Annotated in this window: 47 protein-coding genes and 7 pseudogenes; 30 read left to right on the top strand and 24 right to left on the bottom strand. The window is 69.0% G+C overall.

Annotation, left to right across the window (positions count from 1 at the left end):
• Positions 1–281 precede the first annotated feature (281 nt).
• Positions 282–533: pseudogene (locus tag AC5WRT_RS32195) on the top strand (alpha/beta hydrolase); the annotation flags it as partial.
• 439 nt (positions 534–972) lie between these two features.
• Here AC5WRT_RS32195 and AC5WRT_RS32190 read toward each other — a convergent pair.
• Complete coding sequence (locus tag AC5WRT_RS32190; protein WP_496098564.1) at positions 973–1,551, bottom strand: GNAT family N-acetyltransferase; 579 nt, start codon at positions 1,549–1,551, stop codon at positions 973–975.
• 325 nt (positions 1,552–1,876) lie between these two features.
• Here AC5WRT_RS32190 and AC5WRT_RS32185 point away from each other — a divergent pair, with 325 nt between their 5' ends.
• The 4 genes and pseudogenes from AC5WRT_RS32185 (at position 1,877) to AC5WRT_RS32170 (ending at position 7,232) form a co-directional block, all read left to right on the top strand.
• Complete coding sequence (locus AC5WRT_RS32185) at positions 1,877–2,596, top strand: SMI1/KNR4 family protein (RefSeq protein WP_496098565.1); 720 nt, start codon at positions 1,877–1,879, stop codon at positions 2,594–2,596.
• A gap of 185 nt (positions 2,597–2,781) precedes the next feature.
• Positions 2,782–3,105, top strand: a pseudogene (locus AC5WRT_RS32180) (IucA/IucC family siderophore biosynthesis protein); the annotation flags it as partial.
• A 577-nt stretch (positions 3,106–3,682) separates the two neighbouring features.
• The gene (locus AC5WRT_RS32175; protein WP_496098566.1) at positions 3,683–5,035 is read left to right on the top strand and encodes a hypothetical protein; all 1,353 of its coding nucleotides are present in this window, start codon (positions 3,683–3,685) and stop codon (positions 5,033–5,035) included.
• Positions 5,036–5,630: 595 nt separating this feature from the next.
• Positions 5,631–7,232: a hypothetical protein gene (locus AC5WRT_RS32170; protein ID WP_496098567.1), complete on the top strand. Its 1,602-nt coding sequence runs from the start codon at positions 5,631–5,633 to the stop codon at positions 7,230–7,232.
• 604 nt (positions 7,233–7,836) lie between these two features.
• Here the strand turns inward: AC5WRT_RS32170 and AC5WRT_RS32165 are convergent.
• From AC5WRT_RS32165 to AC5WRT_RS32145, 5 genes are all read right to left on the bottom strand, one after another.
• Entirely contained in the window at positions 7,837–8,406 is a 570-nt protein-coding gene (locus AC5WRT_RS32165; protein WP_496098568.1) for a hypothetical protein, read from the bottom strand.
• Between the two features lie 155 nt (positions 8,407–8,561).
• Positions 8,562–9,965: an NAD(P)/FAD-dependent oxidoreductase gene (locus AC5WRT_RS32160; RefSeq protein WP_496098569.1), complete on the bottom strand. Its 1,404-nt coding sequence runs from the start codon at positions 9,963–9,965 to the stop codon at positions 8,562–8,564.
• Positions 9,962–10,180: a ferredoxin gene (locus AC5WRT_RS32155; protein WP_496098570.1), complete on the bottom strand. Its 219-nt coding sequence runs from the start codon at positions 10,178–10,180 to the stop codon at positions 9,962–9,964. Before AC5WRT_RS32155 ends, AC5WRT_RS32160 begins: the two co-directional genes overlap by 4 nt.
• 1,114 nt (positions 10,181–11,294) lie before the next feature.
• Positions 11,295–12,479, bottom strand: coding sequence for a PP2C family protein-serine/threonine phosphatase (locus tag AC5WRT_RS32150; RefSeq protein WP_496098097.1), 1,185 nt, complete (start codon positions 12,477–12,479; stop codon positions 11,295–11,297).
• 723 nt (positions 12,480–13,202) lie between these two features.
• Positions 13,203–13,601 carry a VOC family protein gene (locus AC5WRT_RS32145; protein WP_496098096.1) on the bottom strand — a complete coding sequence of 133 codons (399 nt, stop codon included), beginning with the start codon at positions 13,599–13,601 and terminating at the stop codon, positions 13,203–13,205.
• 93 nt (positions 13,602–13,694) lie between these two features.
• On the opposite strand from AC5WRT_RS32145, the gene AC5WRT_RS32140 reads away from it, so the two are divergent.
• Positions 13,695–14,684, top strand: a complete 990-nt coding sequence (locus AC5WRT_RS32140; protein ID WP_496098095.1) for a helix-turn-helix transcriptional regulator — start codon at positions 13,695–13,697, stop codon at positions 14,682–14,684.
• A gap of 39 nt (positions 14,685–14,723) precedes the next feature.
• On the opposite strand, the gene AC5WRT_RS32135 is transcribed toward AC5WRT_RS32140, so the two are convergent.
• From AC5WRT_RS32135 to AC5WRT_RS32115, 5 genes and pseudogenes are all read right to left on the bottom strand, one after another.
• Entirely contained in the window at positions 14,724–14,855 is a 132-nt protein-coding gene (locus AC5WRT_RS32135) for an ANTAR domain-containing protein (protein WP_496098094.1), read from the bottom strand.
• A 363-nt stretch (positions 14,856–15,218) separates the two neighbouring features.
• Entirely contained in the window at positions 15,219–16,139 is a 921-nt protein-coding gene (locus tag AC5WRT_RS32130; RefSeq protein ID WP_496098093.1) for an undecaprenyl-diphosphate phosphatase, read from the bottom strand.
• 641 nt (positions 16,140–16,780) lie between these two features.
• The gene (locus AC5WRT_RS32125; RefSeq protein WP_496098098.1) at positions 16,781–17,902 is read right to left on the bottom strand and encodes a cytochrome P450; all 1,122 of its coding nucleotides are present in this window, start codon (positions 17,900–17,902) and stop codon (positions 16,781–16,783) included.
• 126 nt (positions 17,903–18,028) lie between these two features.
• Positions 18,029–19,405, bottom strand: a pseudogene (locus AC5WRT_RS32120) (NAD(P)/FAD-dependent oxidoreductase); the annotation flags it as partial.
• Positions 19,402–19,629 carry a ferredoxin gene (locus AC5WRT_RS32115; protein WP_496098092.1) on the bottom strand — a complete coding sequence of 76 codons (228 nt, stop codon included), beginning with the start codon at positions 19,627–19,629 and terminating at the stop codon, positions 19,402–19,404. The gene AC5WRT_RS32115 and the pseudogene AC5WRT_RS32120, both read right to left, overlap by 4 nt.
• 582 nt (positions 19,630–20,211) lie before the next feature.
• On the opposite strand from AC5WRT_RS32115, the gene AC5WRT_RS32110 reads away from it, so the two are divergent.
• Positions 20,212–20,769, top strand: a complete 558-nt coding sequence (locus AC5WRT_RS32110) for a GNAT family N-acetyltransferase (protein ID WP_496098091.1) — start codon at positions 20,212–20,214, stop codon at positions 20,767–20,769.
• 96 nt (positions 20,770–20,865) lie between these two features.
• Here the strand turns inward: AC5WRT_RS32110 and AC5WRT_RS32105 are convergent, their stop codons facing one another.
• The 3 genes from AC5WRT_RS32105 to AC5WRT_RS32095 form a co-directional block, all read right to left on the bottom strand.
• Positions 20,866–22,167: a cytochrome P450 gene (locus AC5WRT_RS32105; protein ID WP_496098090.1), complete on the bottom strand. Its 1,302-nt coding sequence runs from the start codon at positions 22,165–22,167 to the stop codon at positions 20,866–20,868.
• A gap of 511 nt (positions 22,168–22,678) precedes the next feature.
• A complete protein-coding gene (locus AC5WRT_RS32100) occupies positions 22,679–22,948 on the bottom strand; it encodes a DUF6529 family protein (RefSeq protein ID WP_496098089.1) in 270 nt (89 codons plus the stop codon).
• A 794-nt stretch (positions 22,949–23,742) separates the two neighbouring features.
• Complete coding sequence (locus AC5WRT_RS32095; RefSeq protein ID WP_496098087.1) at positions 23,743–23,961, bottom strand: hypothetical protein; 219 nt, start codon at positions 23,959–23,961, stop codon at positions 23,743–23,745.
• Positions 23,962–24,428: 467 nt separating this feature from the next.
• Here AC5WRT_RS32095 and AC5WRT_RS32090 point away from each other — a divergent pair, with 467 nt between their 5' ends.
• From AC5WRT_RS32090 to AC5WRT_RS32060, 7 genes are all read left to right on the top strand, one after another.
• Positions 24,429–25,100 (top strand): transposase, encoded by a 672-nt coding sequence (locus AC5WRT_RS32090; protein WP_496100858.1) that lies wholly within the window; start codon positions 24,429–24,431, stop codon positions 25,098–25,100.
• Between the two features lie 81 nt (positions 25,101–25,181).
• Complete coding sequence (locus AC5WRT_RS32085; protein ID WP_496098085.1) at positions 25,182–25,889, top strand: sugar phosphate nucleotidyltransferase; 708 nt, start codon at positions 25,182–25,184, stop codon at positions 25,887–25,889.
• A 3-nt stretch (positions 25,890–25,892) separates the two neighbouring features.
• Positions 25,893–27,203, top strand: a complete 1,311-nt coding sequence (locus AC5WRT_RS32080; RefSeq protein ID WP_496098084.1) for a glutamate-1-semialdehyde 2,1-aminomutase — start codon at positions 25,893–25,895, stop codon at positions 27,201–27,203.
• Complete coding sequence (locus AC5WRT_RS32075) at positions 27,200–28,372, top strand: class I SAM-dependent methyltransferase (protein WP_496098083.1); 1,173 nt, start codon at positions 27,200–27,202, stop codon at positions 28,370–28,372. Before AC5WRT_RS32080 ends, AC5WRT_RS32075 begins: the two co-directional genes overlap by 4 nt.
• Positions 28,360–29,190, top strand: coding sequence for a phytanoyl-CoA dioxygenase family protein (locus AC5WRT_RS32070; RefSeq protein WP_496098082.1), 831 nt, complete (start codon positions 28,360–28,362; stop codon positions 29,188–29,190). The genes AC5WRT_RS32075 and AC5WRT_RS32070 overlap by 13 nt, the downstream gene beginning before the upstream one ends.
• Positions 29,187–30,122 (top strand): phytanoyl-CoA dioxygenase family protein, encoded by a 936-nt coding sequence (locus AC5WRT_RS32065; protein WP_496100857.1) that lies wholly within the window; start codon positions 29,187–29,189, stop codon positions 30,120–30,122. The genes AC5WRT_RS32070 and AC5WRT_RS32065 overlap by 4 nt, the downstream gene beginning before the upstream one ends.
• Complete coding sequence (locus tag AC5WRT_RS32060) at positions 30,119–31,069, top strand: carbohydrate kinase family protein (RefSeq protein ID WP_496100856.1); 951 nt, start codon at positions 30,119–30,121, stop codon at positions 31,067–31,069. Before AC5WRT_RS32065 ends, AC5WRT_RS32060 begins: the two co-directional genes overlap by 4 nt.
• Here the strand turns inward: AC5WRT_RS32060 and AC5WRT_RS32055 are convergent.
• Complete coding sequence (locus AC5WRT_RS32055; protein WP_496100855.1) at positions 31,058–32,356, bottom strand: DUF4910 domain-containing protein; 1,299 nt, start codon at positions 32,354–32,356, stop codon at positions 31,058–31,060. The genes AC5WRT_RS32060 and AC5WRT_RS32055 overlap by 12 nt on opposite strands.
• Positions 32,353–33,069, bottom strand: a complete 717-nt coding sequence (locus AC5WRT_RS32050; protein WP_496098078.1) for a metallophosphoesterase — start codon at positions 33,067–33,069, stop codon at positions 32,353–32,355. The genes AC5WRT_RS32055 and AC5WRT_RS32050 overlap by 4 nt, the downstream gene beginning before the upstream one ends.
• 97 nt (positions 33,070–33,166) lie before the next feature.
• Between AC5WRT_RS32050 and AC5WRT_RS32045 the strand changes: the two genes are divergently transcribed.
• The 5 genes and pseudogenes from AC5WRT_RS32045 to AC5WRT_RS32025 form a co-directional block, all read left to right on the top strand.
• The gene (locus AC5WRT_RS32045) at positions 33,167–33,988 is read left to right on the top strand and encodes an SDR family NAD(P)-dependent oxidoreductase (RefSeq protein WP_496100854.1); all 822 of its coding nucleotides are present in this window, start codon (positions 33,167–33,169) and stop codon (positions 33,986–33,988) included.
• Positions 33,981–34,982, top strand: coding sequence for a GDP-mannose 4,6-dehydratase (locus tag AC5WRT_RS32040; protein ID WP_496098076.1), 1,002 nt, complete (start codon positions 33,981–33,983; stop codon positions 34,980–34,982). The genes AC5WRT_RS32045 and AC5WRT_RS32040 overlap by 8 nt, the downstream gene beginning before the upstream one ends.
• Positions 34,979–36,220 carry a class I SAM-dependent methyltransferase gene (locus AC5WRT_RS32035; RefSeq protein WP_496100853.1) on the top strand — a complete coding sequence of 414 codons (1,242 nt, stop codon included), beginning with the start codon at positions 34,979–34,981 and terminating at the stop codon, positions 36,218–36,220. Before AC5WRT_RS32040 ends, AC5WRT_RS32035 begins: the two co-directional genes overlap by 4 nt.
• Positions 36,217–36,663 (top strand): dTDP-4-dehydrorhamnose 3,5-epimerase family protein, encoded by a 447-nt coding sequence (locus tag AC5WRT_RS32030; RefSeq protein WP_496098074.1) that lies wholly within the window; start codon positions 36,217–36,219, stop codon positions 36,661–36,663. The genes AC5WRT_RS32035 and AC5WRT_RS32030 overlap by 4 nt, the downstream gene beginning before the upstream one ends.
• Positions 36,664–36,946: 283 nt before the next feature.
• A pseudogene (locus AC5WRT_RS32025) lies at positions 36,947–37,275 on the top strand (DUF3140 domain-containing protein); the annotation flags it as partial.
• Between the two features lie 709 nt (positions 37,276–37,984).
• Here AC5WRT_RS32025 and AC5WRT_RS32020 read toward each other — a convergent pair.
• From AC5WRT_RS32020 to AC5WRT_RS32010, 3 genes are all read right to left on the bottom strand, one after another.
• Entirely contained in the window at positions 37,985–39,268 is a 1,284-nt protein-coding gene (locus AC5WRT_RS32020) for an MFS transporter (RefSeq protein WP_496100852.1), read from the bottom strand.
• A 23-nt stretch (positions 39,269–39,291) separates the two neighbouring features.
• Positions 39,292–40,971 (bottom strand): ISKra4 family transposase, encoded by a 1,680-nt coding sequence (locus AC5WRT_RS32015; protein ID WP_496098072.1) that lies wholly within the window; start codon positions 40,969–40,971, stop codon positions 39,292–39,294.
• Positions 40,972–41,280: 309 nt separating this feature from the next.
• Positions 41,281–41,490, bottom strand: a complete 210-nt coding sequence (locus tag AC5WRT_RS32010; protein WP_496098071.1) for a hypothetical protein — start codon at positions 41,488–41,490, stop codon at positions 41,281–41,283.
• Between the two features lie 219 nt (positions 41,491–41,709).
• On the opposite strand from AC5WRT_RS32010, the gene AC5WRT_RS32005 reads away from it, so the two are divergent.
• Positions 41,710–41,823, top strand: coding sequence for a GIY-YIG nuclease family protein (locus AC5WRT_RS32005; RefSeq protein ID WP_496098070.1), 114 nt, complete (start codon positions 41,710–41,712; stop codon positions 41,821–41,823).
• 346 nt (positions 41,824–42,169) lie between these two features.
• Here the strand turns inward: AC5WRT_RS32005 and AC5WRT_RS32000 are convergent, their stop codons facing one another.
• Positions 42,170–43,120: an NADP-dependent oxidoreductase gene (locus AC5WRT_RS32000; protein ID WP_496098069.1), complete on the bottom strand. Its 951-nt coding sequence runs from the start codon at positions 43,118–43,120 to the stop codon at positions 42,170–42,172.
• 71 nt (positions 43,121–43,191) lie between these two features.
• Between AC5WRT_RS32000 and AC5WRT_RS31995 the strand changes: the two genes are divergently transcribed.
• Together AC5WRT_RS31995 and AC5WRT_RS31990 are read left to right on the top strand one after the other, a co-directional pair.
• Positions 43,192–44,148 (top strand): GlxA family transcriptional regulator, encoded by a 957-nt coding sequence (locus tag AC5WRT_RS31995; protein WP_496098068.1) that lies wholly within the window; start codon positions 43,192–43,194, stop codon positions 44,146–44,148.
• Positions 44,149–44,264: 116 nt separating this feature from the next.
• Positions 44,265–44,795, top strand: a pseudogene (locus tag AC5WRT_RS31990) (FAD-dependent monooxygenase); the annotation flags it as partial.
• Positions 44,796–45,328: 533 nt separating this feature from the next.
• On the opposite strand, the gene AC5WRT_RS31985 reads toward AC5WRT_RS31990, so the two are convergent.
• Together AC5WRT_RS31985 and AC5WRT_RS31980 are read right to left on the bottom strand one after the other, a co-directional pair.
• Entirely contained in the window at positions 45,329–45,697 is a 369-nt protein-coding gene (locus AC5WRT_RS31985) for a hypothetical protein (protein ID WP_496098067.1), read from the bottom strand.
• 334 nt (positions 45,698–46,031) lie between these two features.
• Positions 46,032–47,111: a LacI family DNA-binding transcriptional regulator gene (locus tag AC5WRT_RS31980; protein ID WP_496100851.1), complete on the bottom strand. Its 1,080-nt coding sequence runs from the start codon at positions 47,109–47,111 to the stop codon at positions 46,032–46,034.
• A gap of 621 nt (positions 47,112–47,732) precedes the next feature.
• On the opposite strand from AC5WRT_RS31980, the gene AC5WRT_RS31975 reads away from it, so the two are divergent.
• The 5 genes from AC5WRT_RS31975 to AC5WRT_RS31955 all read left to right on the top strand — a co-directional run bounded on the left by AC5WRT_RS31975 (position 47,733) and on the right by AC5WRT_RS31955 (position 53,644).
• Positions 47,733–48,128 carry a hypothetical protein gene (locus AC5WRT_RS31975; RefSeq protein WP_496100850.1) on the top strand — a complete coding sequence of 132 codons (396 nt, stop codon included), beginning with the start codon at positions 47,733–47,735 and terminating at the stop codon, positions 48,126–48,128.
• Positions 48,129–48,645: 517 nt separating this feature from the next.
• On the top strand, positions 48,646–49,902 hold the full coding sequence (locus AC5WRT_RS31970; RefSeq protein WP_496098064.1) for an ABC transporter substrate-binding protein: 1,257 nt from the start codon (positions 48,646–48,648) through the stop codon (positions 49,900–49,902).
• Between the two features lie 113 nt (positions 49,903–50,015).
• A complete protein-coding gene (locus tag AC5WRT_RS31965) occupies positions 50,016–51,017 on the top strand; it encodes a carbohydrate ABC transporter permease (protein ID WP_496098063.1) in 1,002 nt (333 codons plus the stop codon).
• Between the two features lies 1 nt (position 51,018).
• On the top strand, positions 51,019–51,909 hold the full coding sequence (locus AC5WRT_RS31960) for a carbohydrate ABC transporter permease (protein WP_496098062.1): 891 nt from the start codon (positions 51,019–51,021) through the stop codon (positions 51,907–51,909).
• Between the two features lie 55 nt (positions 51,910–51,964).
• Positions 51,965–53,644, top strand: coding sequence for a glycoside hydrolase family 13 protein (locus tag AC5WRT_RS31955; protein ID WP_496098061.1), 1,680 nt, complete (start codon positions 51,965–51,967; stop codon positions 53,642–53,644).
• 579 nt (positions 53,645–54,223) lie between these two features.
• On the opposite strand, the gene AC5WRT_RS31950 is transcribed toward AC5WRT_RS31955, so the two are convergent.
• A complete protein-coding gene (locus AC5WRT_RS31950) occupies positions 54,224–54,727 on the bottom strand; it encodes an NUDIX hydrolase (protein WP_496100849.1) in 504 nt (167 codons plus the stop codon).
• A gap of 163 nt (positions 54,728–54,890) precedes the next feature.
• On the opposite strand from AC5WRT_RS31950, the pseudogene AC5WRT_RS31945 reads away from it, so the two are divergent.
• Together AC5WRT_RS31945 and AC5WRT_RS31940 are read left to right on the top strand one after the other, a co-directional pair.
• Positions 54,891–55,036, top strand: a pseudogene (locus tag AC5WRT_RS31945) (IS701 family transposase); the annotation flags it as partial.
• Between the two features lie 560 nt (positions 55,037–55,596).
• Entirely contained in the window at positions 55,597–56,106 is a 510-nt protein-coding gene (locus tag AC5WRT_RS31940) for a GNAT family N-acetyltransferase (protein WP_496098059.1), read from the top strand.
• A gap of 492 nt (positions 56,107–56,598) precedes the next feature.
• Here AC5WRT_RS31940 and AC5WRT_RS31935 read toward each other — a convergent pair whose 3' ends face one another.
• Complete coding sequence (locus tag AC5WRT_RS31935) at positions 56,599–57,117, bottom strand: RICIN domain-containing protein (RefSeq protein WP_496100848.1); 519 nt, start codon at positions 57,115–57,117, stop codon at positions 56,599–56,601.
• Positions 57,118–57,547: 430 nt separating this feature from the next.
• Here AC5WRT_RS31935 and AC5WRT_RS31930 point away from each other — a divergent pair.
• Positions 57,548–57,671: pseudogene (locus AC5WRT_RS31930) on the top strand (transposase); the annotation flags it as partial.

Below are 57,671 nucleotides of genomic sequence, written 5' to 3'. Positions count from 1 at the left end.
CCCGCCATGGGCACCGGGCCGAACCGGCGGCCGGGGTGACAGGAGTGTGCGGACAGGTGCCCGGAGCCTGTCCGGAGGCGTGATCATGTGGCGGCGAAAAGGGGTGGCCCGGACGATGATGGGGCTAGTGGTTCCCAGTCGACCGCGACACCGTGCGAGGAGGTGGGACCCATGAACGCCGTATCGATGTGGGTGCTCCCCCCTCCCGTCACGGTCGGGCGACTGACGTAGCTGTTGCCGGGAGCGCCTCGACAACAAGGCACTCCCGAAAGGCAACACTCATGCATTCTCTGCAGTTCACCGCCGAGTCGTCGTCGAATGGCCTGATCCTCTGGTCGCCGGTCTCCCACGCGGCCGATCGCGCACCTCTGATCCCGATGGCCCACGGCGGCGGAAATCACAAGAAGCACCCGGCGATGTCCGGCCGTGCCCACCTCCTCGTCACCGGCTGCGGCTTCCACGTCGCAGTCATCGACGCGGCCGGTCACGGCGATCGGCCGCGCACGGTGCACGACGGCGAGGCCGAGATCGCCGCGGGCCAGGTTTGAGGCTGCGCGTCCAGATGAGGGATCCGCCTAGGGCGTGTTTCGAAAGGAGCGTCGTCCGCCCGGAGGGCGGGGTCCGCGGCGTCTGGTGCGGTGCATCGCAAGGCGGAGGGTCGTCCTCGTACCGGGCGTACGTGGACGATCCCGACAACGCGGCGAGGTGCCGTGCCAGGCGTCGCGGACCAGACGGGACTTTCGAAACACGCCCTAGGTGGAACCCCGCCTCGGCCGCCGGCCGACCACCGTCTCTGCCGCGCCGCTTCCTGCGGTTCGCGGTCTGGTCAGACTTCGCCGGGATGACGCCTCGATCCCCCGTCTGCGCGGGTTGGTGCGGTTCGCCCGCGAGGAGTACGCCTCCGTTGTGTGTGGATGACGCGCGATGATCAGTTGCTCGCGGCATGGCCGACACCGGGTGCCGGGCGACGACTCAGTGGGCGGGAGCCTGCTCGGACGACGGCCGCCACTCCCGCCTGATCAGCCCGTAGACCCACGAGTCAGAGACCTCGCCGTTGACGACGCAGTCTTCCCGCAACGTCCCTTCACGCACGAAGCCGAGCTTCTCCAGTACGCGGGCAGACGCCGCGTTGCGCGTATCGGTCTCAGCCTGGACGCGATTCAGGTCCAGCGTGTCGAATGCCCACCGCAGCAAAGCGCGCGCGGCCTCGGTCGCGTAGCCGTGGCCCCACGCTGCGTCGTCGAAGCAGTAGCCAAGCGACGCGCTGCGGTGGTCCGGGTTCCACCTGTTCAGGCTGCACCAGCCGATGAAAGCGCCGTCGGAGACACGATCCACGGCCAGCCGCGCCCCGTTGCCGTCCTGTGCCATCTGCCGGCAAGCCGCGATGAACTTCTCGGCGCGCACGCGTTCGCTCCACGGGGGCGCGTCCCAGTAGCGCAGCACGTAGGCGCTACTGTGCAGTGCGAAGAGGTCGTTGGCATCCGCGTCTTCGAATGCACGCAGTCGAAGGCGAGCGGTGTGCAACGTGGGGGTGGGCAGCGACGAACTCATGTTCCCTCCCCTGACCGGTGGCCGATCAATCAGACATCCCGATGCGGGTGACTCGCAATGGGTTTTCTCGGCGGGCCGACAGTACGACGTGTCCGCTCATCGGCGCGACGGAGCGCCCCCCGGCGGACGGCACTCGAGGTCAGGCGCAGTTCGACGTTTCGGTCGAGCTGGGCAGGCTGGGTGTGGCCCGCCCGGACGGGCTACTCCTGGCGACACGGGCGATCTTGGTCGTCGAGGAGCGTGACTGGGCCGGGCTCGCGCCGGCCGGGCCGCCGCATGGGTGCCGTCCGACGGAGTGTCGGAAGCGGCGGTTAGGGTCTGCGCCATGACGCAGATGTTCGATGTTCGCCAGGGCCTGGATGATGCACGCGCGGACCGGGAGGCCGCGTGGCGGTTCGTCCGTGACTTCGCGCAGGCGTGGGTGGAACCGCTCACGGACGGCGACGGCTTCACCGAGGAGGACCTGGCAGCGGCGGAGGAACGTCTCGGCGTAAGCCTGCCGAGCGCCCTCGGCGAGATGTACCGGCTGCTCGGGCGCCGCGAGGATCTGACGAGCAACCACGATCGGCTGCTGCACCCGGACCGGCTCTACGTCGACGCTCGAAGCGAAGCGCTGGTCTTCCGGGAGGAGAACCAGGGCGCCTGCTCCTGGGGCGTACTGCTCAAGGATCTCGACCAGGCTGATCCGGGGGTTCATGTGCTGGCGGACCTGGCCGACCGGCAGGCCCAGCGGTGGGAGCCGTGGATGGAACGCCTGTCGTGGATGGCCGTCGAGATGGTGCTTGCGGAGTCCCTGCACGCACCGGAGCACCTGAGTGACTTCCTGTACGAGCCAGATCCCGAATACACGCAGATCCTCGAAGAAAGGTGCGAGAAGCTGCCGTTCCCGGCCTATCCGGCCAGTGGTTTCGAGGGCACCCGCTGGTTCCTCGGCGCGGACGTGGTGCTGCGGGACGAGGAGGGCTGCGTGCCTGTGAGGGCTCGGACCGAGGAAGCACTGGACGCGGTCCGAGCCCTGCTCCCGGGGGACTGGCTCAACGGATAGTCAATTTGTCGACGAGACTGCGAGCCTCGTCCGGCTGATGTGGCTGGCCGTGCAGCGCTCGCGGACTGCGTTCACGGCGGGCGTCGGGATCGACCCCGAGGACTTCATCAGGACTTCATCGGGCAGGAACTGGCGGCGAAGACCGCCGAGCGGTGCCACGGCCGACTCACCGCGCAGGGACTCGACCCCGCCGACGGCGGATCCGTGTCCAGGTGCCGGAGGAGAAGAAGCTCCTGTCGATCTTCACAGACGTCTTCGACCGCTTCTGCCGCTTCCCGGCCGCCCACCGCGGTGCCGAGGGGATCCCGGCGGAGGACACCGGCGCGTACCGGGAAGCGAACCCGGAACTGACCGACGGTTTTGGCAGTACGACATCTCCGCCCCGGAGTCGGCGCTGTCCTGCCTGAACCGGCTCCCGTTGCGTGACAACGGGCAGATGGTGGACCTGACCGATCCCTCGGGCGTTGCTCCAGATGGTGGGCGGCCTGGAGAACCGCATCGCCGGGTTTCTGAGCGGCGTCACCGGATGGTCGTCATGCCGGCAGGGCCGTACGGCTGAGCCGGGCCCGACACGATGTCCGTCGCCCCCGGGCCGGGCCGACGGGAGTGGGTAACTGGTCTCCCCACTTGTCAGACGAGCCGCCCGTTCGCCATGGAAGACGTGGCCCCGCTGTGCCTGGGGGCGCGGGTCATGACAGCCGCCGCGGGCAGGGCGCGACGTTCTCGGCGGTACCGTCACCGGATGGTCGAACGGGCGGCTCGCCGTACTTCATTGGAGGATCAGTGCACGTCTTCCGTGCTTTGCGCCCGCTCTTGGCCGTCGCCTCGCTGGGCCCGGCGCTGGTTGCCCTGCCGGCGTCCGCCACGCCCGCCGTCGGCGCCCTGGTCCAGCCGGCGTCGGACACGCACGCGTCCCGGTCCCCCGATTCCGGTCCGGCTGAGCACCATGACACCTCGCCACCGCTGCGCGACCTGTGGCAGACGGCCCCGAGTCTCCCCACCGCACCGTACACGGCACTGCCCAGAAGGAAGCCGTATCGGTCAAGCCCGCAGCCGTCCGCCCCCCACCTCGTCCCCGATCCTGTGGTGCAGTCCCACCAGGGCCTCCGGCCCCGGATCCCGCTGAGGACCAACTTCGAGGGCATTCCGGGGGAGGGCACGGTCCTTCCGCCGGACCCCAACGCCTCGGTCGGCTCACGCCAGATCGTGGAGACGGTCAACAACCGACTGGCGGTGTACTCCAGGACCGGTGCAGCGGAGCTGGGGCCGACGCCGACCGCAACCCTGTGGCAGGGTTTCGGGGGTCTGTGCGAGATGGAGGAGTCCCGCTCGGACCCCGTGGTCCGCTGGGACACCCTGGCCCGACGGTGGATCATCACCGAGATCGCGTACGACCAGGAGATGACCTCGTTCCGTCTGTGCGTGGGCGTCTCCGCCACCCAGGACGCCACCGGCTCCTACCACCGGTACTCCTTCGTGTACCGGCAGCTTCCCGACTACCCGAAGGTCGGCGTGTGGCCCGATGCCTACTACGTGGGTCTCAACACCGAAGACCCGGAGGTCTGTGCCTGGGACCGGGCGAGAATGCTGCGCGGCCGCAACGCGAGCCAGCAGTGCTACAACGTCCCGGCGCCGTCGCAGGACGAGGCCCCCGGCTTCCTGCTCCCCTCCGACCTCGACGGCAGGCACGCGCCCCCGTGGGGCGAGCCCAACACGCTGGTCACCCTCGGTGCCACCGGCGACACCTTGCAGTACTGGCGGTTCCATGTGGACTGGACGCGCCAGGCGCGTACCCACGTCGCCGGCCCCCATGAGGTGCGGGTGGCCCCCTACACCCGTGCCTGCCAGAACACCGATCCCGTCAGGTGCGTCCCGCAGGCCGGCACCACCCAGAGGCTGGACTCGATCTCCGAGTGGCCGATGTACCGGCTCGCCTACCGCAACTTCGGCGACCACCAGTCGCTGGTGTTCAACCACACGGTCGAGGCCCGCGGCGGGGCGGGTGAGCGCTGGTACGAACTGCGGCTGCGCCGCGGCCGGCTGGTCGTCCACCAGCAGGGCACCTACGCTCCGGACCCCACCTACCGGTGGATGGGCTCCGTTGCCGAGGACAGGGTCGGCGACATCGCCCTGGGCTACTCCCGGTCGTCCTCGCTGGCGCACCCGTCGGTTCGCATCACCGGGCGCCTGGCGCGTGACCGGCGAAACCTGATGACGTTCCACGAGACCACCGTGTGGACCGGCGCGGGCTCCCAGACCGGGAGCAACCGCTGGGGCGACTACACCTCCATGGCGATCGACCCGCTGGACGACTGCACGTTCTGGTACACCAACCAGTACCAGCCGACCGACGGCGCGAGGAACTGGCGCACCCGGATCGCCTCCTTCCGGTTCCCCGACTGCCGCGTCCACCACCCTCACCACCGTCATCACCGGTGACATCCTCGGGGGGACGGCGATACGCCGTCGCCCGTCGATGCGGCACCCCACTCACTTGGTGAAACGTTCGACGCCATGACCGTCGTCCTCCGCCGTCGGCCTGGCCGTCGCGGACGACGGTCCTTCGGCCGACAACCTCGCAAGGCGCATGTCGGACGAGACCACCCCCACCTGGTGAGGAGCTTACTGGCTAGGGCATCATGGGTAGTCTGCCTACCTCCAAGGCCCTCTAAAAGTCATGAGGAACGGGGCGGCCAGATCAGGCTAGCCGTCACTAACAGCTGCTCAGCGTCCATCGGACGTCGAGACTGAGCGGCCGACCCCCGGTTGAGCCACTCGGCGGACTCCTCGGCTCCGCTCGTTTCCTTTGTGGCGAAATGACCGAGTGTTACCTTTTGTGAAGAAGACGTTGGATGTGCGCACGGTTACAAGGGCTCTGAGAAGGTGTCGGGCCTGGCCAGTCGTCTTGGTGACGTCGTTGATGCTCACAGGCATTGGCGCCGCTGGCGCCGGTAACTCCGGGGCGCGAGTCCTTCCCTCGGTCGGTGAAGCGAAAAAGTGGTCGACGCCCGGGCCGCAGCGTGCCCTGAGCGGGGTGCTGCAACCGGGGCCTGCGGTCCACGCGCGGACCGGCCCCGCAACCCCGACTCCCGAGGCCGGCCACGCCCCGCACCGGCTGGGCCGTCCCCGGCGGCGCGGCGGGCCGGCCGACCCGAACCCCGTGCTGGTGCCGGACGTGTCCCCACGCCTGGGGGCACCGCTCCCGGGCCCGGACCACAACCCGGCTCCACCGCTCGGCGACCACAGGCGGCTGACCCTGTTCCGCGACACCACCGTCCCGGTGACGACCGGGCACGACTTCTCCAAACCGGAGCCCAGCACCGACCAGTCCGGCCCGGACGTCTTCGCCACCGGCAACTTCCACGCCGAGTTCTCCCGCGACAACGGCAGAATCTGGCACGGGCTGGACCCGTACACCATCTTCGGCCCCGACTTCTGCTGTGACCAGGTCACCAAAGCCGACCACTCCTACCACCGGCAGCACTGGGTGCTGCAGTACATTCCCGCCTTCCTGGGCCATCAAGGTGGTGGCCATCTGGTGCTCGCGAACTCCAGGATCGGGGACTTCGTCAACTGGCGCCCCTACACGATCACACCGTCCACCTTCGGCTGGTCCAACGACCTGAACCTTGACTACAACGACATCGTGATCGGCCACCGCTACCTGTACCTGACGACCCGCATCATCAAATTCCACGACGGCGTCGACGAGTACGACGTGCTGGCCGCGGCACTCCTGCGAGTCTCACGCGCCGATCTGGCCGCGGGGCGTCCGGCGCACTACGACGCGATCGCCCGCACCGACACAGTCGGGGGTGCGGGCTACGGGGAAGACGGAGACCTCCGGGTCCCCCAGGGCATCACCGATGTCGCCTACGCGGCAACGACCACCCTGCCGCGGGGCAAGGGCCGCCGCCTGCGCCTGCTGGTCTGGCCGGAGAGGTCCAAGTGGGTCACCACCGTGGACCGAACCGTCCCGCCCTTCCGCTACATGACGTGGCAGGTGCCGGCGTTCGAGGGTGACTGCAGCAGTAAGGACAAGATGGTCAACAACTGGTGCACCACCACATCCGGTCAGGTCTGGGCAGCACGCGGCCGCGGCTACCTGTGGTTCGCATGGGCGGCTCAGCAGTACGGCACGAAGCGCCCCTTCCCGTACGTCAGGATCACCACCGTCCGCGAGTCAGACCTGCGCATCGGTCCCAGCCACGACGTGTACAGCCGCACCGTCGGCCACGCCTATCCTGCGATCGCCCCGGACGAGTTCGGCCACATCGGCTACCTCGACACCTTCGGTGGCGGCACCGGGAACAGGCACTACTTTCCGGGCGCCATGATCGCCGTCTTCGACGACGTCATCCCCGTCTCCCCGACCGTCGACTACTTCCTCCCCGGCAGGGGCAATTCCTGCCCTCCCCATACGGAGGTACCGGAGGAAGGAGACTGGGGCGACTACCTCACCATCCGCGGCTGGCAGCGGGGCCGCGGCGTCTGGATCGCCACTGCCATGGCACGCAAGGACAACGACCCGGCTGAATGCCTGACATGGACGCCGATGACCATTAAGAACATCGTCTTCGGCTGGGAGTGCGACCGCCACGAATACGAGCGAGGCCTTCACAGCACCCAGCACTGAAGGGACTATCACCTTCCGGTAATCCTCACCGTGCAGGTCTCCAAGCGCCGGGCGGCCGAACGCGACGAGGACGCGGTGGCCACGTGGATCAGGAAGAAGTGGCCGGCGGTGGAAAGACGACATGGCCCGGGGCCGATCCGGGAGGCCTCGCACACCGAGCTCGTGGGCAGCGGCGAGGGCTGCTGTCACGGCGACCCGGGCCACTGTGCTGTCCGTGGCGGCGGCGGTCGCCATACCCACGGCACTGCTCGAGACCATACCGAGCACGACGCGGGCCGATGCTCGGGCGCGGGCGGCGTAGGGCAGGCTGTGTCCGAAGAGGGCGCACGTGGACTCTCCGACGGCGTACACCACCAGGTCCGCTCGGCCTATGGTCGGCAGGATCAGACTCGGCGCGGCCGCCGCCGTGAGGACGCTGAGCGCTGTCCTGGGCCACGGATCGGTCGCCCGGCCCAGCCGCAACACGCCGCGCGTGGACAGCGGCTGCAGCGGGATGGTCTTTCCGGTGGGGATGGGTCGCTCGCTGAGTGTTGCAGCGTCACATCGGAGCCCGAACCCCCCGGCCCGCGGACGCGTCAGGGACCAATGCCTTGAAACCTGCGACTCAGTGGCCGGCGCTCCGGCCGTTACGACCGGTGGCGAGCCTGCTCTCCAGACCGGCGATGAGCGTGTCCATCACCAGACGCAACATACGATCCTGGTCAGGGGCTGCGCGGTCAGTGAAGGTGGCCTCGTCCTCGTCGCAACCGAGCCCGGACGGCTTGAGGTTCGACCACTGCTCGAGTGAGCCGTTGAGTTCGGCGTTGAGGACACCGATGACGGCGGCGGCCAAGAGCGCGGCGATCTCGGGGACCTCTGACTCCGGCACGCGGATCTCGGGCTCCAGGTCGGAGATCAGATGTGGTGAGTGGGGCGGGCCGACGAAGTGCGGCATCATCATGTGGCGGTCCCGGTCGTGCTCGGGTGGATCGCACGTGATGATGTTCGGCTCCAGGGAGATGACGGCTTCCCTGATCGGCTCGGCCCCTGGCTGTGCCGATCCCTCGGCCGGTTCCGGGGCGGGGGCCGGGGCGGAGCGCCTTCTGGGATCCGAACTCACCCGCGGGTCGTGGAGCAGGGAGACGATCTCCCGGCATGTGCTGACGACGTAGGTGCCGTCCGGCTGCCGCGACACGGTGTCTTGCGCAGTTCCTCGTAGAAGGGGTAGGGGTTGGCGCGGTTGGCGTAGCGGAGGGCCTGCTGTCAGGGGGTTTCCTCGGTCATGAGGCTTCCCTCTTTCTTCCTGTCGGTCTGTCCGCCTGCACGCTCGGCCCGGCGGTCGCGTCGGCGTCAGCGGCGCCTAGGACGGAACTCGGCCCTCCGCTCGCTCGGGTCGTGGCCGGTCAGGACAACGTCGGGAACTCCCCCGGGGGCGCCGCGTTCAGGGAACTGGGCCGGGACCGGCTTCATGTCGGACGGCCGGTCCCAGCCCGGCGGCGGAGGCGGGAACGGGGCCGACTGCTGGATCATGTCTCCGTAGTACTCCAGCCACTTGCCGTGGTCGAAGGTGACGGCGGCGACGATGCGGCCCCGGTGACCGTAGGCGGCGGCGAAACGACGCTCGTCGACGGATCCCTGCGTGAAGACGATCTCCTCGCCGAAGGGCGGCACGCCGACGGACTTGATGTTGACGCCGAACTGACCGGACCAGAAGCCGGGCAGCAACAGATGCGGGTAGTAGTGCGGCTCCAGATTCACCATGTTGTGGGCCGCGACCTCGGCGCCCAGGACAGCATTGTCCCAGTGCTCCATCGCGAGGAACTGGTAGCCGTACAGCACATGTGGTGCTCGCGCGATGTCACCTGCCACGTAGATGCTGTCGGTGACCACGCCGTTGATGTCGAAGGCGCGGCCGCCGGCGTCGCAGCCGACGCCCCAGAAGCCGGCCGCCAGCCCGGAGCCCTCCAGCCATTCCACGTTGCGGATCGACCCCAGGGAAGCCACCACCACGTCGGCGTCGACGCTGGTTCCGTCCGAGAGTTGAGCGCGCCGCACGTGTCCGCCGGAGTCACCCTCCAGTGAGGACACGCCCAGCCCGCAGCGCAGGTCCACGCCGTGATCACGCTGCATCTGGGCGGCGATCTCCCCGATCACCCCGCCGAGCGCGCCGACCAGCGGCGCCGAACCCCGCTCGACGACGGTCACCGGGATGTCCAGTTCTCGGCAGACAGAGGCCACTTCCGAGCCGATGAACCCGGCGCCGATGACCAGGACCCGCGACGGCGGCTCGGCCAGCGCCTTCTGCAACTGTGCGGCATCGTCGCGCGAGCGAATCGTGTGGACCCCGTGCAGTGCGGCCTCGGCCGGGTTCGGCCACTGCCGCGCGCGGGTGCCCGTGGCGATCAGCACTCGGTCGTACGGGACCTGCTCACCGTCGGCCAGGAGCACCTGCTTGGTGGTCCGGTCCAGCCCGGTGGCGGCCACCCCGAGCCGCCAGTCCGCATCGACTTCTCGCATGCGGGGCAGCTTTGTGTGGTCGGCCGGCACCCAGCCCTTGAGCACCTGTTTGGACAGTGGGGGACGGTCGTAGGGCTCGTACGGCTCGTCCCCGATGATGGTCAGAGACCCGGTGAAGCCCTCTTCGCGCAGGGCTTCGGCGGCCCGCAGGCCCGCCAGGGAGGCACCGACGATGACGATGCGGCCGTTCGCCCTGAAGTCGCGCACCAACTCCGCGACCGCCTCGCGCACGGTCATGACTTCGCGCTCCGCTCCGCACCGTCCAGACGGTCGAGCTTGATCGCTTGCACCGGGCACGCCGCTGCGGCTCTCTGCACCTCAAGGCGCCGCTCGTCATCGGGGTTCGGATGGTAGGTAAGGGTCTCCTGACCGCTCAACCTGAAGACTTCGTGCGCCAAGTACACACACTGCGTGTAGCCTTGGCATCGATTCAGGTCCACGACGATCCGCATGGGCCGACTCCTTCCGTCCTGCCTCCGCCCCACAGCGACCCTTCACGTGGTCGTTCGGATACGCGGCGGTTGTCAGGCCCTCCGTCAGGCAACCAGACAACTCGTCGGTTCCCGGGCCGGGGCACCGGCTGAGCCCGCGCATGTTCGGTCGTGCTCGCCGCGATGGTTGGCGAGGAGCTTCCTGCCCGGAGAGCGTCAGGATCAGAGGGGCACGATCCGCTTCCGGTGGTGTCCGCGCAGGTCTTACCGCGTATTTCACCCCATAAATGGGATTATTCTTTTGCCTTCCGGTGATCGCAAACCCGCTGCCACGGGGTGCCGCACGCCGTCGAGACGGCCTGGTTTCCCGCCTTGATGCGGCTGCCAGTGACCTGACCCAGCCGCCACTTCGGCGACGTCGTCGCCCCGCGGTGGGGACGCCGCGTGTGTCCCGGCCGACGGCTCAGCGCTACCTGGCCGACCTGGCCGCGGACGGCACGATCCGCATCGAACTGCGCTATGGAGCCGCCGGCCGCCCGGAGCACCTCTTCGTGGAACGGTAAGGCGTCTTGACCTGTGGGGACTGCCGTCCGAGCATGTCGGCGACCACGTTCAGCTGGGCGCGTACCTGCTCGTCGGTGGTCTGCGTGCAGATGGTGGCGGATGGTCGCGGCGACCATCTGCCCGGAGTCGATCAACCGACACAGTGCTCGCGCGGCGCGGCACCGATCACTCGGTGGCCCCGGCCTCGATCAGCTCCTGCAGGATGCGCTCGCACACCACCCGGATTGCTTCGACTCCGTCGGCCCGACGTACGCGCGCGCAGTCGCGTGGGACGGGTGCTTACTGCGGCACGCTTCCCGTTCCCCCGTTGGTGCGGTGGCACGTTCTGCGGCGCTGTCCGTGGACACGGCGTGCGCCGAGGCTGCACGCAGTCGCAAGCGCGGCGTCCCGTCCACCTGTGCCCATGGGGTGCCCGTATGAACGGTCATTCGCTCTCACAGTCCAGTGCGGGACTACCGGCTCCGATCGGGTACCGCCTCATCGGTGTCAGATCGCAGAGCTCTGCAAGGGAGCCGTGCCTCGGTGCTGCGCGGGCAGCGTTCACGATCGCGTGCTCTGTCGTTCGATGCTGTCAGGGGGTGAGTTTGTGCTGGTGGCCGGCGCGCCATTCGGTCAGGAGGACGGTGGCGTCGTCGTCGAGCCGGCCGGCGTGGTGGTCGATGACGGCGTGCATGAGGCGCCGGAGTGTTTCGTGGAGGGTCTGGCGGTCGGAGTGGTAGCGGATGATGTAGTCGACGAACCGGTCCAGGCCGAATTGCTGTCCGCGTCGGTCGCGGGTTTCGACGATGCCGTCGGTGTACAGCAGCAGACGGTCGCCGGGCTGGAGCTGGTGGTGGCATTCATGGAGGGGCAGGCCGAGGCCGATGCCCATGGGGCCGGCGGGCGGACACCGCAGTTCGATGGTGCGGCGCTGGTCCCGGATCAGCACGGGCAGATGGTGGCCGCGGTTGACCCATGTCAGCAGACCCGTGTCGAGGTCGAGATTGGCCAGAATGCCGGTGGCGTAGCGGGTGGTGCCGAAGTGGCTGGTGAGGATGTCCTCTACCGCCCGGCTGGTGTCGGCCAGGGAGGCGCCCTGACGGCGGGCGTTGCGGCAGGCGGCCACGGCCAGGTTGGCGGTGATCCCTGCGCGGGTGTCGTGGCCCATGGCGTCGAAGACGGCCAGGTACGCGGTGTGACCGGCGATGGCGTAGTCGAAGGCGTCGCCGCCCATCTCGTAGGCGGGCTCGATCAGGCCGCCGATGGTGACGTCGTGTCCGGCGAAGGCGCTCGGGGGCATCAGGTTCCACTGCATCTCCGCCGCCACGTTCATGGCCCGGGTGCGCACCAGGCGGGCGAATGAGTCGCTGAAGGACCGCTTGCTCAGCAGCATCAGGGCCGTCACCGAGGACAGATCGCGCAGCAGACGCCGCGCGCTCTCGTCGTCCTGTGCCTCCATGTCCGCGCGCAGCACACCGAGGCGTTCCACGCCGTCGGTGACCGGGGCCCACCACCGGCGACGTCCCGGCTCACTCTTCTCGGCGGACTCGGGCACCAGATCCACTTTCTGGTAGGCCCGGCCAGGCAGCGTCCCTTCGATGCTCAGTTGCTCGCCGCCGTCACCGGCGTCCTGCCCCCGCCCGGTGATCTGCCGCAGCACCGTCTCCTGAATGTCGACGGCATACAGCGCGACATCCCTTGCGCCGAGGCGGCCGGCGTGCTCGGCGATCAGGGCGGGCAACTGCTCGAGAGTGGCCGTGTGACTGACGGCGATCAATTTCAGAAGGACGCTTTCGCTGTCCGGGCAGCCATTCATCACCGTCTCCCTCAGCCCCGCAGGCGGACAGGACGGAATGCCACTGGCTCGAGGGCGCTGCGATGACCGGCACACCCGTCCGTTGTACCCAGCATCAGGTTCTGCCACCGTGCAGAGTTCCCCATCAGCATCACTTCCAGCTCCCCGGATAGCGGCGGCCTCGGTGGTCGGGCGCCGCGGCGCGCACGGCGCCGTCGACCGGTCACCCAGGTCGAAGCCCGCTCGTCGACAGCCCACGCGCGAGTCCTTCGGGAGGCACCCCTTGGAGGAACCACGCGGGCTTGTCTTCCGAACCTCGCGGACGGCGTCTACCACGTTCGGACCGGTCGGACTGCGCCTGGGCGATGCCGCCGCGCGGTCCAGTTGTGGTGTCTCAGGACGTTGGTTCCACGGCGTCCACGGAGGTGAGCTGTTGCCGGATCGTGTCTGGTGGCCGGGAGCGCGGAGTGCGGGCGCTCGTGGTTGTGTTAGTTGAGGAGGTCCGCGAGCGCGGCCCTGTGTTCCTGCTCGGGGGTCGCGCAGGTAGGCCCACTCACGGGCCAGCGTCCCGTAGAACCTCTCCGCCTTCTCGGGGTCAGCGGTGCGTTCCGATGTCCCCTGCCGGCGGCGCTCCTGGACTCGGCGGCCGCGTTCACCGGGAGCCCCGGGATCTCCGGGCTCCCGCGTGAGCGGCTGTGTGTGGCGTCAGCGTGCGAACTTTTCGATGGCTTCCGGGGTGACGGGGGTGAAGAAGTTGACGAGGTTGCCGTCGGGGTCGCGGAACAACAGCGACCGGTTGCCCCAGGGCATCGTGGTGGGCTCGTTGACGAAGTCGGTGACGAAGCCGGTCAGGTTCTGGTGAACGCGGTCCACGTCGTCGACGAGGAACTCGGTGATCACGCTGTGGTTGTCCGCCGGGCGGGCAGAGCCCGGGGCGAACAGCGGGACGGTGCGGGTGCTGGCGATCGCGAGGGTTGCGCCCGCGGTCTTGAGTTCGGCGAAGTCCTCGGTGGCCCGTATCGCCTGCCTCCCTGTGGCTCGCTCGTAGAACTCGACGAGACGTGCGACGTCGCTGGTGATGATGCGGATCGAGACGAAGTCCATGGGAATCTCCTTGGCTGTGCTGGAGGCGTGCACGTCGCAGGCTAGGAGAAATAGTGGACAGAATCGGTCCTGTATTCGCGTTAGGCTGCGAACATGCCACGACCCACCGGCCGCGTGCTGACACTCCTGGAGTTGCTGCAGTCGGGCGGCACCCGGACTGTGGCCGAACTCGCCGACCGTCTCGGCGTCGAAGGGCGCACTGTGCGGCGGTATGTGGACCAGTTGATCGACTTGGACGTGCCCGTGGAGTCGGTGCGCGGCCGCTACGGCGGGTACCGGCTGGCTCCCGGGTACCGCTTGCCTCCGCTCATGCTCAGCGACGACGAGGCACTGGCCGTGCTGCTCGGCCTGGTCGCCGGCCGCCGGGCAGGGCTGACGACGACGGAGCGCACGGCAAACGAGACGGCGTCAGCGAAGATCCGGCGGGTGCTGCCCAAGCACATCGCCCGCCGGCTCGACACACTCCTGGAAGCTCTCGCCTTCACGGATCAGCCCGGCGAGTTGGACCACCCGGACGCCGGGCTCCTGCTCACCATCGCCGATGCGGTGCGCCACCGCCGACCGGTCTCGATCCGCTACACCGACCGCGACGGACGGGGCAGCCAACGCACACTGCACGCGTACGGGATCGTCGCCCACGCGGGCCGGTGGTACGTGACGGGCAAGGACGCCCAGGTCGGCGAGGACCGAACCTTCCGGCTCGATCGCATCGCAGCCGCGAGGGCCCTGCCCGGCTCATTCGAAGCGCCCGTGGGTCCCGGTCCGGCACAGCGCGTGTTGGCAGGATTCGCCACGGCCGAGTACCGGCATGAGGTGACCTTGCGGATCCACGGGACAGTCGAGCAGATCCGCGCCCACCTTCCGGCCGGCATCGCGAGCGTGGAGGAGCACGAGCCCGCGGACGGCCAGGACCCGGCGGCCGAGCACTGGCTGCGCGTCGAGCTACGGGCACAGCAGCTCGACTGGTTGCCTCGGACACTCGCCTCACTCGACCGGCCGTTCGTCATCGAGCGCCCCGATGAACTGCGCGACCGTGTCATCGCGCTTGCCGATCGCCTCACGTCCTACGCCCGCCAAGCCTGACAGCGAGGAACCGATGTCATGAGACGGCACATCCCGTCTTCACAGCCCGCCGTTTTCGCAGATCTGGCGGGCCACCTCACGTACCTTGATGATCTTCTCCCGCGAGCAGCGCCGCAGCACGTCGAAGGCCTGCTGTCCGGTGAAGTCGTGTTCGCCCATGAGGATGCCCATGGGCTCGCCGATGGTGTGGCGGGTGGCGACGGCTGCTGCATCTGGGTGCGGGCACTGGAGAAGGTGTCGTCCTCGGCGCGGTCGACGGTGATGTGGTCGTGGTTGCGGTCTTCGACGTGCGCCGGTCACCACACGCCCGCACGGGTCGGCAGCGTCGACACCGGCTGGCTGCGCGGGCCCTGGCCGCGGTGTCGGCGGGCTCTGGCCGCGGTGCCACTGCCGCGGGATGCCGACGGCCGGCTGGTCCTGGCCGTCGACATCACCTGCCGGCTGCGTCCCGATGCTCGCACCTCACCGCAGCGGATCGCAGTCCTTGCCGGTGTTGCGCACCAGCCCTCGTGCGTGCGCGGACCGGGCTTCCGGTCAGGCGACGGTGAAGTAGGCCAGGCTGCCGAGTCCGGCCAGGGTGCAGTAGACGGCGAACGGGATCAGGGTCCGGTTCTCGAAGTAGCGGACCAGGAAACGGGTGGCGAGGTAGGCCGCGACGAAGGCGGCGACGCTGCCGGCCAGCAGGGGCCCACGCAGGCCGTCGCCCTCGGAGCCGAGGAGCGGGGGGAGCTTGAGCAGCGCCGCCCCGCCGATCACGGGGGTGGCGAGCAGGAATGCGAAACGGGCGGAGTCCTCGTGGTTGAGGCCCTTGAAGATGCCCGCGCTGATGGTCGAGCCGGAGCGGCTGATGCCGGGTAGGAGGGCGAGGATCTGGGCCGCGCCGATCGTCACGGCCTGACGGATGGTCATCCGGGTGATCCGCCGGTCCGACAGCTCCTCCGGACCGAGATGCTCCTCGTCCGGCGTGACGGCGTCCTTTGCCCGCCTGCGGCCGGTGCCGCCGCGCCGCAGTTGTTCGGTGACGAAGAGCACGAGGCCGTTCAGGGCCAGGAAGATGGCGGTCGGAACGGGCCGGCCGAGCGTGGTGCGGAAGACCTTGTCGAGCGCGACGCCCGCGATGCCTACCGGGATGCAGGCCGTGATGATCAGCCAGGCGAGTCGCTGGTCCACGGTCTGGATGCGGCGCTGTGTGATCGACGTCGCCAGTCCGCGGATCACCCTGACCCAGTCGCGCCAGAAGAAGACCACCAGCGCGAGCGCGGTGGCCAGGTGGAGGCCCACCAGTTCGTTGAGGTACAGGGATCCGTCGGCGGAGACGTCCAGGTCATGCTTCCAGTGCCCGCCAAGCAGGGCGGGTATCAGGATGCTGTGTCCCAGGCTGGAGACCGGGAACAACTCCGTGACGCCTTGCAGCAGGCCGACGCCTATGGCTTCGGGGTAGGTCAGGACGGACATGGGTGGCTTTCGGCTCGGTATGCAGGGATGAGGCTTGGGCGACGCTCGCGGCGGCTCCGGCCAGTCAGCAAATTACTACATCATGTAGAACTCGTACGCCCGGGTGAAAGACGTTCACCTTGACGACGTGCAAGGTTCACCTTCCCTGCCCCGGGACGTTCCGTCGGCCGCCGTGACCAGTGCGGATACGTGTCACCGGTTCCGGAGGGCCTTGACGCGGGACTGCCAACTTCACTGTGGTTCCGGCCGCCGCACCGCTCTCAACCGGCACAGCATGGAGCCTGTCGCCTGTCGCAACTCACCTCATGCCCCACGCGGGCCCGAAACACCTCGCTGAAATTGTCAGCGGCCTTGTCCAAGTGGTCAGGACGAGCGACCCCGGCAGCGCACCCTACGATCGGATTGTGTTCGACTTCCTGGCAGGCGTCCGCAAGCAACTCCTCGCTCGCCAACGCTGACGGATGCGGAGTGGGCAGTCGTCCGCGATGCGATGCCGCTCCCGCCATGGCCGGAGGACCGTAGCGATCAGACGGTGGACTGGATGGGAGCCGAGGAGAAGAGCGAGTTGCTTGCTGTCGAATGCAGAGCCGGCCGGTCGGGCCGCCCGCGGCGCGACCTTGCAACTGCCCTCGGCTGCCGTGTCAACCGTCACCCTGCTCGATGTCCAGATGGATCGGACCCCGAAGAACGGGGCTGGGCCGGTACGGCGGCGGGTCGGCGACCGGCCTGGGGCGGTCGAGCCGGCGTACCAACTCGGTCAGCGCGATCTGGGTTTCCCGCCGGGCCATCGGGCCGCCGAAACACAGGTGGATGCCGCTGCCGAACCCCAGGTGCTGGTTGTCATGCCGATCCGGGTCGAAGCGGTCCGGATCGTGGAAGCGCTTCGGATCGCGGCTGCCTGAGGCCAGCATGAGCATGATCTGCGAGCCCTGGGGGATGACGGTGTCGGCGACGGTGATGTCGCTGTACGCCACCCGCCAGGGAATGATCTGCACGGGGGGCTCATAGCGCAGCAGTTCCTCGACCAGCGGCACGACGAGGTCCGGGTCGTCGCGCAGTCGCTGCAGTATCTGCGGGTGGCGCAGCAACGTCAGCATGCCGTTGGTGATGAGGTTGACGGTGGTCTCGTGGCCGGCGACGAGCAGCAGTCTGGCGGTGGCGACGATGTCGGCGTCGGCCATCCGGCCGTCGGGCCCGTCGTCGTTGGCGAGCCGGCCCAACAGACCGTCCCCCGGCCGACCGTGGCACTGTTCCACGAGTTCGCCGAGGCGCTGGCGCAAGTCCGCGCGCGCCTGTACGCCCTTGTCCAGTTTCTCCTTCGGATCGGTCTCGGGGTTGTAGTCGACCGAGTTCATGATGTCGTTCACCCAGCGGTGGAACCTCGGTTCGTCCTCGTGCGGCACGCCGAGCAAGTGACAGGTCACGGTCACCGGGAGCGGGAAGGCGAAATCGTCGACGACGTCGATGCGCTCCTTGCCCGCGAAGTCGTCGATCAGGCTGCCGACGGTGGCGGTCAGGTCGCTTTCCATGCCGGTCACCAGCCCCGGGGTGTGCGGGGGGCCGAAGTGGCGCATCGCCATGCGCCGCAGGCGATCGTGCTCGGGCGGGTCCAGGTGGATGAACGACGACGTGGCCCCTCCTTCGACCGGAGGCATGGGCTGCGACAGATTGCGCAGGTCGGAGCTCAGGTGCGGGTCGTTCAGCGTTTCCGCGATCTCACGATAGGTACTGATGACGTAGCTGCCGTCCTCCTGCCGAGCCACCGGCGTCTCGCGCAACTCGGCATACAGCGGGTACGGGTCGGCCCGGGCGGAGTAGTCGAAGATCCGTTGCAGTGTGCCAGGCGTCTCGGTCGTGGTCGTCCGGTCCTCCGCCTGCCGATGCCGGTGCACGGCCGTGATGCGGTGCGCACCCGGGTCATGTCCGGTGACGACCACGGTGGCGCCCTGAGCGAGCAGGGTGGGGCCGGGGAGGTCGACGGGAACCGGTTGCATGTCGACCGGCTGGTCCGGCGTGGGGGAGGGGGGCGGGAAAGGTGCGGACTTCTCGATCAACCATCGGTAGTGGTTCAGCCACTTGGCGTTGTTGAAGCTCACGGCAGCCGTGACGCGGCCCCGGTAGCCGTATGCGGTGACGAAGCGGTGGTCGTCCAGCGATCCCTGGGTGACGGCCACCTCGTCGGCGAAGGTCGGCACACCGACGGACTTGATGTTGACGCCGAACTGGATCGACCAGAACAACGGGATGGACACATGGGGCCGGCGGTCCTCCGGGGCGCTGACCATGTTGTGCGCCGCGACCTCTGCCTGCTCGACGGCGTTGGCCCAGTGCTCCATCGAGATGAGCCGGTTCTCGTAGACGGGGTTCGGGCAACGTGCCACGTCTCCCGCGGCGAAGACGGCGTCAGTGACGCGGCCGTTGATGTCGAGGGCGCGGCAGCCCGTGTCGCAGGTGATGCCCCATACGCCCGCCGCCAGCCCCGACTCCCGCAGCCACTCGGTGTTGCGGATGCTCCCGAGTGCCACCACCGCCACATCGGCGTCGACCGTACTGCCGTCGTCGAAGTGGGCACGGCGAAACCGTCCCTGCGCGTCGCCCTCCAGCCGGGCGACCTTGACACCGCACCGCAGGTCGACACCGTGGGCGCGCTGCATGTGGGCCGCAACTCCGCCGATCATGGCGCCGAGCGCCCCGACCAGCGGGGCCGGCGCGAGTTCGGCGACGGATACCGGGATGTCCCGCTCGCGGCAGACGGAGGCGATCTCGGAGCCGGTGAATCCCGCACCGATGACCAGCACACGGGAGGGCCCGGCGGCGAGGGCCCGCTGCAGGCTCTCGGCATGCTCGCGTGTACGTACGACGAACACTCCGTCCAGGGCCGCCTCGGACTCGACGAACCACGGCCGGGCCCGTACCCCGGTGGAGATCAGCACCCGGTCGAAGGGAATCTCGCGTCCGTCGGCGAGACGCACGTGGTTCGTCGCGAGGTCCAGCCCGCTGGCGGGCACGCCCAGCAGCCACTCCGCATCGATGCCACGGCGGCGAGGCAGAGTGGTGCCCCCGGCCGGCACCCACCCGGTCAGTACTTGCTTGGACAGGGGAGGCCGGTCGTAGGGCTCGCCCAACTCGTCACCGATCATGGTCAGCGAGCCGGTGAAACCCTCGTCGCGCAGAGCCTCCGCGGCCCGCAGCCCCGCCAGCGAAGCCCCGACGACCACGATGCGGCCATCGCGCTTGAACGCACGTAGGCCGTCGGCACTCGTCATGACGGCGATGCATCCGCCGGTGCGTGCCGTGCCCCCAACTGGTCGACCAGGATCGCCTGGACCGGGCACGCCGCCGCGGCGCGTAGCACCTGGTCGCGCCAGGCGTCATCCGGGTTCGGGTCGTACATGAGCGCTTCCTCACCGTGCATCCGGAACACCTCCGGAGCCAGGAACGCGCACTGCGCATACCCCGCACATCGGGAAAGATCAACGACAACTTTCACCCCGACCTCCACAGGGAGTGGGAGCTGCAGACCCTCAGCCAGCACCCGGCGCGCAGGGGGGGGATCCGGCCGCTCCCCATCCCCGCGAGGTGCCGGGAGGTGCACCGCGCCGCCCGTCGGGTCCCACGGAAAGAATTGATCATCGCGGCTCAGGCGATCGGCGCCTGGCCAGGGACCCATCCCTGGTGCGGCTGCATTTTGGTTACGCAAGCGGCGCTGTTTCGGACTTGCCGTTTCGACGGAGACCGTGTGGCACGGTACGCCGGAAAACCGTCACAGAATCAGCGTAACAGCGGCACCGATGGTGGCGAGTCCGACGGCCCGGGAGGTGAACGCCACGGGTACCCCCAGGAGCTGCCCTGACCTTCCGCCCCACGACGGCTCTACCTCGGTTCAGTCCGAGGAGCAGTGGCGCGGCAGCACCGGCACGACCCTCTCCGCCGCAGTCGGACCTGCGCCCGCTGCGCGACCCCGCTGCTCCGGATGAGGACGGCGATCAGCGGTGAGACCGAGCACGGCGGGCAGCGCCTGCATCGGCGTGCCTGTCGGCCTCGCGCGCACAACGGCGTGATCAAATAGGGCATGGCATCGTCCTGGACCGGTAATCGGGTACGCCTGCGTGCTGTCGAGCCCGACGACTGGGCGGCGTTCGCGCGTTTCGCCGACGAGGACAGGACGCGAGGGGGTCGGCTGGACCTGCCGAGGTCTGCCGAGAGCCACCGTGCCTGGGCGAAGGAGCAGGCCGTTGCCGAGTGCGAGGACGACCGGTTCCGGTTGGCGGTCGAAGCGACGGCCACGGGAGAGCTGGTCGGTACAGTCGGCTCACATCGCACTGGCCCTCGCTCAGGCTGGTTCGAGTTCGATATCACCATCAGCGCCGGCCACCGGCGCAAGGGCTACGCGACGGAAGCCGTGGCGCTGCTGCTGCGGTTCATGTTCGCCGAGCGGCGTTATCACAAATGCCTGGCGGCGGTTCTGGCCCACAACGAGGCATCGCTGGCACTGTTTCGTGGGCTCGGCTTCACCGAGGAGGGGCGCTTGCGGGAACACGTTTTCTCCGCCGGCCGGCACCACGACCTCGTCATGATGGGCATGCTCGTCAACGAGTTCGACCGGCGACACACGATGAGCGAACCATGAGCCGGTGATCCGAGCGCATGGGCAACGGCACTCGGATTTGATGGACGTCCGTTGTGCGCGGATGGAGGCGGCCCGGCACCGGAAGTAGGACCGCCCTCAGCCGCGCAAGGTGGCACGCAGGTGCAGGCCGGCGGTTGCGAGACCTTCGAAGGTGGTGACCCGGTAGCCGGGTTCCGCGCCGGGCGGCTCGCTCAAGTGGTAGCGGCGGGCTGTATGCGCGGTCATGAGCGTGAGCATGGCCATGGCCAGAGCGGCTCCCTCGCAGCTGTGCGGCCCGGTACCGAAGCCGAGGAAGACCCCGGGTTTCGTCGACGAGCCCGACTCGTCGAGCCAGCGTTCGGGCCGGAACCGGTCCGGTTCGGGGTGTTCTCGTGCGTCGCGGTGGGCGGTGTAGGGGCAGACGAGAACGGTGGATCCGGCGTCGATGGTGTAGTCGGCGAGCTGAGTCTGTCGCGGGGCGCGCCGGGTGAGCAGCCAGCTCGGGGGTTGCAGTCGGAGCACTTCGCGTACCAGCGCCTGGGTGTACTGCAGGCTGTCGAGGTGGGTGCTGGCCGTCGCGGCCGGGTCGGCGGGCAGCAGGGCGGCTTCGGCCGCGACGCGATCCGCGGCCTGGGCGTATCGGGCCAGGTGGAGCAGGATCCATCCGGCTGCTCGGGAGGGTGTCTCGAAGGTGGCCACGGTGATTCCGGGGAGGGTGTCGAGGATGACTTCTTCCGGCAGCGTGCCGTAGCGGGCGGAGGGCCGGAGCATCTGTCCCAGCACGTCGTCACCGAGCCGGCCCGATGAGCGGCGTCGGCGGACGATGGGCCGCAAAGCGTTGGTGAAGGCGACTTGCTGCCGTGTGCGGAACCGCCGTGCCGGTGTGGGGACCCAGCGCGGCCACACCCAGTGCGAGGGGCGTACGAGCACCTCCCGCGCCACGAAGAGCTGCCAGGCCAAGGGCAGCAGGCCGGGAGCGTCTTCGGAGAAGAGGTAGCGCACACCGATCTCTGCCAGGACGGGCCGGACCAGGGGCAGAATCTCGACCTCCCGGCCCTTGGGCCACTGGTCGGCAAATCGAGCGGTCCCGGATGCGATCTCACCGATCCGGGCCGCAACCGCGTGCGGGCGCAGTCCGCGCATACGGGCGGCGCGAGCGTGCGCCTGCTCCTCCGGCATCGGCGCTCCGCCGGCCCGCTTCAACGGCGGAAAGAGGGGTGAGGACGGCTTGGGGAAGTCCTGCGCGCGGTGCAGGACCGCTTCGCACACCCCGGCCGTAGCGGCTACGTAGACCCCCGGCTCCAGCTGCCAGACGTCCCCGCACTCGTCAGCGCCACGGCGCGCCACTGCCAGGCGGTCGCGGCTCCAGGCCGCGAAGCTGCCTCCGGGCAACTGCGGCGGCTCATTCACTCGGCCCATGGGATCGCCCCTGACCTCTCGTATCAGTCAGGCCGATATTGTCGGCAGCGCGGCCAGGAGCCGGCGGGAGCCCGGGGGCGCCCGCCGAACGTGTGGTCACACCCTGTCGTCGCCGGTGTGCGTGCCCCAGTCGTGGGCCCCGTACGCACCGTAGTTGCGGGTGAAGGACAACTTGGCGAGCAGCTTGGCGATCATGAGGCACTCCTCTCGCTTGCCTTCAGCACCATGTGGCGTACGTCCAATTTTCGCACATGGCACATGGACGCAAGGCGCGTGCTTGCGGGTCGGGCCCCCGTCGGCCAACGTCACCCCGGTGCCGGCGGTCGGTGCTGTCCCTGGCCGCGAGGTGTGCCGGCGCCGGGCACCTCAGGACCGGCGGCACAAGCACGCCGAAGGAGCCGTTCGGCTTTCGCGCGAACCGGTCACCTCGCGCTTCGGGAAGGCGGCGGGTTGGCGAGCCGTGATCGCTGCCGATAGTGGCCGACGAGGGCACCGATCCGGCGTCGTCCGCCTACAGGCCGGGCGCCCGGAAGCCGCTCAGGTACCGGAACGCCGCCGAGTACCAGGCCAGGGCGATCACCGTGACCAGTGCGCCACCGGCGAGCGGGAGCGACCAGCCCGGCCAGCGGCGGTGGCGCACGAAGGCGACCTTGGCGACGAAGGCCCCGTAGAGAAAACAGCCGGCGAGCGAGTGCAGTGCCTTGCGTGGCCCGGTCAGGCTGACGCGGAAGGCGATGCTGCACTGCTGGGCGATCGGGACGGAGAACAGGAAAGCGAACATGCCGGTCAGGCGTACGCGCTGCCCACCGATGCGACGCGGCGCGCAGGCCGGGCAGCCGGCCGTACATCCACAGCGCGAGAAGCAACTGGATCAGAGCGGGTCCCAACAGGGCGCTGGCCAGCTGGGCCTTGAGCAGTGGCACGGAGTGCGGTGCGCCCCGAAGAAGCTGCGCCGGTAATCCGGGGTGCGCGCGGCCGTAGCAGGGCGGCGGTCACCGCCAGGGGCAGCAGCCGCAGCAGCCCCAGGAGCTGCCGGGTACGGTGCGGAGGGTGAGGCGTGGCACGTGATCAGCCGCCCCCCGCCGTCGGCCTTGTCGCCCCGAGCAGCGCCGGCCCGAGTGGACGCAGAGCGCGGCGGGCCGGTGATCAGAAAGCCGACGAGCGCGGCCACGGCGCCGACGGCCTCGGCGATCGCGCTGGCGGTCTTACTCCGCCCCCAGACCGGCTCGTACATGTTTGGCAGCGGACCGAGCGTGCCCACGTTCACGAACTGATAGAGCAGCACGGCGCCCAGGGCGGAGACGGACACCAGGAAGGCGAACGCCCACACCGGCCGCCGGCGACCGAGGAGCAGGACCAGCAGTGCGGCCAGGGACGCCACGGCGGCTTCGAGGCGGAATACCGTTCCCTGGCTGATCTGCTGCCCGACCCGGTCATACGGAGAGGCGAGGCTGGCGTGCACGTAGGCGTCCACGGCCAGTGCGGCCGCGGTCACCGCTTGGAGCAGCACGCGCACGACCGTGCGCCTGCTGGTGGCGGTGCGGTGCGGGCGGCCGCCGAGTCCGGGAGCCACCGCTACTGCCCGTTCGCCGTCGCGGCGGCGCCGCCGGGGTCCCGTGACGCCTGGCCGTTCCCGCCGACCCGGAGGTGGGTGTCCATGCTGAGTTCCCGGTGCTTGCCGATGGCGCACCCCAGTTCGTAGCCGTCGGCCTGGAGGGTGACAGTGAGCCGCGCCTGGCGGACCTTCACTCCGTCGCGGGCGGGGCGCGGAGATCCGAAGCAGCGCACGGCCATGGGTGGCGGGCCTCCCTTCCGCGGCAAGACTGGCCCGCACTCGAGGCCGCGCCAACGCCGACACTCTCCGCGGGCGCGCCATCACCCGATCGGGCCGCCGCTACCATCAGCAGTGAAAGGGCGCAGCCCGAACCACATCCAGTTGCCGGCAGCCCCGCGCAGGCGAAAGTCGAATCCGAAGGGGCACGGTGATGTGAAGCCATGGTCGTACCGATCTTGTCGGGTGGCAGTTCGAGTGCGGTGGCGCGGTCGCGTGATCTTCGGCTCCCGCGTGCATGAAGGGAAGGCCTCCTGCCCGGCTCGGGATTGTCGAAGTCCCAGCGACCTGGTCAGGAGGCGCTGTGCCGCAGTCCTGCGGTTTCGTGCCCGTGGAATCCAACTTGATTGCTCGGTCGTGTGATTGCCTCGCTCACCGGTTCGGGCGCGCGGGCGACGATCCGGACCGCGAACCGCGGTATCCCTCGGACATGAGCGACGCCGAGTGGGCGGTCGTGCGGGAGGCGATGCCGGTTCCGGCGTGGATGGACGGCAAGGGCGGTCAGCCGGAGGGCTACTGCCACCGGCAGATGTTGGATGCTGTGCCCTACCTGGTCGCGGGCGGCATCACGTGGCGGGCGATGCCGGGCCACTTTCCCGTCTGGGACCGCGTGTACGCGTTCGCGCGGCGCTGGGGCGCGCAGGAGCTGCTGGCCGAGCTGCACGACCGGCTCCGGGGTCTGGTGCGTGAGGACGCCGGCCGGAATCCGGAGTCGACCGCCGCCATCGTCGACTCACAGTCGGTCCGGGCGGCCGCCGCGGTCCCGGCGTCCTCGCGCGGCTACGACGCGGGGGGTGCTTGGGCGCAAGCCGCACATCCAGGTAGCACCGTTGGGCTGCAGGGTCTCGGCGGTCACGATGCAGTGCGGGCGCTGTCGGTGTCGACGGCAGACGCGGTTCGCGGTCACACGGGGTGGCTGGTCCGGATGCGGTGGCCATCAGCCGGGCGGTCGACGCGAGGCGCCACCACCTGCGGCTCGCCCGCTCGGAGGGACGCCGCCGAGCGCATGGCGCCTGGCCTCGCCGCTGGTCAGCTCCTGCGACTTCCGGGCCCGCACCGTCTGGGTCGCAGGGACAGCGACAAGCCCCGTGAGGCAGTGTGATGACCTGATGGAAGTTTACCGACAAGGGGCGGCGAGCATAGCTCATAGCGGCAGCAGTGCAGTGCAGGGGGGTGGGGCCGCGTGCACCAGGGTGTGCTGCCCGTCGTCGTCCTTGCTGGTGGTCGCGGCACCAGGCTGGGCGATTGGACCGATGACTTACCCAAACCGTTGGTCGAAGTCGGAGGCCGCCCGGTCCTATGGCATGTACTCGAATGCTATAGAGCTGCCGGGATTTGCCGAGCCATCGTGGCCGCCGGCTACCGAGCCGATCAGGTCGGGCGGTTTTTTGCCGAAGACGCTGCCGTGGAAGTCGTCGACACGGGAATCGCCACGGGCACTGGCGGCCGGGTTCTGCGGCTCGCCGACAGATTGACGGAGGATTCCTTCTGTCTGACTTACGGGGACGGCGTCAGTGACGTGGCCATCGCCGAGACTGTTGAATTCCACGTCACTCACGGACGGTTGGCAACCGTCACGGCAGTACACCCTCCTGCGCGGTTCGGTCGGCTGTCCCTCGACGGCGACCAGGTCATCGACTTCGCGGAGCGGTCGCCACTCGACGCCGAATGGATCAACGGCGGATTCATGGTGCTCCGGCGGGAGGTACTGGATTTCATTTCTGGGGACGCGAGCAGTCTGGAGTACGACGTGCTGACGGCGCTGGCCGCCCGTGGTGAGCTGATGGCCTTCCGCCATAAGGGGTTCTGGCAGTGCATGGACACCGCCCACGATATGGCGCTCCTCAACTCCTTGTGTGAGACCGGCAATCCGCCGTGGCGGACGTGGTAGCGCATGCGGGAGTTCGGCGCCTCGCGCGCTCACATGGCGGCCGTGAACAGCCTCATCCCCGGCGGGGCGCACACCTACGCCAAAGGCGACGATCAGTACCCCGAAGGCATGGCGCCTGTCATCGAGCGGGGCGCGGGCTGTCGGGTCTGGGACCTGGACGGCAATGCGTACGTCGAGTTCGGCAACGGCCTGCGATCGACCACGCTCGGTCACGGCTTCGAACCGGTGGTCGAGGCGGTACGACGGTACCTCTCCGACGGGGTCAACTTCGTGCGCCCGCATCGGATCGAGCGGGAGGCAGCCGAGCGACTCATCGACCTGATTCCGAGTGCGGAGATGGTGAAGTTCGGACTGAACGGCTCCGACGTGACCGCCGCGGCGGTACGCCTGGCGCGGGCCTATACAGGCCGTGATCTCATCGCGGTGTGCCGTCAGCACCCCATGTTCGGTACGGGTGACTGGTTCATCGGCACCACGCCCATGCGGGCTGGCGTTCCGGAAGCGATCCGGCGGCTGACCCTCGGCTTCTCCTACAACGACCTGCCCGGTCTGACCGAGCTGTTCGACGCGTACCCCGGCCGGATTGCGGCCGTCGTGCTCGAGGCCGAGACGACCGAGCCGCCTGCGCCGGGCTTCCTGCCAGGTCTTCGTAAGCTCTGCGACGAGCACGGGAGCCTGCTCGTCCTGGACGAGATCATCACCGGCTTCAGGTGGCACGAACGCGGCGCGCAGTTCCTGCACGGGATTACCCCGGACCTCTCCACCTTCGGTAAGGCCATGGCCAACGGGTTCCCCGTATCGGCCCTGGCCGGCCACCGCGAGGTGATGCGGCTCGGGGGCCCGGTGGACGACGCCGACCGTGTCTTCCTGTTGTCCCAGACCGGCAGCGCCCAGCCGTGGGCCTTGGCCGCCGCGCTTGCGGTCATCGACGTCTACCGGACCTCCGCGATCAGCGACCGCCTGCACCGGATCGGGGCCGAGCTGCGCGCCGGCATCGAAGGCGTCGTCGCTGCGGCCGGACTGGAGGAGTACGTCCAGCTCAAGGGCAGGGACTGCAACATGGTGTATGTCGCCCGCGACACTGAGGGCACACCCAGCCAGGCGTTTCGCACTCTGCTGCTTCAGGAGCTGGTCGAGCGCGGTGTGCTCGCCCCCTCGCTGGTGGTGTCCGCCGCGCACGATCCGGCGGCGATCGACCACACGGTGTCCGCGTTCGCGGAGGCGATGGAGACGTACCGGCGGGCCCTCGACCACGGTGTCGGGACGGTGCTGCGCGGCCGGCCGGTGAGACCGGCGGTCAGGAGGCGTGGATGAGTGCCTGCCCGCTGTGCGCGTCCGAGCGGCTCGACCAACTGCTTCACATCGCGCGGGTGCCCCTGCAGATCGGCGTGGCGCCGTCCACCCGGCGTCGGGCGCTGGAGGCCGCCACGGGAGACGTGCGACTGGCCTTGTGCCGGGGCTGTGGCCTGCTCTTCAATGACGGCTTCGAACCCGGCCGAATCCAGTATGCTCCCGGTTACGACGTGTCGCTCACCCACTCGCCCACGTACCGGGCCTATCTGCGGCAGGAAGCCCGCGCCCTGGTCGACACGCACGGCATCCGCGAATGTCGGGTGGTTGAACTCGGCTGCGGTGACGGCTATTTCCTGCGTGTTGTGTGCCAGCTCGGTGGCAACACCGGCGACGGTTTCGACCCGAGCTTGCGCTCCGAGCACGCCGAGGCGGTGGGCGCCGGGCGCATCCGGCTGCATCCCCGGGAGTTTCGGCCGGAGCCGCAGCGAACGGCACCCGCGCTGGTGATCGCGCGGAGCATCCTGGAACTGCTCCCGGACCCGGCGGGCTTTCTTCACGCCCTTAACGCCATGGTTGGTCCCGCCTCCCCACCAACGCTGGTGTACCTGGAAGTGCCGAACGCCGACTGGCTGCTCGGCAACCGCATGGCGTGGAACATCCACTACGAGCATCGGTCGTACTTCTCCGCCGACGTACTACAGCGAGCCTGCACCGCACAGGGCATGCGGGTGCTGGAGTGCGAGCCCTGCTACGAGGACGGCCAGTACCTGCGGGTGCTGGCGGTGGCGGGTGAGGGGCCGGGCGCCCAGCCCGGCCCCGCGAGCCCCCGCATCACGGAGTCGGCTCGGGGCTTCGCCGGCGCCTACCGCGCGCTGCGGTCGCAGTGGACCGCGCGCCTGACGTCCTGGACACGGGCCGGTCTCCGTACCGTGCTGTGGGGTGCAGGGGGCCGGGGCACGAGTTTCCTCGCGGCGGTCGACCCTCGAGCCCGGCTGGTTGACTTCGCCATCGATGCCAATCCGGCGCGGCACGGTGCGTTCCTGCCGGTGACGGGCCACCCGGTGCGCGCGCCATCCGCTCTGCGCGGCGCCGATTGTGACGTTCTGCTGGTCTCCAACGCGACGTACGGGCGGGAAATCACTGCCGCGGCCAGGGACGAGGGGTTCGAGGGGAAGATATGGACGCTGTGACGTCCGGGGGGTTCTGGCGGGACGGGGTCGTCGTGGTCCGCGGGGTGCTGGCGAGCCGCCAGCTCTCGGTGATCCGCCGACAGATCGACGCCTACCTCGACGACCGGGAATCACCGGTGACCGAGGCTGGCGGTGCGCGGCCGGCTGCGGGGCGCTTCGCGTACGGGCACGGTGTACTCGCCCGGACGGAAGTGTTCGCGTCGGCGCTGCGGGGCGGTCCGCTGGTGCCCGCAATCCTCGGTGTGCTGGGCTGCGCTCCGCCGCTGACCTTGTTGGACGACCAGGCGTATGTGAAGGAGCCGCGCACACCCGAGCCCACGCCGTGGCACCAGGACGGCAGCTACTGGGCCACCGCCGGCCGGGAGCTGTGCAGCGCCTGGCTGGCCCTGGACGATGTCGACCGGACCACCGGCGGACTGGAGTTCGTGGCGGGCTCGCACCTGTGGACCGAGCGATTTCAAGCACCCGCCTTCGCCGAAGGCCAGCGGGTGACCGACCCAGCGCGGATCGCCGTGCCCGAGGACGCCGACCTGCGGCGACACCACCGTGTCCTAGCGCCCGCCCTGCGCGCTGGAGACGCCGTCGTCTTCCACGCGTCGGTCCTGCACGGTGCAGGTCCCAACCGATCGCCGGACCGCCGCCGACGGGCGATCGTGACCCGTTGGGCCGGCAGCGACGTGCGGTACGCGCCGCGGCCATACGCCTCAAGCCGCCAGATGGACAAAGCACGGCGCAACGGCGTCACCGAGGGCGCGCCCTTCTCCGGGCCGGAATACCCTCGGTTCGGGACCGACCACGACCTGCGGGAGCCGGCATGACGGTCGTCATCGATCCCTCCGACTCGGCCGCCGCGCTCCGGCGCAGACTGTTCCACGGCGACATCGTGGTCCTCATGGGCCTGCCGGGGGTACGGGCCCTGGCCGAGCACGTCCGGCAACAGCTCGCGGGACTGTTCGCCCCGCACGACCCGGAGCGGGCGCACGAGCACTACGGCCCCGCCGAGACGGCCCGTCTGCTTGGGCAGTGGAAGCCGCGGTTCATCCACGGCCAACGCGCCGGCGAGCTCGTCCGGGAGATCGTCACGCAGGCGGGATTCCCAGTCAACCAGACCTTTTACGACCTGCCCAAACCACGGACCTCGTTTCCGCAGGGCCACCTCAACACCGGAGTCGCGTTCGCCTTCCCGTGGCACCGCGACGTCTGGTACAGCGCACCCGCTCAGCAGATCAACTGGTGGCTGCCGGTCTTCGACGTCCGACCGGACAATGCCATGTGCTTCGACCCGGCCGCCTTCGCCCGTGCAGTGCCCAACGACTCGCACCTGTTTGACTACTACCGGCACAACGCCGGCCGGGCGCACACCGCTGCGCAGGTCACTCGCGAGGTGCAGGTGCGTCCGCGCGCGCTCGGCCACGACCCGGAACATACCCTGACGGTCCTGCCGCCCACCGGAGCGGTGATGCTTTTCTCCGGCGCGCACCTTCACGCGACGGTCCCCAACACCTCCTGCCGCGCACGGTACAGCGTGGATTTCCGCACCGTGGACGGCGACGACCTGCGCGCCGGTGCCGGGGCGCCGCTGACCGACGTGCGCTGCACCGGTACGGCGATCAGGGACTTCCGCAGTGTGGCAGACCAGAGCACGCTCAGCGAGCGCACTGTTGTCGAGTTGTTCGGCGAGCCCCCCGCTGACGCTCTGTTGGTCTACGAGCCGCAGCAGGTGAACGGCACTCCACCGGAGCACCGATGACACCTGTGGGGGGGCCACAGCCCGAAGAGCACCAGGCGGCCAGTCAACCTGCTTACGTCGTCCTTGCGTTCGGCGAGCTGGCCGCACATGTCTTCAGTGCGCTGCCGCCGCAGCCACCGATCACCGACACCCTCCGGCTCGGCCAGGTGCACCTGACCCTGGGCGGCGGCTCGGCACTGGTGTGCCAGCAGCTCGCGCGGATGGGGCACCCCGTCGCACTGGAGGCGATGGCCGGCTCCGACGACATCGGAACATGGCTGCTTGCCGAGCTGCGCGGGCGCGCAGTGCACTGCGCGGCGCCGCTGCGAACCGGTGTGCGCACGGGCAGGACGCTTGTCCTGCACAGCGCGTCCGGCCACCATCACATCGTCCATGAACTGTCTGACGGCGTCCCCGGTCTCCTCGCTGCCAGAGTGCCCGACGTGTGGCCGGTCGGTGCCCGATACGCGTACTGCCCCGGCTTTCCCGGGTTCGAGCCGGTTCTGGAAGCCCTCGCGCGTGTCGCCGCGCCGGCCGCTGTCGACCTCGGATACCGCCCCTGGCTGGAGGACCCGGCCGGTTACCGTGAGGCCGTGCTCAGCCGGGCGCCGTACTGCCATGTCTGCCTGCTGTCCGGCGACGGCCTGGCACACGACCAGCAGGCGGGGCTGATGCGCGAGGCCGCTCAGCTCGGTCCGGGCATCGTCGTGATGACGCTCGGGGCGGGTGGTTCGCTGATACTGACCGCCGGCGGCGACATCGTTCACGTCAATCCTGCGCCGTGCCGTCCGGTGAACACCCTGGGGGCCGGCGACGCCCTGGCCGCCGGCCTGCTGGCAGGCCTGGTCGAAGGGCGCGGGCCGGCCGACGCGCTGGCGCTGGGCAACGCGACGGCGGCGGCCGTCATCAGCTCCTTTCCCGCTCTGCCGGACCGGACCTGGATCGACCAGCTCCGCTCAGGCCAGTAGACCGGCGGCCCGCAGCGCCTCGGCGGCCTTCATTATCTCACGAAGAGACAGTCCGGAGCGCTCGGCGATCGCGACGAGGTCGTGCTCGCCGTCGGACAGGCTCAGTAGCCACAGCGCGGCGTACTCCGGGGACGCCTCGTCCAGTGCTCCGCCGAGCCCGCGGAACATCCCCCGACGCCCCAACTGCGGTTCTCCGTACGGGGCGAGATTGCGTGGGAGTAGGCCGCTCTCGATGGCGTCGAACGCCTCGAGCACGGTGGCGATCGCCGCGCGCACCTGCCCGCTCGCCACGAAGGACAGGTCGTCGGCGGACGTGTGGTACTGCGGATACGTGCCGTGCGGCGCGCGGCTCAGCCGGCCCACCGGGAGGTCGAATCCGGGCGAGCAGAACTGCCGTTCGTCGTAGCCGTAGGGCGACCAGTCCACGGTCTTGCCGCCGCCCTGGGCCACCAGGTGGGACATCAGGCGGTCCATGGTGGTGGACCCGCGCCGGGAACGCTTGTATGTGAGCGGCCCGGGGTCGCCCAGGCCTGTCAGCACCAGACCGTGCCGGATGTGCCGCACGGCGTCCCGGTTGCGGGCGAGCCAGGTGACGGCGCCGATGGTGGCCGGCAGAAACAGGAAGCGGTAGGTGTGCCGGCGGCTGCCGCTGGCGGCCCAGCCGGCGAGCGCGGTCGCCGCTGCGATGCCGGTCAGGTTGTCGTTCGCCAGGGACGGATGGCACACGTGCGTGGTGACCAGCACCTCGTCTCGGAGGCGGCCCGGCACCAGCAGTTCTCCGTAGCTGAGCGAGCCCGGGGCCAGGGACGTGTCGATCTGCACGCCGTACCGGCCCGGCGCAAGCGCGGCGCGCGCCCGCTGCGGCAGGCAAAAGCCCCAGTCGCGGACATGGTACGTGGTCCGGTAGGGCACGAGGTCCGGCCGGTCCGGCAGGCAGTGAAGCCTGGGCAGCAGATCGGCCAGCTCATACTCCCCGTGCACCGGTTCGCTATAGCCGACGACGTGCAGATTGCTGTCGGCGGTGTCCACGACCACGGATCCGTCCGGCGCGACCAGCCGGGCCCTGCGCAGGTTCCATTCCTGCGGCACCGACCAGTCGAGGACCGGTGTGCCGGTCGGCACCTCGTGGACGATGAGGCCGATCTCGCGGCGGATACGCGCGAGCGTCGCCCGGGTACCCTCACCGGTGATGCTCCGGCACAGCGGATACAGGTCCGTCATCAGGGCCGTCATCCACGCGTCGTCCACCGGGCAGTCGCCGGCCGCGGGCCGGTCCGCCGCCGTCACGCGGCCAGCACCTTCGACGACAGGGTCCCGTCGTCGGCGAGTTCGAGCAGTCGCGCACCGGTCGCGTCGCTGCCTCCGACGACCACCTCCTCGCCCTTGTGCCGGAAGGCGATCAGGGTCGAGGGGCAACCCAGCACCGGCGTGCCCGCTGCCGAGCGCAGCGCGAACGGGTGGTGCAGATGCCCCGAGATGATGCCTTTGACGTGTGGCCGGGCTGCGAGCGCCGTCAGCAGGTCCATGGCGCCGTCCAGCTGGAACCAGGCGTTGCGCGAAGGTGACAGCGGCGGGTGGTGCATGGCCAGGAGGGTCGGCCGGCGGTCCCACGCGTCGAGGCGGCGCAGCTCGCGCGGCACGTCCACGGTGCCGTGGATCTGGCCCTCGCGTGATGTGTCGACCCCCACGATCCGCCAGCGGCCTGCTGTGGCCGCCCCGGTGTCGAATGCCTCGCCCACGGCGGCGGGAAGGTCGTGGTTGCCGGGCACGGCCAACACCGGCGCCGACAGCGAAGCCAGGGCGGCGCGTAGTCGCCGGCACGCCGCCACGCTGCCGTCGTCGGAGAGATCACCGGTGAGTACCACCAGGCCGGGGCGAGGGGCGGCAGTCGGGTACGCGTCGAGTACGGCGGCCAGCCGGGCGTCGGCGTCCCGGCCGTCGACTGGCCGCTCGGTCGCGGTGAAGTGGATGTCGCTGAGCTGGAGCACGTGTACCGGCAACGACGCCTCCAAGACCGGGGGCCCGGCGGGCCCAGGCGTTCTCCGTCCTGCGCGAAGCCCTCTTGATGCCCCGGCAGACCGTCGCTAACGTGGAGCAATGTTCCTGGATGATCGCGTCGCTGTCATCACTGGTGCAGGACGGGGGATCGGAGCGGCCCTCTGTGAAAGCTTCGCTGCAGCGGGGGCCCGCGCCGTCGTCGCGGTGGATATCGACGCCGCGCGCCTCGACACGGTCGTGTTGACACTGCGGGCAGCGGGCACCGACGCCGTCGCGGTGGCGGCCGATGTGACCAGCGAGGCCCAAGTCCGCGGGGTGGTCGAGCGGACGGAAGCGGCCCACGGCCGGATCGACATCCTGGTGCAGAACGCAGGCCGTTTCGCCTTCGGTGGACCGGAGGCACCGGACAGCGTGTGGCGGCAGTGCCTCGACGTCAACCTGATGGCCCATGTATACGGCGCCCGCGCGGTGCTGCCCGGCATGCTGGCTCGCGGCGAGGGCCACATCGTCAACATGTGCTCCGCCGCCGGTGTCCTCACCGACCCGACCGCGGCTCCCTACACCGTGTCCAAGCATGCCGCGGTCGCCTTCGCCGAGTGGCTGGCCATCGCCTGCCGCGGCACCGGGGTCCGGGTGTCGGCTGTGTGCCCGCAGAGCGTAGCGACCCCCATGCTCGACGCGTTCCTGGCCGGCGCGGGTGCGGCCGCCGAAGGCTTCGTGGGTGAAGTGCTGGAGCCGCGCACGGTCGCGGACCGGGTACTGGCCGGGATGGCGGCGGAGGACTTCCTCATCTATCCGCACTCCACGACGGCAGACGCCGAGGCGGCGCGGGTACGGGACCGCACCGCCTGGATCGCCGGGCAGCCCCATCTGTTTGATCTCGCCGGCAGCCTGGCGTCCGCCGGGGACACGCGTGAGTGACACCACGTCGTGCGCGGACGTCTCCGCCTGGGACGAGCGGCCGGTCTTGGTCACTGGGGCCACTGGGCTGCTGGGCGGGTGGCTCGTCGAAGCACTGGTGGCTCAGGGCGCACGCGTCGTGTGCCTGGTGCGCGACCGGGTGCCCTACAGCCGCTTCCGTACCGAGCGCGTCCGCGACCACGTGCAGGAGGTCCGCGGTGACATCACCGACCTATGTCTACTCGAACGCATCCTGGGGGAATACGAGGTACGCACCGTCTTCCATCTCGCCGCCCAGACCATCGTCCCGGTCGCCGACCGCAACCCCCTGGCGACGTTCGAGACCAACATCAAAGGCACCTGGACGGTGCTCGAAGCCTGCCGGCGCAGCCCACTCGTTTCGGAGACCGTCGTGGCGAGCAGCGACAAGGCGTACGGCACTCAGGCTCTCCTTCCTTACAGCGAAGCGACGCCGCTGCACGGAAGCGCGCCCTACGACGTCAGCAAGTCGTGCGCCGACCTCATCGCGCAGTCCTACGCGCAGACATACGGTCTGCGGGTCTGCGTCACACGGTGCGGGAACTTCTTCGGAGGCGGCGATCTGAACTGGAGCCGTCTGGTGCCCGGCGTGATGCGTGACCTGCTCGCGGGTCGGGCACCCACAGTCCGTTCCGACGGCTCGCTCATCCGCGACTACATCTACGTTGAGGACGGCGCGTCCGCCTACCTCCGGCTCGCAGAGGCCATGATGCAGCGGCCCGACCTAGCCGGACGCGCGTTCAACTTCTCACTCGAGGAGCCCCTGACAGTGCTGCAGATGATGTCCCGCATCACCCGGGCGGTGGGTGTCGACATCCAGCCCGTCGTGCTGGGCGGAGCGACACAGGAGATCCACGCGCAGTACCTCGACTCCTCGGCAGCCAGGAAGGACCTGGGCTGGCGGCCGAAAATAGGCCTGGCCGAGGGGCTGCGGCGTACCGCAGCCTGGTACCGGCGCCATCTGGCGGACCGATGAGCTACAGCCCCGTCCACGCCTGCCGTTCCTGCGGGCACACGCCGCTGCTGCCCGTCCTGGACCTGGGCCGTCAGCCACTGGCCAACGCCTATCGAGCACCGTCGGACCCGACCCCGGAGGCGCGCTACCCCCTGGAGCTGGCCCGCTGCGCACGCTGCGCCCTCGTGCAGCTGGCGGGAACCGTAGCGCCGGCAACGCTGTTCGACACTTATCCGTACTACTCGTCGTACAGCACGACGATGGTCGCGGCCATGGGCGAACTGGCGGCTCGTGCCGTCGCCGAGCATGCATTGGGCACCCACAGCCTGGTCATCGACATCGGAGCCAACGACGGCTACCTGCTCAAGCACTACACCGGTCTCGGGGTGCCGGTGCTCGGAGTCGAACCGGCGCGCAACCTCGCGGCCGCGGCCGCCGAGGCGGGCGTGCCGACCATGACCGAGTACTTCGGCGCCAACGTCGCCCGGCGGATTCGCGCCATGCACGGCCCGGTCAGCGTGGTGCACGCCAACAACGTCATGGCGCACGTTCCGAACATCAACGACTTCACCGCCGGGCTGGCGATACTGCTCGCCGACGGCGGGGTGGCCTACGTTGAGTCACCACACCTCGGTCGGCTCATCGACGGGACCGAATTCGACACGGTCTACCACGAACACGTCTTCTACTACTCGCTGACAGCGTTCGAGGCCCTGCTGCGCCGGCACGGACTCGCGGTGACCGGCGTCGAGCGGCTGCGGGTGCACGGCGGAAGCCTCCGGTACACCATCCGTCGTTGCTCCGACATCCCCCCTCCCGGCCCGGAGGTGACCGGCCTCCTCGCAGAAGAGGCCGAGGCCGGCGTGGGCTCAGCCGCCTACTACGCCGCCTTCGCGGAGCGAGCCGGACGGCTACGACATGCGATACCCGCCCAACTCCGCGCGCTGAAGGCGGACGGCGCGCGCATCGCGGCCTACGGCGCGGCTGCGAAGGGTACCGTCCTGCTCAACTACTGCGGCATAGGCCCTGACCTGGTCGAGGCCGTCATCGACCTGAACCCGCACAAGCAGCATCGGCTGATGCCAGGCGCGGGAATACCCATCACCGACGTCACCTACCTAACCGAACAGCGGCCGAGCCATGTGCTGCTGCTGGCGTGGAACCTGGCCGAAGAGGTCCTGACACAGCAGGCGCCCTACCGCGCGGACGGAGGTCGATTCATCGTCCCTCTTCCAGAATGGCACGTGGTGGAACCGTGATCGAAGGCGTGCGGAAGATCCCGCTGCGGCGTATCCCCGACGAACGAGGCACCGTCCACCACATGCTGCGCGCCGACGACCCGTATTTCATCTCTTTCGGGGAGATTTACTTCACGACCGTCTACCGCGGGGTCGTCAAGGGCTGGCACCGACATCAGGACATGACCCTCAACTACGCGGTGCCGCATGGCAGGATCAAGCTCGTCCTGTACGACGAGCGCGAGGGCTCACAGACGCGGGGCCTCTGCCAGGAGTTCTTCCTCGGCCCTGACGACTACGCATTGGTGCAGATCCCGCCGGGCCTCTGGAACGGCTTCAAGGGGATGTCGGAGACAGCGCTGGTCGCCAACTGCGCCACCCACCCGCACGACCCGTCGCGATCCGAGCGGCTGGACCCGTTCGACAACCACATCCCCTACGACTGGAGGCTCAGGAACCACTAACGAAACTCGAGCGCGGTAAACGGTGTGACACCGAACTCACCACGCCAGGCCCCGACCCCGCCCGCACCGCCCGACCCTCGGAACGTAGCCGCTCTCTACCGGCAGCTGCGTGCAGCGCTCGAGGACGACAAGAACGAACCTGGTGCAGCGGACTTCTACTACGGCGAGTTCGGGATGCGCCGCCACGACCAAACCGACTCGAAGGTTGATCGCGTACACCGTCGCAGAGGACATGACCGCCGGCGGTGCACAAGCAGTCCGCGTTGAAGAAGAATTGAGCGACGTGGACGACGACGGGCGCGAAGACGTCGGGCAGGCGTTCCGTGAACCGGTGAACATGACGCCGGCCGAACTGGAGAAGTGGCTCGCCACCGACCAGTCACGCAACGCCGGGCAGCACGAAGCTGGAGGCGAGTCACCGGGCGCGCTTCCGGCCGCCGGATCGTGAGCATCCTGCGGGCCAAGGAGGGCGACCTCTCCGACGACGACTACCAGCGCATGCGCAAGGTCGTCGGCTACATCCGTCGGCATCCGGCCCAGCGGCCCCAAGGCGACGTACAGGACAACAGGTGGCGGCACTCATTGATGAACTGGGGTCACGATCCACTGGACCGACGGCACCTGCCGGATCGGCATCATGGCCGGTTCGTCGGGCGGTCGGTGGCGTCCGCCGTGCCGGGTGCGGAGGGTCGGCGACGGCCGGCACGGGTCCCCTGCCGGACCGGCTGCACACCGTCCAGCCTGAGGCGCGGCCGGGGCGCACACCCGGCGCGGCCTCCGATCCGTCGCGCGCACAGGGGGATTCACAGCACCCGAAGGAGTCTGTCATGAACGCCCCTGCGTAGCCCGGCGCGCTCCAGCGCCGCTCAGCCGGACAGGGGGCCGGCCTGAAGTTGCTCGGCATCTATCTCAACGACCACCTTGCCGGCGCCACCGCAGGCGCCGAACGCGCCGTCCGTCTGGTGCGCGCCTCGCGGGGTTCTGCGCTCGGCCGCGCCCTCGGGCCCGTTGCGGCAGAGGCTCCTCCTCGCCCACGCCACCTCTTCGAACAGCGCTGCACCGCGAGCCGGAGACCGACGCCGTCGCGGTTGCAGCCCGCCAGTAACTCGACGGCGGCACGCGACTGGACCACGGCCGCGCCTTGGCGACTGGCGGGCGAGCACGCACACGGCCTCGTGGTCCACCTCAGCATTGGGGGTACGGGGAGCCAGGATCATCCGATCCCCGGGGTTCGACGCAGCTCGGAGGGTGAGGGCCTGTAGAAGGCCCACCGCTCGGTCGCCGTAGGAGTGTGAACCCTCCTTGCCGACGATCGGTCTCCTCAGCTGTTCATCTCGTGGGCGCTCTGCTGCGTATCCGAGCGCGCTGGTGCGTCCGAGTGGGTGATCGGGACCAGGCCGGCGATGGTTACTGCCGCGACGACCAGAAGGCCGAGGGCAGTCGGTAGACCGACGAGCGTCGCCAGGCCGCCGACAATGGGGGAGACCAGCAGCCACCCGAGATTTCCGGCGCAGGCGACCTGGCCCATGATCAGGGCCGAGTTGGATAGCCCGCCTGCGGCCGTGAACGCGCCAGGAAAGACCGCACTAATCCCGGCGCCAGCGACGACGAGCGCCGCCAGTGTGATGCCGGGCCGTCCGAGTAGCAGCGCCACGGTCAGTGCGGCAGCGCAGCACAGAGTGCCTGCCCGGATTAGGCGGGCCCAGCCGATGCGATCGGCCATCCAGTCGTTGAACACTCGGGCGAGAACCGACCCGGCCGAGAAGGCCGCGTATCCGGCTGCGGCCGTAGTGGCGCCCGCCCCCACGTGCCTCAGGTAGACGCCGCTCCAGGAGGCCGGGGCATCCTCCACCAATGCGGCCAGGAAGGTCATCAGCGCGAGAAGCAACACGATCGCCCGCCTGTCTGGCCCATGCCCGGTCGCGACTCGTCTGCCTGTCTCGGGCGACTGCCCGTCCGTCTGTGCCCCGGCCTGGGATGTCCCAGGCCGGGCGGGATCCGCTTCGGCTTCTGCCCCTGTTTTGCTGGTTCGTCTGGCCTGTTGCGTCCGGCCGGTCACCTGCCCCTGCTGCGTGTGCTCCCCGTCCGACCCGAGCCCACAGGCCGCCACCGCCGACACGACGGCGAGAGCGGCGGCCGTGATCATGAACTGGGTGCTTAGCGCCAGACCGACGGCTGCCGTGGCCACCCCGGCCAGCCCGCCGGCGACGGCACCGACGCTACGGACGGCGTGCATCGCGTTGAGTACCGCCCGTCCATACCGCCGCTGCACCACGACCGCTTGAGCGTTCATCGCCATCGACGTGCAGCCATCGGCTGCTCCGAGCAGCACCAGCAGGCCCATCAGGGTCCACGCCGAGTGCGCTGTCGGGATGAGGCCCAGCGGCACACTCAAAGCCACAGGTGCAGCCGCACTTACCGCGCGGCTGCCGAGGCGACGCACCAGCAGCCCGCCCGCCTGGCTGCCCGCCAGCGCGCCGACCCCCGGCCCGGCCAGTACGAGTCCCAGAAGTCCGTCGGACAGCCGGCGTTCGGTCTGCAGGGCGGAAACTCTGGCGGCCCAGGAGGCAAAGACTGCACCATGGACGAAGAAGATCGCTGTCACTGCCACCCTTGCCCGGCGGGCAGCTACTGGCAATTGGACGTCATCGCGCACTGCGCCATCCCGGTTCCGCCGGAATGCTGACGATGCCAGCCGCCTGGGGACGGTGGGTTGGAGTTGCGCTCATAGGGCGTTCCTTCGCGTCCAGTTGCTGGGCGTCGTGGGTGGCAGAGAAGCCAGACTTGTCGCGTGGTTTTCCCGCATGCGCCTTTTCTCCCGGGCTTGGGGTACCAGTTTCGAAGACGCCGTATACGGTCGCGGCTGAACTGGCAAGGTACTGGCCTGGGCCGGGCGCGATCGCCGCCGACGTTCCCCGTAGGGTGCGGCTCTGTTTGAGGGACGGTGATCACGCTGCGAGTGTCGCGGTAGCGGATGGCGTGAACCCGCAGGTGCTCGCGCTGCGCGTGATACTTCCAGTACTCCTCGAAGTCGCGGTTGCTGATCACCGTGCGGAGCCTGAGGACGGCCTCGGCTCCGGCGAGGCCCCAGCGGGCACCGGTGATGTCCATCCGGTCCTTCACCAGGTGCCGGCACGCCCCCTCGATCACGCCTGTCGCTATCGGCCAGCCCTCCGCCAGCGCGATGTCATAGCCGAGGTAGGGGAGTTTGGCCCGGAGGTAGCCGACCGCCTTGTCCACCCCCAAGCGCCGCTGGCCGTCCAGTTCCGCCGCGGCCGCGTGCGCTTCGAGGGCGTCGGCGACCTGCTCGGCCCGGCCCTTAAGGATCTCCAGCGCGATCTCGCCGACCCAGCTCTCGGCGGCGGGGTCGGTCTTGGCGAAGAAGCACCAGGCCGCGCCCCACACATACTCCAGCACGTGAACGAAGTCGATCAGCAGGCGTACCTCCAGCCCGCGCGCGTCGCACTGATCATGGATTAGGTCCAGCTGGTGGCGGGCGCCGTCGACCAACATCACCCAGTCCCGCATCCGGTCTGGGTCGCGGCGCTCGGCATCGTCGAACACTGTGCCGATGACCTGCGCGGCGTCGCGTTCGACGGAGGCGGTCAGCCACTTCGCCTGTGCCCTGGGACGTTCGGTGCGTTCGGTGCCGCCGGGATCGCCCGGCCTGATCACATCGCCGGGTCGGCGCGGCGCCGGTGCGAGGTCGTAGACCGCGCCGACGGTCGCCATCCGTTTGCGCCCGTTCTTCTCCCCGCCGGCCAGGCGGGTGGCGAACGGCCCGCCCCCGGATGCAGCCTTCTTCGCGGCGGCCCGCCTGGTCTCCTCGCGCAGCGCCTCGGGGCGCATGACGATCCTTTTGCCGTCCGCCGAGAGCACCAGCAGCATCTCCTCGTCTCCGTCTCTGTCTCTGTCTCCGGCGGCGGAGACGGAGACGTGGGCGTGGGCGTGGGCGCTGCGCACGTATGCGTAGAAGTCGTCGACGTCCGCCGCGGCGCGCTGCACCAGCTGCTCGACCTGCCGCGTGCCCATGTTTGTGCCGGTGGCGCGTTCGATCGCGGTGGCCGCTGCCTCGAACGAGCCGCGCGCCGCCTCGATCGCGGCGAGCTCTTTGAGCTCGTGCGAGTGCCGCCCGACCGGCAGGTCCAGTTCGGCGTCGGCCGGGTGCGGATTCGAAGCCCCCTTCGCGCGGTAGGCGATTCGCTCCACCTCCACGGTGCCGAACCGCGTGGACAGCAGCCGCTTGTGACCCACCTCGGCGGCGCGCCGCACCACCTGGGCCGGGTCCGATCCGTCGCAGAGAAGCACGAACGGCGCGACCCGGCCACGCGGAACCCGGAAGTGCGCTCCCTCGCCCGACCCGGTGACCAGCCATCACGCGCCTGCGGCAGGTGGGCAGGAGAGCTATAAACGATCAAGCCCCGCAGGTGCGCGAACACCCCGGGGCGGCCGACCCGAACCGTTGAGAGAGCAGGTCGACGTGCACGACTCTACCGCCGCCGATCACTGGCGCCAGGTCGCCGACGCCCACACCAGTGGAGCCTGGCGAGAGCTGGGCTACGAGACGTGGGCCGCCTACCTGGCCGCCCACTGGGAGATTGGCGAGCTGACCACCGATCAGCAGCGCGCCGTTACGCAGCTCCTGTACGACGCGGGCATGTCGATGATCGCTATCGGCTCGACCCTCGGCGTGAACAGGCGGCTGCTGTCGCAGTACATCCAGGGCCGCTCCCGCCGCGGCACGCCGCCCGCCCCCGAGCTGCCGGACGAAGAGGTGACGACGATGGCCCGGGCCCTGTACGCGGACGGCACGACCATGATCGACATTGCGGCGACGCTCCAGGTGAACCGGCAACGGCTGCCCGCCCTCATCCCGACGCGGGGCCGTCGAGGCACGCCCTACAGCGTGGGCGTGTACGTCATCGGCTCCCCGGAGTTCCGCCCGGTGAAGATCGGCAGGGCAGCCCGGCGGACCGGCTGGCCGAGCTCCAGACCGACAACCCCTTCCCGCTGGCGATCCTGTGGACCGGCCCGGGCGACCTGGCCGTGGAACAGGCCCTGCACGCCCGGTTCGAGGCGTATCGGGTGCGCGGCGAGTGGTTCGAGTTCCCGGCGGGCCAGGACCCGGTGGCACTCGTCGCCCGGCCGTCGGCGAGCTGAGCGCCGCCGCGTAAGGCTCCGGAACTGTGCGCCAGGCCGTGCGCCAGGTGCGCCAGAAATGGCGCCCTGGTCCGGTCTGGCTCGGTTCCATGGGGGGCTGGGACGGTCTGGTCCAGGGTGTTTAGGCAGGTCAACGTCTTGACCTGCGGTTCTTCGGTCACCTCTACCGGTTCAAGCCCGGTTCCGGGCACCTTCGTGGAGACGGCGCCTGACCTGCTGAAGAGGCCGGCTGGCGCCGTCACTCGTCGTGCCGCGGGACATGAAGGACACAGCACCACGAAAGAACGAGGCCGACCGGGTCGCCACCACGTGAAGTGGCGACCCAGACTCACCTTCTGAGCCCTGGTCAGTCGACCAGCAGCACCAGCTTGCCCGTCGTCCGGCCGGTGTCGCCCAGATCGTGCGCCTTGGCGGCATCGGCCAGCGGGAAGGTCCCCGCGATCGTCGCCTTCAGCTTCCCCGACTCCACCAGCTCCGCGACCGCCTCCATCCCGGCCCGGTCGGCTTCCACCAGCATCCGCACCGCCCGCACGCCCAGCCGCTCGGCCTCCTCGTAGAACTCCGGCGGGCCGACCGGCAGGACCGACACCACGATCCCGCCGGGCCGCAGCACCCGCAGCGACCGCACCGACGTCTCACCGCCGAGCGTGTCCAGGACGACGTCGACGTCCCGGACGGCCTCCGTCACGTCGGTGGACCGGTAGTCGATCGGCTCGTCCACGCCGATCTCCCGCAGGAAGTCGTGCTTGCCCGCGCTCGCCGTACCGATCACGTACGCGCCGCGCGCCTTGGCGATCTGCACGGCGACGTGCCCCAACCCGCCGGCCGCCGCATGGACCAGCACCCGCTGCCCGGGCCGCACATCGGCGTACTCCGTCAGCGCCTGCCACGCGGTCAGCGACACCAGCGGCAGCGCGCCCGCCTGGACGTGGTCGATCGAGGCCGGCTTGTGCGTCAGGGCGCGCGCCGGGACGGTGACGTACTCGGCGTGCGAGCCGTGGCCGAACGGGTAGGGCAGCATGCCGAAGACCTCGTCGCCGGGCTTGAAGGCGGCCACGCCGATCCCGGTCTCGGCGACCTCGCCGGAGAGGTCCCAGCCCAGGACGAACGGCGGCTCGCCCAGGAAACCGCCGGTGGCCCGGTGCTTCCAGTCGGTGGGGTTGACCCCGGCGGCCCGCACCCGGACCAGCACCTCGTTCGGGCGCGGCGCGGGCCGCCCGACCCGCACTTCCCTCAGGACCTCGGCACCGCCGAGGACGTCCTGGCTGACGGCTCGCATCGTGTTCGCATCGTTCATGGTCACCCAGCCTGCCAAGGTGCGCCCGGCCCGGAAACGGCATGATTGCCAACATTCGATAGGATCGTGCCATGAGTGGCAAGCGGGAACCGGAGCGCGTGGCCGTCCTGGCGCTCGACGGCGTCTACCCCTTCGAGCTGGGCATCCCCAGCCGCATCCTCGGCGCCGCCGACGGCCGCTACGAGGTGCTGACCTGCACCGTCGACGGCCGGCCGGTGCGCACCAACGCCGACTTCACGATCGGCGTCGCGCACGGCCCGGAGATCCTCGACACGGCGGACACGGTGGTGGTCACCTCCATGCCGCCCGACTACATCCCGCCGCGGCTGCCCGACGAGGTCACGGCCGCCCTCGCCCGCATCCGCCCCGACGCGCGCATCGTCTCCATCTGCACCGCCGCCTTCATCCTCGCCGAGGCCGGGCTCCTCGACGGCCGCAAGGCCACCACTCACTGGCAGGCGGCCGACGAGTTCCGGTGCCGGTACCCGAAGGTCGAGCTCGACCCGGACGTCCTGTTCGTCGACGACGGCCGTATCCTCACCTCGGCCGGAGCCGCCTCCGGCGTCGACCTCTGCCTGCACATCGTCCGCACCGACCACGGCAGCGACCTGGCGAACACCGTCGCCCGCCGCTGTGTTGTGCCTCCGTTCCGCGACGGAGGCCAGGCGCAGTACATCGAGCAGCCGGTGCCCGTCAGCGGCGCCGCGAGCACCGCCGCCACCCGCGCCTGGGCCCTGGAGCGCCTCGATGAGCCCCTCACCCTCTCCGACCTCGCCGGGCATGCCCGGATGAGCCTGCGCACCTTCGCCCGCCGGTTCAACGACGAGGTGGGCCTCAGCCCCGGCCGCTGGCTGATCCAGCAGCGCCTCGCCCGCGCCCGGCACCTGCTGGAGTCCAGCGACCTGCCGGTGGACCGGATCGCCGCCGAGGTCGGCTTCGCGACCGGCGCCTCCCTGCGGCAGCACCTGCAGGCGGCGATCGGGGTGTCCCCGCAGGCGTACCGGCGGACCTTTCAGAAGGCCCGCTGACCTTGTTCACGTACAGTGCGATCGCGGGGCCGCCCGGTCTTCACAAGGTCAGCACCGGCTACCATGACATTCGCCGCACAACACCGCGAACCGGTGTCCACCTTCGGAGGTGACCCTCCGTGATGGTGTACGCGCAGACCGAGGTGTGCAAGGACCTCATCGCCCTGCAGCTGAAGGAGGGCGGTCCGCTGCTGTTCGAGGCGGAGGCGCTTGCGGTCGAGGGCGCGGAGAGCGAACGGCCGCGCGTGCGTTTCCGCTGCGAGGGGGACGAGGGCGTACTGGAGTGCGACTACGTGGTCGGATGCGACGGCTTCTAGGGCGTGGCCCGCAAGGCGGTGCCGGCCTCCCTCTCCCGTGAGTTCGAGCGGACGTACCCGTGCGGGTGGCTCGGCGTCCTCGCCGACGTACCGCCGTCGCACGACGAGCTGGTCTACGCCCGGCACGACCGCGGATTCGCCCTGCTGTCCATGCGGTCGCCGTCCGTGTCCCGCCTCTACCTCCGGGTGCCGGACGGCACCGACGCCGGGGCATGGGACGACGACGAGATCTGGGCGGAGCTGGAGCGGCGGTTCGAGACCGCCGACGGATGGCGGCTGCGGCGCGGGCCCATCACTCAGAAGTCGGTGACGCCGATGCGGTCCTTCGTATGTGCCGGCGGCGCGTTCGATCGCGGTGGCCGCTGCCTCGAACGAGCCGCGCGCCGCCTCGATCGCGGCGAGCTCTTTGAGCTCGTGCGAGTGCCGCCCGACCGGCAGGTCCAGTTCGGCATCGGCCGGGTGCAGATTCGAAGCCCCCTTCGCGCGGTAGGCGATTCGCTCCACCTCCACGGTGCCGAACCGCGTGGACAGCAGCCGCTTGTGACCCGCCTCGGCGGCGCGCCGCACCACCTGGTCGGACCCGGCGACCTCCGGCAGGCGCTCCTCGCGCTGCGCATGCTGGGCGAACCACTCCTGCAGCATCAGGCGGTGCACCTCGCGGCCGCGCGCGGCGATGGATTCCTCCGCCTCGGAGTGAGAGACGCCCTGGTGGTCGAACAGATCGGTGAGCAGTTGCTCGAAGGCGGCGCGGGCGGCGGGAAACACCTCGCCGATCCCGGGCGGGCCGTAGTCTGGCAGCGGGCTCTTCCCTTGCGTCGTATCAGGCTTGTCACCAGGCACGACGCGGGGAAGAGCCCGCCTGATCAGGTCCGATCGGGTGCGCGAACGCCATCGGCCAGCACGAACAGGCCCTTGGACGGCTCGGCCGGCCACTCACCTCGCACCATGCGCTTCAGCCGCATCCGCAGCGTCTCGACGTGCCGGTGGTCGACGGCCTCCTCGGTCACCTCGCAGATTTCCTTCGCCCGCAGCGGCGTATTCGCGCTGGCCAGCAGGGCCAGCACCGGCCAGTCGCCCTCGGCGGGCACCTCACCGGTCGCGACGCGCACGACCGGCGGCAGACAGCCAGGCAGATCGTCCGGATCCGCATCCCGTGAAGACACCTGCTCGAACTCCGGTTCGTAGGCGTCGCGTTCGGCGAACACGCGGGCCAGGGTCGTCTGGGTGACCACCAGATCGGACAGCTCTTCCTCGGCGGCAGCTGTTCGCTTAGGTTCCCGTCGGATCGGGCACGACTGAGACACGTCTTCACGGCGTCCAGTGCTTGGTTCACACCTGGCTGCTCTGTGCGGGCCCTGCAAAGGCGCACAGTGGGTTCGGCGAGCGGTCTGGAGAAACGGAACAGATCCGGAACGACCCACCCGCCTCAACCTACGGAACGCGACGGCCTCAGCGGCATTATTTGCGGATACCTACATGCCGCCTGACCTGCGTGGACGAGGTTTCCGGCAAGGGCACGGCGGCGACGGAGAGCGTTGGCCGGTAGGTGCCAGGGCAGCCCACCCGCTACGTGGTGCGCGGCGCCGGACTGGCGCTGGAGGAGCGGACGACCAGGGTCGGCGTCAGCAGCCTGCGGCCGGAGTCGCGGGCGGTGCCCTGGGCGCCTGCCGTGGCCGGAGTGCTGTCGAGCAGGGCGGTCACGATCTGCTGCCCGATCTCCGCCATGGGCTGGCGTATGCTGCTGAGGTCCAGTGCGGCGGCGGTGGGGGAGTCGTCGAAGCCGACGACGGCGAGATCCCGGCCCACCTCCAACCCCCACCGCTGGGCCGCTCGCACGACTCCGACGGCGAGGGTGTCGGAGGCGGCGACGATCGCGGTCGGCGGGTCGGACCGCTCCAGCAGCGCGAAGCCCATATGCATGCCGGCGGGAACAGTGTCCTCCCCGCACAGAGCCTGTGCGTGGCAGCTTGAAGGCAGCCCTTGCCGGTCGATGGCGGCATGCCAGCCGCGTGCCCGCTGGTCGCCCACGTTCCCCTCGGGCTTCAGGCCCACATACCCGATGCGTTGGTGGCCTCGGTGGACCAGGTGGTTGACCGCGGCGGCGATGCCGGAAGAGTTGTCGACATCGACCCACGCGTATTCCTCGCTGGCCTGCGCCGTCCGCCCGAAGGCGACGAAGGGGACGCCCAGGTCGAGCAGGGCCCGCGGTCGCGGGTCCCGGGCATCGATGCCGTAGAGCACGAAGGCCTCTACTCCTGCGCTCCGGTGCAGGCGTCGGCATGCCTCGATCTCAGCGGCGTCGTCGTCGGCCGGGAACAGCAGCAAGTGACGGTCCGCGGCGCGGCTGGCTTCGGCCAGGGAATGAAGCAGACGGTCGTGGAACGGGTCCAGTGCGTCGGCCGTCGGTGGCTCGATCCGGTAGCCGATCATCCGCGAGGTGTTGGCCCGCAAGGCCTGCGCCAGTCGGTTGGGCTGGTAGCCGAGTCGGGCGATGAACAGCTCCACACGGTCGCGGGTTTCGGGGCGAACCCGCTCTGGCGCGTTGATGACGTTGGAGACGGTCTGCCGGGACACACCGGCCGCCGTGGCGACGTCCTCAAGTGTTGGGGCCGGGTTTTTCGTTGGTGGCCGGGCCTGCTCTGCCACGCTTCCTGCTCTCCTCTCGTGCGTGGTGCCATCCCCGTCGACAGCGAGCCTAATGAGCTCGGCATCGATCGGGTAACGTGCGTGTTGCACGTTCAAATGTAGTGAACGGCAAATGTACCGACAGGACGCGCCGTCGCCCGGCAGCACAAACCGTCGATGGAGGACCGGTGAGGCACCACTCCCGCACTCCTACCCTCGGACTGCATGAGCTGGTCACAGTCGTGCGGGCACCGTCGGTGTGCCTGAGCGGAGGCGACGGCCAGATTTACGCCGGTGGGGGAGGGGTTCTACGACAGTGATCGCAGGATCCTGTCGCACCTTCAGGCTGAGGTGGCCGACGCCACGGTAACTCCGGGGGACAGGTCGCGCGGTGGTGGCGGCGGCCTTCAGCTACCAGGCGCGGCCTTATGGCGATGCCTCCTCGGACGCCCTGGTGAGCCTGCACCGTCATCGCACGGTGGGGCCGGGCAGGCTCACGGAACGGCTGGAGTTCGTGAACCGCGGCACCGCACCGGTCAGCGGTGGCTGCTGGTGCGCTGCGGCAGCGATTCGGCTTCGATGGGCCGGGTTCGCGCCGGCGCGGACTGTGTCCCGGTCGCCGCGGAGGTGGACGGTTCACGGGTGCGCTGGTCGGATGACGGCCAGGAGGTCGGGCTGGCAGCGAACCGCGAACCGGAGGAGACCTGGTGCGGCGACGGTGACGCAGTCGTGGCGTTCCGTGTGGAAGCGGGCCCCGTCCTCGGACTGGCTGCCGAGGGACACCACTCGGTGGCCCGCTCCCTCGCCCAGGGCGTCGTGGCCGCGGCGGAGTACTTCGAGTACCGCCTGCCGGAGCTCTACGGCGCCACAGGCGGCGTTGGAGGGCACCTGCTCGCCCACCCCACGGCCTGTCGTCCGCAGGCATGGGCGGCTGCCGGTGCGGTGGCCATCGTCGGCTACCTGGAGGGGCGCCCTACAGGGCGTATCCCCGTCGCGCAGCCCCGGCCGGGGGGGACGGCTTCGCGCAGCACCCGGTGACCTGACGAGCCGACAACCTCCCTCCTGCGGTGACTTGGGTGTCGGGGCGGCCAACTGAGCACAGGGCCCGCTCGGCCGGAGGCCGTCCCGCGCCCGCTGTCGCCAGGGCCGCGGCCGCACCGTCAGAGAACGGGGCGGCCCCTGCCCCAGCTCCGCGTCGTCGGCATCTGCCGCGAACTGCAAGCTCCCCTGGTGCCGTCCTCCGAGCGGCTGGAAGGCGTGTATCCGCGACGAAGTTCCCCCGGCGGTTCTTCCTTGTTTCAAGGGGTTGACGCGGCGGAGTCCGGCCACGAAACTTCCTGGCACTATTTGAACGCTCCAAGAGGGCGAGCAGGTCCATCCGGGGCATGGGTGAGTCACATCAGGTCCGGTTTCCCATGGTGCTGAGCTGCGGAGTGCCATGACGCCCGGGCCGGAAGTGGCGAGCCGACTCGTCGCTCAAGGCTGCTCGCAGTGCTCCCTTGTCCTACAGAGGAAACAGGAGAACCAGGTGGAGAACAGAGCAAGGCGGCCACTTGTGGCAGCCGCAGGCGCCCTTGCGCTCACGTTGGCGCTGGCGGCATGCGGTTCGTCGGGTGGCAGTGGGGGCACCGCATCGAAAAACGAGTCGGGCCGCGGCCCGATCACCTATGTACAGGGCAAGGACAACACCGGCGACGTCAAGAACATCATAGCGAAGTGGAACGCCCTGCATCCGGACCAGAAGGTCACTCTCAAGGAGCAGAGCGACCAGGCCGACCAGCAGCACGATGACCTGGTCCAGCATTTCAAGGCCCAAGACCCCGGCTACGACGTGGTGTCGGTCGACGTCGTCTGGACACCGGAGTTCGCCGCGCAGGGCTGGCTGCAGCCGCTGACTGACAAATTCGCCCTCAACACCGCACCGCTGCTGAAGGTGGCCGTGGACGCCGCGACCTACCAGGGGAAGCTGTACGCGGCACCGATTACTTCCGACGGCGGGATGCTGTACTACCGCAAGGACCTCGTCCCCAAGCCGCCGTCCACCTGGAGCGAGCTACTCGCCGACTGCAAGATCGCCCAGACCCATCACATGGGCTGCTACGCGGGCCAGTTCGCCAAGTACGAGGGGCTGACCGTCAACGCCTCCGAGGCGATCAATGCCGCCGGCGGTGAGATTGTCAAGTCCGACGGCAAGACCGCCGACGTGGACACACCGCAGGCCGCCAAGGGCCTGTCGTTCCTTGCGGACGCCTACAAGAACGGTGACATCCCCAGAGAGGCCATCACCTACCAGGAGGAGCAGGGGCGCCAGGCGTTCGAAGCCGGAAAGCTGCTGTTCCTGCGCAACTGGTCCTACGTCTACAACCTCGCCAGCAACGATGGAAGCTCGGTGGTCAAGGGCAAGTTCGCGGTGGCCCCCGAGCCCGGGCCGAACGGCATCGGTGCGAGCACCCTGGGCGGGCACTCCCTGGGCATGAGCGTCTACTCCAAGCACAAAGCCACCGCGCTGGACTTCCTGAAGTTCTACGAAAGCAACGACATCCAGAACGAGTTGCTGATCAAGGAATCCAACGCCCCGGTCCTCAAGAGCCTGTACACGGACCCGACCCTGTTGGCCAACCCGAAGCTCGGTTACCTCAAGACGCTGGGAGAGAGCCTCGCGAGCGCCAAGAGCCGCCCGGTCACGCCGTTCTACCCCGGTGTCACCGCGGCCATCGAGGAGAACGCCTACGCCGCGATCAAGGGCAGCAAATCGGTCTCCCAGGCTCTGAAGGATATGCAGGCAGCGATCAACTCCGCCACGAGCGGCTGACGTCACGAGCCGTGGACCGGGCCGGCAAAGAGTGACGGCCCGGTCCACCGCCGACACGACTCTGCACCTCCCGCACGCATCCGCCCCGGCGCGGCCTCACGACAGGGACACAGATGACCGTTACCACCGACAGACCGGCAACGGAGCCGGCCGGGTCGAAACGGCTGCGTACGCGCCGGCAACGCCACACAACGGGTGAGGGCCGTGCCGCACTGCTGCTGATCAGCCCCACTTTGCTGTTGCTCGCCCTGGTCATCGGCTACCCGGTGGTGGCCGCTCTGATCACCTCGTTCCGGCAGGACCAGTCACTGCAGAATGGGTTCTTCACCCGGGGCGGCGGGTTCGCGGGCTTCGGGAACTACACCCACTGGCTGCTCCAGCGCTGCGGAGTCGCCGCTTGTGCGCCCGGCACCCTGGGCAGCGAGTTCTGGGACGCGGTGACCGTCACCGTGCTCTTCACCATCATCACCGTCGTGGTCGAGATGTTCCTGGGCACGCTGATGGCGCTGGTGATGCACCGCGACTTCAAGGGCCGCTCGCTGCTGCGGGCCAGCGTGCTGGTGCCCTGGGCGATCCCCACCGCGGTGACGGCGAAGCTGTGGTACTTCATGTTCGCCTACAACGGCATCGTCAACAGCGTCCTCGGCACGCACATCCTGTGGACCGACGGGCAGTGGGCGTCACGGTTCGCCGTGATCATCGGGGACGTCTGGAAGACGACCCCGTTCGTCGCCCTGCTCGTCCTGGCCGGACTGCAGATCATCCCCACCGAGTTGTACGAAGCGGCCAGGGTCGATGGCGCGAGTGCCTGGCAGCGCTTCCGATACGTCACCGTGCCGATGGTGCGCCCGGCGCTGCTGGTCGCGACCCTGTTCCGCGTCCTGGACGTGCTGCGCATCTACGATCTGCCCGCCATCCTCACCCACGGCGGTGGCGGCACCGGGCACTCCACCACGACCCTGTCCATCCTGGTCATCGACCAGCTCGAGCAGGGCTACGGGGGCGCGTCCGCCCTGTCCACCATTACCTTCCTGTTCATCTTCGCGGTGGCCTTCCTCATGGTGAAGCTGTTCAACGCGAATGTGATCCGCACCCAGCAGTCGGCGGTGAAGTGACTTGACCAGCACCACGGGAACCACCTGTGCAGCGCCTTCCCTCCGATCGCTGGCGCTCCGCCGGACGGCCGGCCGCCTCGGTCTGTACGCGGGCATAGCAGCGATCATCGTGTGGTGCCTGGGCCCCTTCTACTGGATGGTCGTCACCGCGTTCCGTCAGGTGGGATTCACCTTCGACACCACCCCGTGGCCGACCCATGTCACGCTTGACGACTTCCGCACCGCTTTCGATACCAGCCGCGGCAACCATTTCGGCCAGGCACTCCTCAACAGCACCATCATCGGCGCGGCCACCACGGCGATCGCCATGCTGGTCGGGACCTTCGCGGCGTACGCCGTGGCGCGCCTGCACTTCCGCGGCAAGTTCCTGGTCCTCGGCCTGGTCTTGAGCGCGGCGATGTTTCCCGGAGTCGCCCTCGTCACCCCGCTGTTCCAACTGTTCACCAGCATCCACTGGCTGGGTAGCTACCAAGCCCTCATCATCCCCGACATCTCCTTCGCCCTGCCGCTGACCGTGTGGATCCTGACCAGCTTCTTCGCCGAGATGCCCTGGGAACTGGAACAGGCGGCCCGCATCGACGGCTGCACGCCCGGCCAGGCGTTCCGGCTCGTCATCCTGCCGCTCGCCGCACCGGCCCTGTTCACCACCGCGATCCTGGTCTTCATATCCGCCTGGAACGAATACCTCCTGTCCAGTCTGCTGTCCAACGGCAACGCCGCAGTCGCGCCGGTCACCGTCGCGATCGCCGGCTTCACCGGATCCCAGCCCCACCAGGAGCCCTACACCGCGGTGATGGCCGCGGGGACCGTCGTCACCATCCCCCTGATCATCATGGTGCTGCTCTTCCAACGGCGCATCATCTCCGGCCTGACCGCGGGCGCCGTCAAGTAGCCGGCGTGAGACCTCGGACTGTTCGACGACCGCATTCACAGAAAGGCACACAACCGTGGCCCTGGCTTCGTCCTCCGGCCCCTCCACCGAGCGAGCGTGGTGGCGCGATGCAGTTGTCTACCAGGTCTACCTGCGCTCATTCGCCGACGCCGACGGGGACGGGATCGGCGATCTGGACGGACTTCGCCAGCACCTCGACTACCTCGTCCAACTCGGCGTCGACGGCATCTGGCTCAACCCGTGCTACCCCTCACCGCAGAAGGACCACGGCTACGACGTGGCCGACTACACGGACATCGCTCCGGAGTACGGCGACCTGGCGACGTTCGACGCCCTGACGGCCGACGCGCATGCCCGGGGTCTGAAGGTGCTCATGGACCTGGTGCCCAACCACTGTTCCAGCGAGCATCCGTGGTTCCGCGCGGCGGTGGCTGCGGGCCCCGGCTCGCCGGAACGCGCGCGCTTCATCTTCCGCGACGGCCGTGGCGACGACGGAGCGACGCCGCCGAACAACTGGCTGTCCAACTTCGGCGGGCCGGCCTGGACTCGGATCGTGGAGCCCGACGGCACACGCGGCCAGTGGTACCTGCACCTCTTCGACGCCGCCCAGCCGGACTTCGACTGGACGCACCCGGACGTCATCGGCATGTTCGACGACGTGCTGCGGTTCTGGTTCGAACGCGGCGTCGACGGATTCCGCATCGATGTGGCGGCCGCTCTGCACAAGCACCCTGGGTTGCCGGACTGGTCCGGTGGCCACTACAACGAGTACACGCACAACCGCCCACAGGTCCATGAGGTGTACCGTCGCTGGCGCCGCATCGCCGATTCTTACGCGCCCGATCGAGAACTCACGTTTGTGGGGGAGATCTGGGTCCCCGACGTCGCCGACCTCGCCGCCTACCTGCGCCCGGACGAGCTCCACCAGGCCTTCTACTTCGATCTGCTCAAGCAGCCCTGGAACGCTCAGCTGTTCCGCAGCTCGATCGACCGGGCCCTCACCGGCATTGGGTCCACCGGTGCCACCATCACCTGGACCCTGGCCAACCACGACGTGCACCGTACCGTGACACGCTATGGAATCGTCCGCCCCGACGAGCCGCACGAATCGCTCGATCGCAACCTCGCCCTCATCCGGCCACGAGGCGAGGTGGACACCGTCCTCGGTGAGCGGCGCTCCCGTGCCGCGTTCCTGCTCCTCCTCGCTTTGCCCGGCTCGCAGTACCTCTACCAGGGTGAGGAGCTCGGGCTGCCCGAGGTGCTTGAGCTGCCCGACCAAGCCCGTCAGGACCCGACCTGGTTTCGCTCCGAGGGGCTCGACCCAGGCCGCGACGGATCGCGCGTACCGTTGCCGTGGACCGCGCAGGCGCCGAGCTTCGGCTTCTCACCGACGCAGGTGACCGCCGAACCCTGGCTCCCGCAACCACAGTGGTTCGTCAAGTACGCCGCGTCCGAACAGCTCAAGGACGCCGACTCCACCCTCACCCTGCACCGCAGGGCGCTACGCGTCCACCGGGACTTGTTCTCCGAGGCCAACCAGGCGGTGACGTGGATCGACGTCCCCGGCCGAGACGACGTGCTCGCCTTCCGCCGGGAGAGCGTCACCTGTGTAGTGGTGTTCGGCGACACACCGCTCAGGCCACCTGCCGAATGGGGATCGATCGTGCTCTGCAGCGCCCCCGTCCACGAGGGGCAGCTCGCCGGCAACTCGGCCGCATGGCTGCACAGCTCTTAGGAGGTCGTCTCCTCCCGACATTTCATCCCGGAATCGGTGTTTGATCCCGTGGTGTCGGGACGGGCCAGGAGATGGTGGCTTCGCCGGAGAGGCGGCGGCCCATCAGGTCGGTCATGGCGAGGTGGATCATGGCTTCGGAGCGAGTGGCAAGGGTCTCGACGAAGAGACGAAGAAGAGGACACGTCGGCCCCGGGAGGTCAATGACGGCCTGTGGGAGCGGATCGAGCCGCTGTTGCCGCAGGTGAAACGCAATCCGAGGTCTCGGGCCTGCTGATGCTGCGGCGTGCCAGTGCCCACCGCTGGTGGGTGGGCATCTCGCCGTCGATTTGCGTGGGACCGGTCCTAACAGTCCACGCACACACGCTTTTGCCCGCCTCCGCAGATCCGCTCGCGGGAAGACGTCGGAGACCTGCAGCAGCAACTCCTCCAACTGGGCATCCCACTCAGCTACTTGCGCCATATTCGCCGGACCAGTCGCCCATGACCGGCAGTTGCCCGACGAACCAGATCACCGAACTACAACTGAAGGGTTAGCCAGCTGTAGACCGTGGATCTTCATGTGGTGGCCGCCGTCTGGCGTCACCAGCGGGCGACGAGCTTCTCCGCCTTACCGCGGTTGCGGTACAGCCAGGTGGTCCCCGGCGTGATGGCCCCGGTCAGATAGCCGACGATGGGCTCCCGTTGCGTTGCGCTGTCCAACTCGCCGAGCAGCTTCAGGGCGTCGGGCAGGGGGAAGAAGGCGGCCTGTTCGATGTCGTCGTCCTCCGGCGCGAGGTTTCCCGACCACTCGTCGATCTCGAAGGCAGCGGCCAACGCCGAAGGGTGCTGCTCGGAGTCGATGTGCATGAGGAATGCGGTCCGCACCGGGTCGCCCACCAGCAGCCCGGTCTCCTCCTGCAGCTCGCGCCGGAGAGCTTCGTGCATGAGCTCGACGTCCTCGACCCCGCCACCGGGAAGGGACCAGAGCATCTCCCCGTCGGTGCCGAGGCTCTCTCGGACGAGCAGGATCTCGTTGTCTCTGCGGATGATGCCAATGACCAGTTGCACCCGGGGTTTGGGGGCTTTCGAATCCTCTGCCGTCATGCCGCAGACCGTACGCGATGGCCATGTCGCCGGTAGTCAGGGCTGCTGCGGAGACGGGTGCGGCCACTGTTGATCATCGTTGGTTGTGTGGACAAACGATGAGACGGTGGCCGCGGGCCGCAGCATAGATCCCGCCCGATGGCGGGAGGCGTTCGGGGTGGCCATGGGCCGGATCGCGGCCGGTTCACCCGGTACGAACCCCGCCTGCGACCCGGGCCGTTGGTATTCGGCCTGCTGTCAAACCTGCCGCGCAAGAACTGCTGGACGATCGCGGAGTGGGCCGGGGAAGCCAGCCCGCACGGCATGCAACAGTGTCCCCCTCATGCGCCACCCCAGCGATGCCGACCCCCCGGGGCATCCCTCCTCGCGGCGCCGTCACCACAGGTGAGAGCCTTCGATGGGCGGAATGCCGGAGAGCAAATCTGCCGCATCACCGAGCATAGGATGGGCAGCTTCAGAGCTCTGACCGCAATTCCGTGAAAGCTGAAAGAGGAAGACCCGCACGCAGGATCATTCTGTCCCGGGATGAGCCTGTAGCCGCAGGGTCAGGCCGGTCGTCCCGTAGGTGCTGCAGAACTCGCAATCACAGCTGACCAGACAGTCCGCCTGGCAATGGGCGGTCGGCCAGAAGCGGGATGCGCACGGCCGCGGACCCCCGCCGGTGGGGGAGGCCAAGGCACCTGCTAGAATCCCCGTCAGCACTGAGCCTTCCTGGCCCGGACACAGCGTCCGACGGGGAGGCTTTTTTCATGCCCTGGGGCCGCTCGTCCGGGGTCCAGCGCTGATCACACAGGCGCCTTCCCAAGACCTGGTGCCCCCGGTCTGGGCATGCGGCGCTCGCCAGTCGACCACCTCTGCAAAGGAGTCTCGTGCCAGACGTATCCATTCGCCTCGCAGGCATTGCCGACCGCCCCGTAGTGGAGCGGCTGTGGCTGATGTTCCGACATGACATGTCGGAGTTCAACGGTCTGCTGCCCAACGCGGACGGAACCTTCCGCAACGATCGGCTCCACACGGCCTTCTCTGAGACCGACTGGGCGCCATACCTCCTGACGAGCGGTGGCAGCCCTGCTGGTTTCGCGTTCGTCCGCAGTTTGACCAATCCGACGCGCGTGCTGAACAGCTTTTTCGTGGTGCGCGGCGCACGGCGGACAGGGATCGGGTTGCACGCCGTTCAGGAGATCGTGGCCAGTCACCCGGGTTCGTGGGAAGTCGCGTTTCAGGACGCCAACACGGCCGCGGTGCGCTTCTGGCGTCGCGTCGCCACGCAGATCGCCGGTGACGCATGGACTGAGGAACGCAGACGGGTACCAGGTCGGCCGGACCTGCCTCCTGACGTCTGGATCTCGTTTCGCACCCCTGCGGAGACGCACGACTGAGTATCAAAGCAGGGAAGCCGCCGAGCACACTCGGCGGCACCGCCCACGCCGGCCGGGCAATGCAATGGGGTCACCGAACTGCTTTCGCTACACACCGTCAGCATCGCCCCCAAGGATCACCCGACGTTCGTGCCCTGGAGCGCCGACGCCCCGCCGAAACTTCTGACTGGCCACTGCTGAACGCTTGGCAGAGGTTGGCGGCTGGGTGATGTGCAAAGCGACGTGGATGTCCACAAACTCGGATGCCTGGGCCGGCTCTGGTGTGTTAGCTGCTGAGAATGGAACCGGATCTCGTCACGGACGAGCGACTGCAGGATTTTCTCGACGAGCTCGTTCGAAGGGAACCGCTCTTTCACAGGCCGGAGTTCGGAACGACGAGAGCCGACTTCGAAGCCATGACAGCGCCCGACTTTTGGGAGACGGGCGCTTCGGGGCGCCGCTATAGCCTTGCTTACGTGCTGGACGTCCCGGAGGAGCGCAATTGAATCTCAATTAGGCGCCGGCGATGGCCGTGAAGTCCCAGTACTGGTCCGGCGTCCCCTGGCAGGTCCACTCGATCGCGTCGGCGCCCGAAGAGAGGGATCCGCCAGAAATGGTCAGGCAGTAGTTGTCGGTGATGCTCTGCAGTTCGCGGTAGCCGTCACTGTTGGTGCTCACCCATCTCCACTCCATATTGGAGGAGACATTCGTCGGGCCATTGCATCCACCCGTGTAGATTTGAGAGCCCTTGACTCCGGAGCTCTTAATACACTCGCCGGTAGACTCGTTCTGGATGGAGTAGATGCCACTCCCGAGCCCGTACAGAACCCAGTTCTGTTCTTCGCCACTGCCACAGGTCCACTGAATGACCCTCGTTCCGCCGCCGGCAGCCGCCAGGCAGATGTTCACCGAGGGACTGTCATTCCAGGCGTGGCCGTACGTTGCCGCCTCGGCGACGCCCGCGTTGGTCGCCGAAAGTGCCAGTGCAGAAAAAACTGCCCCGGCAAGTAATGACGCCCGCTTCATGCTCATACCCACCGCTCCCTAGAGGCGACTGGCGCTCTGTTGATCAAGCTCTGGGACCTTAGCACTCGGTCAATCGCAGCCGCCAGGGGGCTTGGGGTCAAGGCGTTCCATCTGTTCGTTTAATTGGCAAATACCCAGAACTGATGCAGCATGATCCGCCATCAATCTATAGGATTTCGGACAATTGGGGTTCGATCTGACTTGGTGCGGAGACATCGTTGCGCACCGTTCACCCCTCGCCAATCGAAGCCCTCAGTCCCGACCCCGATGCGGCGCACCACCATTGAACCGTCGGGTGGGCTCGCCCCGATGCCCGTGCCCGAAGCGTGCCCGAAGGCGCGGACGCCGCCGGGGAATTGCGGGGAAGAGTCGTAGCTGCTGTGATCGTCATATGCCGCAGGGCAGCAGGCCAAATTGCGGGCGCCCGACGGCCTACGTGTCGTTCCCCAAGGACGGCAGGATGTCGGTGTCGGTCGCTCCCCGGTACGGTGGTGCGCTGGGCAAGCAGGCCATCAGTCAGGTCGCGGTCAGCGTGCATGCGGTCTCCGATGCGGCATCGT

It is taken from the genome of Streptomyces sp. NTD91, assembly GCF_059510455.1.
Note: the sequence above shows the minus strand (reverse complement) of the source record. Positions and strands in the feature narration are given on the sequence as shown.

What these genes read in the sequence shown, in the direction of transcription:
- AC5WRT_RS32190 (WP_496098564.1), bottom strand. Translation starts at nt 1,551, where the DNA reads ATGAGTTCGTCGCTGCCCACCCCCACGTTGCACACCGCTCGCCTTCGA.
- AC5WRT_RS32185 (WP_496098565.1), top strand. Translation starts at nt 1,877, where the DNA reads ATGACGCAGATGTTCGATGTTCGCCAGGGCCTGGATGATGCACGCGCG.
- AC5WRT_RS32160 (WP_496098569.1), bottom strand. Translation starts at nt 9,965, where the DNA reads ATGACCGTGCGCGAGGCGGTCGCGGAGTTGGTGCGCGACTTCAGGGCG.
- AC5WRT_RS32155 (WP_496098570.1), bottom strand. Translation starts at nt 10,180, where the DNA reads ATGCGGATCGTCGTGGACCTGAATCGATGCCAAGGCTACACGCAGTGT.
- AC5WRT_RS32145 (WP_496098096.1), bottom strand. Translation starts at nt 13,601, where the DNA reads ATGGACTTCGTCTCGATCCGCATCATCACCAGCGACGTCGCACGTCTC.
- AC5WRT_RS32140 (WP_496098095.1), top strand. Translation starts at nt 13,695, where the DNA reads ATGCCACGACCCACCGGCCGCGTGCTGACACTCCTGGAGTTGCTGCAG.
- AC5WRT_RS32135 (WP_496098094.1), bottom strand. Translation starts at nt 14,855, where the DNA reads ATGGGCATCCTCATGGGCGAACACGACTTCACCGGACAGCAGGCCTTC.
- AC5WRT_RS32130 (WP_496098093.1), bottom strand. Translation starts at nt 16,139, where the DNA reads ATGTCCGTCCTGACCTACCCCGAAGCCATAGGCGTCGGCCTGCTGCAA.
- AC5WRT_RS32110 (WP_496098091.1), top strand. Translation starts at nt 20,212, where the DNA reads ATGGCATCGTCCTGGACCGGTAATCGGGTACGCCTGCGTGCTGTCGAG.
- AC5WRT_RS32105 (WP_496098090.1), bottom strand. Translation starts at nt 22,167, where the DNA reads ATGGGCCGAGTGAATGAGCCGCCGCAGTTGCCCGGAGGCAGCTTCGCG.
- AC5WRT_RS32100 (WP_496098089.1), bottom strand. Translation starts at nt 22,948, where the DNA reads ATGTTCGCTTTCCTGTTCTCCGTCCCGATCGCCCAGCAGTGCAGCATC.
- AC5WRT_RS32095 (WP_496098087.1), bottom strand. Translation starts at nt 23,961, where the DNA reads ATGGCCGTGCGCTGCTTCGGATCTCCGCGCCCCGCCCGCGACGGAGTG.
- AC5WRT_RS32090 (WP_496100858.1), top strand. Translation starts at nt 24,429, where the DNA reads ATGAGCGACGCCGAGTGGGCGGTCGTGCGGGAGGCGATGCCGGTTCCG.
- AC5WRT_RS32080 (WP_496098084.1), top strand. Translation starts at nt 25,893, where the DNA reads ATGCGGGAGTTCGGCGCCTCGCGCGCTCACATGGCGGCCGTGAACAGC.
- AC5WRT_RS32075 (WP_496098083.1), top strand. Translation starts at nt 27,200, where the DNA reads ATGAGTGCCTGCCCGCTGTGCGCGTCCGAGCGGCTCGACCAACTGCTT.
- AC5WRT_RS32070 (WP_496098082.1), top strand. Translation starts at nt 28,360, where the DNA reads ATGGACGCTGTGACGTCCGGGGGGTTCTGGCGGGACGGGGTCGTCGTG.
- AC5WRT_RS32065 (WP_496100857.1), top strand. Translation starts at nt 29,187, where the DNA reads ATGACGGTCGTCATCGATCCCTCCGACTCGGCCGCCGCGCTCCGGCGC.
- AC5WRT_RS32060 (WP_496100856.1), top strand. Translation starts at nt 30,119, where the DNA reads ATGACACCTGTGGGGGGGCCACAGCCCGAAGAGCACCAGGCGGCCAGT.
- AC5WRT_RS32045 (WP_496100854.1), top strand. Translation starts at nt 33,167, where the DNA reads ATGTTCCTGGATGATCGCGTCGCTGTCATCACTGGTGCAGGACGGGGG.
- AC5WRT_RS32035 (WP_496100853.1), top strand. Translation starts at nt 34,979, where the DNA reads ATGAGCTACAGCCCCGTCCACGCCTGCCGTTCCTGCGGGCACACGCCG.
- AC5WRT_RS32010 (WP_496098071.1), bottom strand. Translation starts at nt 41,490, where the DNA reads ATGTCGATCATGGTCGTGCCGTCCGCGTACAGGGCCCGGGCCATCGTC.
- AC5WRT_RS32000 (WP_496098069.1), bottom strand. Translation starts at nt 43,120, where the DNA reads ATGAACGATGCGAACACGATGCGAGCCGTCAGCCAGGACGTCCTCGGC.
- AC5WRT_RS31995 (WP_496098068.1), top strand. Translation starts at nt 43,192, where the DNA reads ATGAGTGGCAAGCGGGAACCGGAGCGCGTGGCCGTCCTGGCGCTCGAC.
- AC5WRT_RS31965 (WP_496098063.1), top strand. Translation starts at nt 50,016, where the DNA reads ATGACCGTTACCACCGACAGACCGGCAACGGAGCCGGCCGGGTCGAAA.
- AC5WRT_RS31950 (WP_496100849.1), bottom strand. Translation starts at nt 54,727, where the DNA reads ATGACGGCAGAGGATTCGAAAGCCCCCAAACCCCGGGTGCAACTGGTC.
- AC5WRT_RS31935 (WP_496100848.1), bottom strand. Translation starts at nt 57,117, where the DNA reads ATGAGCATGAAGCGGGCGTCATTACTTGCCGGGGCAGTTTTTTCTGCA.